The organism is Pseudomonas sp. M5A4_2d, assembly GCF_053345295.1.
The window spans coordinates 1,080,626-1,137,914 of the sequence record NZ_JBKEZW010000001.1; the positions used below are offsets into that span (position 1 = coordinate 1,080,626).

Sequence of the window (57,289 nt, forward strand, 5' to 3'; positions counted from 1 at the left end):
GCACCGGTGCCTGTTGCGGTGCTGGAGCGGGACGATGCTGCGTTGGGTCGCCGGTTGCTGGAGCACTATCAAAAAGGCGAATCAGTGTTAATGCTTTATCGAAAAAGTAGCGATAAGTTACTGATTCAAGAGCATATTCAGTCGGTAGTTAATGTGGATTCTAGTTTGCCGCCGCACGCGCGCCGCTTGAAGCAACTGACCTATCACAGCGCCAAAGGCCTGCAAGCGGATGCGGTATTCCTGCTTGGGGATTGCCAACACGTTACGAGTTCGCCCTACAAGAACCAGGTCTACCGCATGGCGGGACTGGGCAATGAGGGTGAAACCGAGCCGTATGACGCTGCACAAAAAGACGAAGTGCTGCGTCTGGCCTATGTCGGGATTACCCGTGCGGTGAGCCATTGCTATTGGTATGTGGAGAAGCCGGAAGGCCAGGGCGTGAATGTGCCCCGGGCGTCAGAGCGAGTCGACGGCAGAAAAGCGTTTTTTGACGATCAGCGTAATCAGTAGATACACGCAATCCTCCTGTGGGAGCGGGCAAGCCGACTCCCACAGGCTGATCTCTTCTGTTTGATCGATCGGTTCAAGCCCGCAAGGACAGCGGTGGCACGAAACTCTCCAGCTCATCCTCTACCGCCTCGATGATCCGCTCCACATCGGCGGCATTCATCACGGTCGCGCAGGGGATGCCGGCAATGGCAATCAATGTTTCGCCCGTGCCACGGTCGAACAGACGGGCGACCATACTGCCAGGGGCGTCCATGCTCCCCTCAAAGCCCACCGGATGAAAATGCCAGCGCATCAGCTGGCACGCGTTGGGGAACGTCACTTTGTTCATGTTGCCCACCTTGTTCATTGAGCGCTTCCTTTAGCTCGCGGCAGGGGGCCAGGACCGTCACTGGTCATGGCATCGACTCACTTCAAAATAGCATCCGTTCGCAAGTCGACGGTGAGTTTTTTGGCCCCGTTCGGCGGTTCTCTTCCGTTAGGTTGATGTAGGTCACGTCCTACTACAAACTAGGCAAAAGGCCACTAGCCAGAAGTTCCGTTTGGCCATTGAAGGGCCCGCTAAAATTGGGCAATCTCAGTCGTTTATCCGTCACCGAGCCTTACATGCCCAACATCGCCCCAGACGATGCTTGCCAAAACACTCACGCCACCGGCGAGCTGGTCTTGCGCCACCATTTGTGTTGGCGGCATCGAGACCTGGATGGCGTCATGTCCTACTACCACCCCGACATCCAGTACCACGACTTCTTCCAGAACCGCGTCGTCGGTTACGCCGAGTTGCGTGATTACCTGCAAGCCAGCATGCCCCGTGGCGCCGATGAGGCGATTCAGCACACCGACCGTATCCGCGCCGACGGCGACACTGCGTTTATTCAGTACCGCATTACTTTGCGCGGCGGGCAGGGCCTGGTGTCGTTTCGCACCAGCGAAGCCATCACCGTGCGCGATGGCCTGATCTGGCGTGTAAACGAGTATGCGTCCCTGGTCCACGAGCAGCCCACCCAGGCCATGCGCCCGACGGTCAGCCGCTTGGGCCTGTCCCCCCAGCAATTGGGGCATATGGCCAAAGACCTGCAGCAATACTTCGAACTCAAGCAACCCTACCTGGACCCGGAACTGGATTTGCAGCGGGTGGCCAAGGAAGTTGGCTACAGCCGCAATCAGATTTCTTACCTGCTGAACCAGGTGCTGGGGCAGAGCTTCTACCGCTACGTCAACCAGGCCCGGCTCCAGCATTTGCTGGCCGCGCTGGAGACCGCCGTGCCGCCGATCAAAGTCGATGACCTGGCATTCGCTGCCGGCTTCAACTCGCTGTCGGCGTTCTACAGTGCGTTTCGCCAGCACACTGGCCAATCGCCGAAGGCTTACGTCAAACAAATTTCCCTGCGTGCACGCGCGCAAGACAGCCAATAACACCGCGCTCTAGGATCCAGCCTATCGAAACGAGGTTGGGGAATTGGCATGCCGGCATGGCGCACTATCAGTTTATGGATGGACCAGTTGGACGAGCCGCTGCAAGCGCGGCCGTCGCTTGAGCATGACCTGGACGTCAATGTGGCCATTATCGGCGCCGGGTACACCGGCCTGTGGACCGCTTATTACCTGAAACGCCAGGCCCCCGAGTTGAAAATCGCGATTATCGAGGCGCAGACCGCAGGCTTCGGCGCTTCGGGCCGCAACGGTGGCTGGCTGATGGGCAACTTGCTGGGTGAAGACCGCCTGCTGGCCGGGCTTTCACCGCAACAGCGCCGTGCTTCATTTGACCTGCTGCACGGCATCCCCGATGAAGTGGCCCGGGTGCTGGCCCGCGAAGGCATCGATTGCGACTACCGCAAGGGTGGCGCGCTTTACTGCGCCGCGCGTTACCCCGAGCAAGAAGGCAGCCTGCGGCGTTACCTGGACAAGCTCTATGCCCAAGGCCTGACCGAAGCCGATTACCGCTGGCTGAGCCCGCAACAACTGGCCGAACAGATCCGCATCGCCAAGCCCTATGGCGGTATTTATGCGCCCCATGTCGCGACCATCAACCCCGCCAAGCTGGTGCGCGGCCTGGCGAACGTGGTGGAGGGCATGGGCGTCACCATCTACGAAAACAGCCCGGTCACCCATTGGCAATCCGGCAGTCTGCGCACCGCGAATGCCAGTGTGCGCGCAGCGTGGGTGGTGCCGGCGGTTGAGGGCTACGCCACTACCTTGCCGCCGTTGGGGCGCTATCAGTTGCCGGTACAAAGCCTGATTGTCGCCACCGAGCCGCTGCCCGCCAGCACCTGGGATGAAATTGGCTTGAGCCATGGCCAGGCGTTTGGCGAGAGCAGTCGGCAGGTCACCTATGGCCAGCGTTCAGCCGATAACCGTTTGGTATTCGGCGCCCGTGGCGGCTACCAGTTCGCCGGTAAGTTGCGCCACAACTTCGACCTGACCGACAGCGAAGTGGAGTTGCGTCGGTACCTGTTTGGCGAACTCTTCCCACAGCTTAAGAACGTAAAGATTACGCACTCCTGGGGCGGCAACCTCGGCATGTCGCGTAACTTCCGGCCGCACATGTTGTGCGACCACAAGACCGGCATCGCGCTGTCCGGCGGTTATGGCGGGGAGGGCGTAGGCGCCACCAACCTCGGCGGCCGCACCCTGGCCGATCTGATTCTCGGCCTCGACACACCCTTGACCACGCAGCCCTGGGTGATCCGCGAACGTGGCCTGGACGCGCTCAAAGCCTGGGAGCCCGAGCCATGCCGCTGGCTGGGCTACAACGCGATCATTCGCAGTTTTGTCCATGAAGACCAGGTGTTGGCCAACCCCAGTACCGCGCTTTGGCGCCGCAAGTTGGCGACCGGCGTGGCGGGGTTCATGGAAAGTTTCATGCACTAAGACGTTTCACTCACACGAGAAGCCCCATGAGCATCACTCAATTCAAAGACGCGCTGAATGCCCACTTGCCGGACTCATCACCTGTGGCCGTGCCCTTGGGCGAGCCCATCGCCGTGGCCTCGACCTTGAGCGTAGAGCGTAACGACGGCGTCGAAACCGGCATCTGGGCATGCACGCCAGGGCGCTGGCGTCGGCAGATCAAATCCCAGGAGTTTTGCCACTTTATCCAGGGCCGCTGCACCTTCGCCCCCGACAACGGTGAAGTCGTCCACCTACAAGCCGGCGATGCACTGATGTTGCCGGCCAACAGCACCGGGGTCTGGGATATCCAGGAAACCGTGCGCAAGACCTACGTATTGATTCTGTAACGCTTTGATCCTTGATCGCCTGCCATAAAAACAGCCCTAAAACCGCCAGGAAATCGAACCATGAAAGCCATTGCCCTGTTGCCCTTGATGTTGGTGGCCTCTATCAGCCAGGCCGCCGAGACGGTGAAGATCTACAACTGGTCGGACTACATCGCACCGGACACCACCAAGAACTTCCAGAAAGAAACCGGCATCGGTTTCACCTACGACGTGTACGACAGCAACGAAACCCTCGATGGTAAGTTGATGACCGGCAAATCCGGCTACGACGTGGTGTTCCCGTCCAACCATTTCATGGCCCGGCAGATCCAGGGCGGCGCCCTGAAAAAGCTCGACAAGCGCCAACTGCCCAACTGGAAAAATCTCAACCCGGTGTTGCTCAAGGCCCTGGAGAACAACGACCCGGGCAATACCCATGGCTTCCCGTACCTGTGGGGCAGCACCGGCATTGGCTACAACATCGACAAGGTCAAGGCGGTACTGGGCGACAACGCGCCGGTGGACTCCTGGGACTTGATCTTCAAGCCCGAAAACATGGCCAAGTTGCAGAAGTGCGGGGTCGCGATCCTCGACAACGGCCCGGAACTGCTGCCGGCCGCGCTCAACTACCTGGGCTTGCCGCACCACAGCAAGAAGGCCGAGGACTACAAGAAGGCCGAAGACCTGCTGATGAAAGTGCGGCCGTATGTGGCGTACTTCCACTCCTCGAAATACACCGCCGACCTGGCCAACGGCGATATTTGCGTGGCCGTCGGGTTCTCCGGCGACATCCTGCAGGCCGAAAGCCGCGCCAAGGAAGCCAAGAACGGCGTGAACATTGGCTACAGCATTCCCAAGGAAGGCGCGGCCATCTGGTTCGACATGGTCGCCATGCCCGCCGATGCGCCTGACGAAAAAGCCGGTTATGCGTTCATGAACTACCTGCTGCGCCCGGACGTGATGGCCGGCATCACCAACTACGTGCGCTACGCCAACGGCAACGCGGCGGCCGATAGCCTGGTGGACCCGGCGATCAAAGCCGACACCAAGGTGTACCCGAGCCCGGAAATGATGGGCAAGTTGTTCGCGCTGGAGGCGATGCCGCTGAATATCGACCGGATTCGTACGCGGGTGTGGAACACCATTCGTACCGGGCGCTAGGCAGAACGCAGCACCCCTGTGGGAGCAGGCTTGTCTGGGAGGCGGCTTGCTCCCACATTCCGAGTGCAAAGGGTCCAAAGATCAGGGGTTTTCCAGGTCATGCCCCAGCGACTGGATAAACAACGAAAACAGTTCCGGCTGTGACGAAACATCCAGCTTCGCGTACAGATGGCGCCGGTGCACCTTCACGGTGTCCGGCGAGATCTTCAGGCGCTCGGCCATGGCTTTGGACGAAAAACCGCGCAGTACCAGTCGCGCGACTTCCAGTTCGCGTTCCGAGAGTACGCCGCTGCCGAAATGGCTCAGCGCATCCCTGATCTGGCTGTCCATGGCCGGCGCGCGCAGGGTACTTTGCTGCCAATGCTGCTGCATCAACGGCAGCACCCATGCCGCCAGCATGGCCATCAGCCCGGTTTCTTCAACGCTGAACCGCCGTTGCATGCCCAGCGATAACGACAAGGTGCCCATTCCCGGCAATTGCAGAATGAACTGCACCTCGTCCTCCAGCACGTTGTCGTGGAAGTAGTTGAGGAAGTATTCACTCTGGCGAAAATGGTCCGGCGCCACTTCCTCCAGGCGGTACACGCCGCTTGCGTAGCCCTCGCGACAGGCCTGGTAAAACGGGTCGAGCAAATACAAGCCATTGAGGTACACCAGCATCGACGCTGGTTTGCTGCTGGGCTGGGCGTCGTATTCTTCCAAGGCCTGGGGCGGGCCGCCTTTAGGATAGAAAATTGCTAACGCGTTATCGAACGGCAGGCATTGGTGCAGCAACAACACCAGCTGTTTCCAGAATCGCTCGGTGCCGATGTGCGCGACGGTACGCCCCAAACCGGCGTGCATGCCGACCTCTCTGAACAGGCTCATGTAACAGGCTCCCGCCATCAAAAGATCGGCCAAGGGTTCGGCTTTTAACGAGTACCGTCAAGGGGAGTACGCCAATAGGGGAATTGGCCGGCATAAACACAGCGTTTACCTTTGCCACTGTCCAGTGGGAAACATATCCCGCAAAAGCCCGACTTTTCGTTTCTGCCTCCTACCAAAAACAACGACAGAGGATAACGATATGAGTGCTTCCCCCGCGCCAGATGGCGTGCTCAAGCCAACGCTGAGCGTTTTCGATGTGGTGGCCATTACGGTTTCGGCGGTCACGCCGGCCAGTTCCGTGTTTGTGATTGCGCCCTTTGCCATCCAGCAAGCGGGCAGTGGGGTATTCCTGGCGTTTGTGATGGCCGCGGTGCTCGCCCTGATGTTCGCGTTCTGTTACGCAGAGCTGGGCCGGGCGCACAACAGCGCCGGGGGTGAATACGTGTATGCCAAGCGGGTGTTTGGCGGTATGGCGGGTTATGCGACGTTTCTGACGGTGTTGGTGATGTTGCTGTTTATCCCGCCGGTACTGGCGACGGGGGCGGCGACTTACCTGAACAACGCCCTGGGCACGAGATTCGATTCGCAAACCGTGGCCCTGGTGATTGTGGTGTGCAGCTACGCCTTGGGCATCCTCAATATCAAGCTCAACGCCTGGATCACCGGCACCTGCCTGCTGTTGGAAGTGGCGGCGTTGCTGGTCATCGTGTTTATCGGCTTCGGTAACCCGGTGCAGCCCGCCAGCGTGTTGTTTCAACCGCAGATCGTCGAAAACGGCGTGCTGCACCTGGCGCCTTGGGCGTTGGTGATCGGTGCGGTGGGTATCGGCCTGTTCTCGTTCAATGGTTACGGCCCGGCCGTCTTGCTCGCCGAGGACATGAAGTGCGGTGGCAAAGGCGTGCACAAGGCGGTGTTGTGGTCGCTGGGCCTGGTGGTGGTGATCGAGCTGGTGCCTATCACCGCGCTGTTGATCGGCGCGCCGTCGCTGAGTGCGATGATCAGCAGCCCGGACCCGATTGGTTATTTGCTCACCAGCCATGGCAATGAAACCTTATCCCGACTGGTCAGCGCGGGGATCTTCCTGTCGGTGTTCAACGCAATCGTCGCCATCGTTATTCAGATTGGTCGCGTGGTGTTCAGCAGTGGCCGCGATGCCTTGTGGACGCCGCGCATCAACACACTGTTCACACGCATTCACCCGCGCTGGGATTCGCCGTGGCTGGCGACATTGTTCCTGGCCATTCCCTCGGCGCTGCTGAGCTTCAGCTCCAACCTGGCGGACCTCACTTCGTTCAGCGTGTTGCTGATCATGCTGGTGTACTTGGTGGTGGCGATGAGCGCGCTGATGAGCCGGGTGCTGCTGCGTGATCGCGAACATCCCTATCGCATGCCGTTGTGGCCGCTGCCGGCGCTGTTGGCGGTGCTGGGCGCGGGTTATTTGCTGGTTGCCCTGGTTGCACAAGCGTCCGTGCGCGACATCATGATTATCATCGGCTTGCTGGCCTTGTCGGTGATTTTGTATTGCATCAGTGGCCGGTCGAGTCCGGCGTTTCAGAAATTGTAAGGAGTGGGTATGCGTGCACGTCAATTGGGCATCACGTTGGGGCTGGGTACGCCTGGCGAATTGAATGCTATCACCGATGTTCCAGGCGTCCGGGTCGGCCACAGTACGCTCAAGACCCGTATCGACGGCAAGCAGGTGCGCACGGGCGTCACCGTGATCCAGCCGCGCGCCGGGGAGGCGCGGCACCAGCCCTGTTTTGCCGGCTACCACGTGCTCAATGGCAATGGCGACGCCACCGGCCTTGAGTGGATCAGCGAGGCCGGGTTGTTGACCACGCCAATGGCCATCACCAACACCCATAGCATCGGTATTGTGCGTGACACCTTGATCGCCCTGGAGCGCGAGCGCCTGGCGGACCCGGCGGTGTACTGGTGCATGCCGGTCGTCATGGAAACCTACGATGGCCTGCTCAACGACATCTGGGGCCAACACGTCAAACCCGAGCATGTGCGCCAGGCGCTGGACACTGCCGAGAGCGGCCCGGTGCAGGAGGGGGCGGTGGGCGGCGGCACCGGCATGATCTGCCATGAGTTCAAGGGCGGCATCGGCACGGCGTCCCGACGTTTGCCTGAAGCGCAAGGCGGCTGGACCGTCGGTGTATTGGTGCAGGCCAACCATGGCAAACGCCAGGAACTGCGGGTGGATGGCTACCCGGTGGGCCGCCAGTTGATGGGCATTGCTTCACCGTTCGCCGAACGGGGCACCCCGGGCATGGGCTCGATCGTGGTGATTATCGCCACTGACGCGCCGCTGCTGCCCCATCAATGCAAGCGCCTGGCGCAGCGCGCCTCCATCGGCATTGCCCGCACCGGTGGCGGCACCGAGGACTCCAGTGGCGACCTGTTCCTGGCCTTTGCCACCGGCAATCACGCGCTACCACCGGCGGATTACGCGCGCAAGGACCTGCCGCTGAGCACCGTGTTGCGCATGGTCAATAACGACCATATTTCGCCGCTGTTCAGCGCTGCGGCCGAGGCGGTGGAGGAGGCGATCATCAATGCCATGCTGGCCGGCGAGGACATGACCACGGATGACGGCGCCCAGGTGCCTGGGTTGGCGGGCGAGACTTTATTGGAGGCATTAGGCAAGTCGGGTTGGGGTGTGTCCCGGTAATAGGGGACACGTTAATTAAATAGTCTAAGTAATGGCTCTTTAATGTCGCCAATGACACCGTGACAATATATTGGATCCATTATTCAAGTGCGCCGCTCAACTAGAGCGGCGTTTCGTCTATTTAATATTTAAATAACAGTGGCTGGCAATTTGCCGCACAACAGCAATGCCGCCCAATAAATGCTACGCGCGACTTCTTTAAGTTGAATCTGCGTCACATTTTCAGTTCAGAAATATTTGTAGACGAAAGATTTCAAGTTGTGTCAGTTTCGATACGCCTTCAAAAGAGGCGAGTGATAGGACGATCTCGCCCGCGAGGTTCCTATCGACCAAAGACTGATGCACTTGCAAACAAGGAAGTACGTTTATGTCAAAAGTAAAAGACAAAGCTATTGTTTCTGCCGCGCAAGCCAGCACTGCTTACTCGCAAATCGATAGCTTTAGCCATTTATACGACCGTGGCGGCAACCTCACGGTTAATGGCAAACCGTCCTATTCCGTGGACCAGGCAGCCACCCAGCTGCTGCGTGATGGCGCCGCGTATCGGGATTTTGATGGCAACGGCAAGATTGATCTGACTTACACCTTCCTCACCTCGGCTTCCTCGGCCACCATGAACAAGCATGGCATCTCCGGGTTCAGCCAGTTCAACACCCAGCAGAAAGCACAGGCCGCACTGGCCATGCAATCCTGGTCGGATGTTGCCAACGTGACCTTTAGCGAAAAGGCCTCGGGCGGTGACGCACACATGACCTTCGGCAACTACAGCGGTGGCCAGGACGGCGCGGCAGCGTTCGCTTACCTGCCCGGCACCGGCGCAGGCTACGACGGCACTTCGTGGTACCTGACCAACAACAGCTACACGCCGAACAAGACGCCGGACCTGAATAACTATGGCCGGCAGACCCTGACCCACGAAATCGGCCACACCCTGGGCCTGGCTCACCCTGGCGACTACAACGCCGGGAATGGCAACCCGACCTATAACGACGCGACCTATGGACAGGACACGCGTGGCTACAGCGTCATGAGTTACTGGAGCGAGAGCAACACCAACCAGAACTTCAGTAAAGGCGGCGTCGAAGCTTATTCTTCGGGCCCGCTGATCGACGACATTGCCGCGATCCAGAAGCTCTACGGTGCCAACTACAGCACCCGCGCCGGCGACACCACCTACGGTTTCAACTCCAACACCGGGCGTGACTTCTATAGCGCCACCTCCAACGCCGACAAGCTGGTGTTTTCGGTATGGGACGGTGGCGGCAACGACACCCTGGACTTCTCCGGTTTTACCCAGAACCAGAAGATCAACCTCAATGAGGCCTCGTTCTCCGACGTTGGCGGCCTGGTCGGCAACGTGTCCATCGCCAAGGGCGTTACCGTCGAGAACGCGTTCGGTGGTTCGGGCAACGACCTGATCATTGGTAACAACGCAGCCAACCTCATCAAAGGCGGTGCCGGCAACGACATCATCTACGGTGGTGGCGGTGCGGACCAACTGTGGGGCGGCGCCGGCAACGACACCTTCGTGTTCGGTGCCAGTTCCGATTCCAAGCCGGGTGCGGCAGACAAGATCTTTGACTTCACCTCCGGTTCGGACAAGATCGACCTGTCCGGTATCACTAAAGGTGCAGGCTTGACCTTCGTCAACGCGTTCTCCGGGCATGCCGGCGACGCAGTGCTGAGTTATGCCTCGGGCACCAACCTGGGCACCTTGGCCGTGGACTTCTCCGGGCACGGCGTGGCGGATTTCCTCGTCACCACCGTTGGCCAGGCAGCGGCCAGCGACATCGTAGCGTGATGTAAAGCGCGCGGCGCTTCGGCGCCGCGCTCTAGGATGGAGCGAAAGATGCCGCGTTTTTCTCATTTGATCGCCTGTGCTTCACAGGTGTTGTTCGTTTCGGCAGGAGCCCATGTAATGGCGAGCAGTCTTGTTTTACCCACCACCGCGCAATTGGCCGGCCATTGGCAGTTACACCAGCAGGATCGGGTGTGCGCGCTGGACTTGCTCGAACAGGCCAATGCCCTGGCTGGTGATGTCGGCTGTGTCACCGCATGGCTGGGCGAGAAACCCCTGACCTGGACGCCCACCCCGGACGGTATCTGGCTGATGAATGCCGAAGGCACGGGCATTACCCATTTAAACCGCCAGAAAGAAGGCGAATATAAAGGGCGCACACCGTCCGGCACGGAAGTTGTACTGCAACGAATGCCTTAGTTAAAAGTTATAAGCATATAACTCGATTTTTATAGTTGGCCGCCCTTATTAAGGGTTTGGGCAACTATTGCGCGTCATTCGCTCACGGAAGATAAGAAGATATGGCGAAGTCCCATGCGGTTGCGCCCTTATTCAGGGCGTTGGGTGAATACAAGAGTATTTTGATCAGCATCGGCTGCTTCACGGCGTTGATTAACCTGTTGATGCTGGTGCCGTCGATTTACATGCTGCAAGTTTATGACCGTGTGCTGTCCTCCCAGAATGAAACCACCCTGGTGATGTTGACGCTGATGGTCGTGGGCTTCTTTGCCTTTATCGGCACCCTGGAAGTCGTGCGCAGTTTTATCGTGATTCGTATCGGTAGCCAGCTGGAGCGGCGTTTCAACTTGCGCGTGTACAAGGCTGCGTTTGAACGCAACCTGCAGCGGGGCCAGGGGCATGCCGGGCAATCTCTCGGCGATTTGACGGTTATCCGGCAGTTCATCACCGGGCCGGCGCTGTTCGCGTTCTTCGATGCGCCGTGGTTTCCCATCTATCTGTTCGTGATTTTCCTGTTCAACGTGTGGCTCGGCGTGCTGGCAACTACGGGCGCGGTGCTGCTGATCGCGCTGGCGTGCCTGAATGAATACCTGACCAAAAAGCCGTTGGGCGAGGCGGGGGCGTTCTCGCAGCAGTCCACGCAGTTGGCGACCAGCCATTTGCATAACGCCGAAACGATCCAGGCCATGGGCATGCTCGGCGCGTTGCGCAAACGCTGGTTTGCCGTGCATTCGCAATTTCTCGGCTATCAGAACACGGCCAGCGATACCGGCTCGGTGATCACCTCGCTGAGCAAGTCCCTGCGTCTGTGCCTGCAATCGTTGGTGCTGGGCCTGGGCGCATTTTTGGTGATCAAGGGCGAGATGACCGCCGGGATGATGATCGCCGGCTCCATCCTCATGGGCCGCGTGCTCAGCCCCATCGACCAGTTGATTGCGGTGTGGAAGCAGTGGAGTTCGGCCAAGCTGGCCTACCAGCGGCTTGACGAGTTGCTGCGTGAATTCCCGCCGGAAGTTGAGCAGATGGCGTTGCCGGCCCCCAAGGGCCAGGTCAGTTTCGAGCAAGTCAGCGCAGGCCCGCCGGGGCGGCGCATGGCGACCTTGCATCAAGTCAGCTTCAGCCTCGGCGCGGGCGAAGTGCTGGGCGTGCTCGGCGCGTCGGGTTCGGGCAAATCCACCCTGGCCCGCGTGCTGGTGGGCGTGTGGCCAACCCTGGCCGGCACCGTGCGCCTGGACGGCGCGGATATTCATCGCTGGGACCGCGACGACCTTGGCCCGCATATCGGTTACTTGCCCCAGGACATCGAACTGTTCAGCGGCAGCATCGCCGACAACATCGCACGCTTTCGCGATGCCGACCCGGAACTCGTGGTCAAAGCCGCGCAACAAGCCGGTGTACATGAACTGATCCTGCGCCTGCCCCAAGGCTACGACACCGTGCTGGGCGACAACGGCGGCGGCCTCTCCGGTGGCCAGAAACAACGCGTGGCGCTGGCGCGTGCGCTGTACGGCGGCCCGCGCTTGATCGTGCTGGATGAGCCCAACTCCAACCTCGACACCGTCGGCGAAGCGGCCTTGGCCAGCGCCATCGTGCAGATGAAAGCCCAGGGCAGCAGCGTTGTGCTGGTGACTCACCGTTCCTCGGCGTTGGCCCAGGCCGACAAGTTACTGGTGCTCAACGAAGGGCGTCTGCAGGCGTTCGGGCCGAGCCAGGAAGTGCTGCGCGCCTTGTCGGGCCAGCAGGAAGCACCCCGCGAAAAGGCCGGCGTGAGCCTCAGCCGTCAGTACCAAGCCGGAAGGAATCCAGGCGCATGAGCAGCCTTATTGTTGAACCCCGTTTTGAACAGCGTGACGCCGGTTTCTTTGTCCGTATGGGCTGGTTGCTGACCCTGGTCGGCGCCGGTGGTTTTTTCCTCTGGGCCAGCCTGGCGCCGCTGGACCAGGGCATTCCGGTGCAAGGCACGGTGGTGGTGTCGGGCAAGCGCAAGGCGGTGCAAACCTTCAGCCCCGGCGTGGTCAGCCGGATCCTCGTGAAGGAAGGCGAACTGGTCAAACAGGGCCAGCCGCTGTTTCGCCTCGACCAGACCCAGAACCAGGCCGACGTGCAATCCCTGCAAGCCCAGTACCGCATGGCCTGGGCCAGCGTGGCGCGCTGGCAGAGTGAGCGTGACAACCGTTCCAGCATTACCTTTCCTGCCGAGTTGAGCGCCAACCCCGATCCGGCGTTGGCGCTCGTTCTGGAAGGCCAGCGCCAACTGTTCAGCAGCCGTCGCGAAGCCTTTGCCCGCGAACAAGCCGGTATCCGCGCGAACATTGACGGCGCCACCTCACAGTTGAGCGGCATGCGTCGCGCCCGCAGCGACCTGACCGCCCAGGCGCAATCGCTGCGTGACCAACTGAGCAACCTGCAACCGTTGGCCGACAACGGCTACATCCCGCGCAACCGGCTAATGGAATACCAGCGCCAACTGTCCCAGGTTCAGCAAGACCTCGCCCAGAACACCGGCGAAAGCGGGCGTGTGGAGCAGGGCATCCTTGAGTCGCGCCTCAAGTTGCAGCAACACAGCGAGGAATATCAAAAGGAAGTACGCAGCCAACTGGCCGATGCGCAACTGCGCAGCCTGACCCTGGAGCAACAGCTCACCTCAGCCGGCTTCAACCTGCAACACAGCGAAATCAATGCGCCGGCCGATGGCATTGCGGTCAACCTCGGCGTGCACACCGAAGGTGCCGTGGTGCGTGCGGGCGAGACCCTGCTGGAAATTGTGCCGCAAGGCACGCGTCTGGAAGTCGAAGGGCACTTGCCGGTGCACCTGGTGGACAAGGTCGGTACGCACTTGCCGGTCGATATTCTCTTCACCGCCTTCAACCAGAGCCGCACGCCGCGGGTGCCGGGGGAAGTCAGCCTGATCTCCGCCGACCAGATGCTCGATGAAAAAACCGGCGCGCCGTACTACGTGCTGCGCACCACTGTGAGCGAGGTGGCGCTGGCGAAGCTGCATGGCCTGGTGATCAAGCCGGGCATGCCCGCCGAGATGTTCGTGCGCACCGGCGAGCGCTCGTTGCTCAATTACTTGTTCAAGCCGCTGCTCGACCGCGCCGGCTCCGCGTTGACCGAGGAATGAGCATGAAGCCTGTGTTCCTCGCCTTGCTTTTGAGCTGCACCGGTGCCCAAGCCGCCATGGGCCCGTTTGATGTCTACGAGCAGGCCCTGCGCAACGACCCGGTGTTTCTGGGCGCCATCAAGGAGCGCGACGCCGGCCTGGAAAACCGCACCATCGGTCGCGCCGGGCTGCTGCCGAGGCTGTCTTACAACTACAACAAGGGCCGCAACAACTCCAAAGCCACCTTGCCCGACGGGCGCGGCGGTAATTACCACGACAATCGTAACTACGACAGCTATGGCTCGACGTTCAGCCTGCAGCAGCCGCTGTTTGACTACGAAGCCTATGCCAACTACCGCAAGGGCGTGGCCCAGTCGCTGTTTGCCGATGAAAGCTTTCGCGACAAGAGCCAGGCGCTGCTGGTGCGGGTGCTGAGCTATTACACCCAGGCACTGTTTGCCCAGGACCAGATCGATATTGCCCGCGCCAAAAAGAAGGCCTTCGAGCAGCAGTTCCAGCAGAACCAGCACCTGTTCCAACAGGGCGAGGGCACCCGCACCGACATCCTCGAAGCCGAATCCCGTTACGAGCTGGCCACTGCCGAAGAAATCCAGGCGCTGGATGAACAAGATGCGTCGTTACGCGAGCTGGGTGCGTTGATCGGCGTGCAGAGCGTCAACATCAATGACCTGGCGCCACTGAACCAAAGCTTTGCCGCTTTCACGTTGACCCCGGCCAACTACGACACCTGGCATGAACTGGCGATCAGCAATAACCCCACGCTGGCCTCCCAGCGCCAGGCCGTGGAAGTGGCGCGTTATGAAGTGGAGCGCAACCGCGCCGGGCATCTGCCGAAGATCACCGCGTATGCCAGTTCACGCCAGCAGGAATCCGACAGCGGCAACACCTACAACCAGCGCTACGACACCAACACCATCGGCGTCGAAGTGAGCGTGCCGCTGTATGCCGGTGGCGGCATCTCGGCCTCTACCCGTCAGGCCAGTCGCAGCATGGAACAGGCCGAGTACGAGCTGGAAGGCAAAACCCGCGAAACCCTGATTGAGCTGCGTCGCCAGTTCAGCGCTTGCCTGTCGGGGGTGAGTAAATTGCGCGCCTATCAAAAAGCCCTGACGTCGGCCGAGGCGCTGGTGGTGTCTACCAAGCAAAGCATCCTCGGCGGCGAGCGGGTCAACCTCGACGCGTTGAACGCCGAGCAGCAGTTGTACAGCACCCGTCGCGACCTGGCCCAGGCTCGGTATGACTACCTGATGGCCTGGACCAAATTGCACTACTACGCGGGCAACTTGCGCGACACCGACCTTGCGAAAGTCGATGAGGCCTTCGGCCCTGTGAAATGAGCACATATAAAAACAATAAGGATGGTTTAGATGATCACCGATTCACCGCGTTTCAAACCGTTTACCGCAGGCTCCTTGCTCCTGTTGTCCGTTGCGGCACAGGCGGCCTATACCGAGACCGGCCAACCCGGTAACCCTGCCAGTTGGCGTTCCGCCGAATTCCAGAGCGACTGGGGCCTGGGTCGCATGAAGGCGGATGAAGCCTATGCCGCCGGCATCACCGGCAACGGGGTCAAGGTCGGTGCGCTGGACTCAGGCTTCGATCCCAATCATCCCGAGGCTTCCAAAGACCGCTATCACGCCGTCACCGCCACAGGCACCTACGTCGATGGCAGCCCGTTCAGCACCACCGGTGCGCTCAACCCCAATAACGACTCCCACGGCACCCATGTCACCGGCACCATGGGCGCCGCCCGTGATGGCACCGGCATGCACGGCGTGGCCTACAACGCGCAAATCTATGTGGGCAATACCAACGCCAACGACAGCTTCCTGTTTGGCCCGACCCCGGACCCCAAGTATTTCAAGACGGTGTACAGCGCGTTGGTGGATTCCGGTGTGCGGGCCATCAACAACAGTTGGGGCAGCCAGCCCAAGGACGTCAGCTACCAAACCCTCGGCGACCTGCATGCGGCCTACGCCCAGCATTACAACCAGGGCACGTGGCTGGATGCGGCGGCGGACGTGGCGAAGGCCGGCGTTATCAACGTGTTCAGTGCCGGTAACAGCGGTTACGCGAACGCGAGTGTGCGTTCGGCGTTGCCGTATTTCCAGCCGGAACTGGAAGGCCACTGGTTGGCCGTGTCGGGTTTGGACAAGGCGAATAACCAGAAATACAACAAGTGCGGGATCGCCAAATACTGGTGCATTTCCACACCGGGCGCGCTGATCAATAGCACCATTCCCGATGGCGGTTATGGGGTGAAATCCGGCACCTCGATGTCGGCGCCCCATGCCACGGGCGCGCTGGCGCTGGTCATGGAACGCTACCCGTACATGACCAATGAGCAGGCGTTGCAGGTGCTGTTGACCACCGCCACGCAGCTCGACGGTTCTGTCACTCAAGCACCGAATACCATCGTGGGCTGGGGCGTGCCAGACCTCGGCCGAGCAATGCACGGGCCGGGGCAATTGCTTGGCCCGATGAATGTCAGCCTGGCCGCCGGGCAGGGTGATGTCTGGAGCAATGCAATCTCCGATCAGGCCTTGCTCCAGCGCCAGGCCGAGGACCGCGCCGAGCACAGCGCCTGGCAGCAAACCCTGGTCGACAAGGGCTGGCAAAACGGCGTGGGCGCGACCGCCAGCCAGCAGGACAAGACCGATTACGCCGTTGGCAACGCCCGCGACCAGGCCGCTGCAAACCGGGTATATGAAGGCAGCCTGATCAAATCCGGTGCCGGCAGCCTGGTACTCAGCGGCGACAGCACCTACCGTGGCGCGACCAGCGTTAATGGGGGGTTGTTGGCCGTGAATGGCGCGTTGACCTCGGCCGTGACCGTCAACACCAGCGGCACACTCGGCGGTTCCGGGCGTATCGGCGCCTTGTCGGTGAACAGCGGCGGCACGGTGGCACCGGGCAACTCCGTGGGCACTTTGCAGGTGGCCGGCGATGTGAACCTGGGCGCGGGCTCCACGTATGCGGTGGAGCTGACCCCCACCAGCAGCGACCGCATTGTCGCGGGCGGCAAGGCCGTGCTGGGCGGCGGCACCGTAACCCTGGCGCTGGAAAACAGCCCGACGTTACTCAGCCAGAACCAGGTGCACAGCCTGATTGGCCGTCAATACACCATCCTCCAGGCGGCGGGTGGCATCCAGGGCCAGTTTGGCCAGGTGCTGCCCAACTACGTGTTCCTCGGCGGCACACTCGATTACGCCGCCAATGGCGTGCAGTTGGACGTGGGGCGCAACAACGCCACATTCGCCAGCGTCGCCGCCACCCGAAACCAGCGCAACGTTGCGGCCGCCGCCGAGCAACTCGGCGCCGGTAACCCGGTGTATGAGAGCGTGTTGTTGTCGGACTCGGTCGCCACCGCGCGCCAAGGCTTGCAGCAATTGTCCGGTGAAATCTACCCGGCGATTGGCGCGATGCTGATCAACGACAGCCTGCAACTGCGCGACGCCGTCGGCGAGCGCCTGCGCCATGTGCCGGTGAACGGTGAAAGCAACCTGTGGCTCAAGGCGCTCGGCGCCTGGGGCAAGACCGACAGCCGCAGCGAAACGGCTGGCGCCAACACCTCGATCGGCGGCCTGCTGGCCGGTGTCGACGGTGCACTCGACGAGCAGACCCGTGTGGGTGTGGTTGCCGGCTACAGCGACAGCTCGCTGAATATGGGCAGCGGCACGCATTCGTCGGCGTCCATCGACAGTTACCACTTCGGCGCGTATGCCGGGCGTGAATTGGGCGACTGGCGCGTCAGCGTCGGCGGTGCCTACAGCTGGCATCGCGGCGATGTGAAGCGTGAGCTGCAATACGGCGAAGTCAGCGGCAAGCAAAAGACCAAGCTGGACGCGCGCACGGCCCAGCTGTTCACCGAAGCCGCGTACCGCATTCACCTGCAACCGCTGGCGCTGGAGCCGTTCGCCAACCTGGCCTACGTGCACCTGGACAGTGACTCTTTCCACGAAAAAGGCGATGCCGCAGCGCTTGAGCGTGGCAGTGATCGGCGCGATGCCGTGCTCAGCACCCTTGGTGTGCGGGCGCTGAAAACCCTGCCTCTGAATGACCATCAGCAGCTTGAACTCTCCGGCTCCCTGGGCTGGCAACACAGCCTCACGGCGGTTGATTCCGAAGAGCATTTGGCGTTTGTCGCAGGCGGGCCTTCATTTGCCGTGCGCAGTTCGCCGTTGCTGCGCGATGCCGCACTGGTCGGTGTGCAGGCCAGCCTCGCGCTGAGCCCGACCACACGGGTCAACCTGGATTACAACGGCCAGTTGGGTGGCCGTGAGAAAACCCAGGGCGTGGGGCTGAGCCTGAACTGGCAGTTCTAGAGGGCAGCGCAGGTCAGAAGGTGGGAGCGGGCGTGCTCGCGAAGACGGTGGGTCAGTGATGAATGCGACGACTGATACACCGCTTTCGCGAGCAAGCCCGCTCCCACACTGGCACTGCGGCGCTGAAGAAAAGTGATTCACATACTGGCAATAAGAAAACTAAGGAAGGTCACCGTGAAAAAACACAAGTCAGGGTTAATTACCGCCACTCACACAGGCCCGGGCTATCCGCTCAAGGCCTTGAGCTGCGTGCCATACGGCGCGTTGCTGTGCTGCCTGGCAAGCCTGGGAACCGCCCAGGCCGCACCCTATGTGGAAGCGGGCAAACTGGGCGACGCCGCGAGCTGGCGCAGCAACGAGTTCAAGGCCGATTGGGGCCTGGGCGCCGTGCACGCGGACGCTGCCTACGCCGCCGGCTACACCGGCAAGGGCATCAAGCTGGGCATCTTCGACCAGCCGGTGTACGCCCAGCACCCGGAATTCGCCAGCCCCGGCAAGGTGGTGACGATTGTCACCGAGGGCATCCGCCAATACACCGACCCGTATATTCCGGTGAAGGCGGGCGATGCGTTCCGTTATGACGGCACGCCGTCCCAGGATTCCAACGGCAAGCTGGGTAACCACGGCACCCACGTCGGCGGCATTGCCGCCGGTAACCGTGACGGCGGGCCGATGCATGGCGTGGCCTTCAATGCGCAAATCATCAGCGCAGAAAACGGCGACCCAGGGCCGGAAGACGGGATCATCCTCGGCAACGACGGCGCGGTGTACAAGGCAGGCTGGGATGGGCTGGTCGCCAGCGGCGCCCGGATCATCAACAACAGCTGGGGCATCGGCATTGGTGACCAGTACGCCAAAGGCGGTCGCGATCCGGCGTACCCGAACTTCACGGTCAATGAAGCGCAGGCGCAGTTCAATAACATCCGGCCGATCCTCGGCACGCTTGCCGGTGGTGCTTATCAAGGCGCAATCGATGCGGCCCGCAGCGGCGTGCTGACCATCTTTGCCGCCGGTAACGACTACAACCGCAACAACCCGGATGCAATGTCGGGCCTGGCGTACTTTGTGCCGGAGATTGCACCGAACTGGCTGTCGGTAGCCGCCTTGCAGCAAAACCCGGATACCACGAGTCCCAATCCGTATGTGATCAGCACCTTCTCGTCGCGCTGCGGGTATGCGGCGAGCTTCTGTGTGTCGGCGCCGGGCACGAAGATTTTCAGCTCGATCATCAACGGCACCACCCTTGCCAACCTCACCACCGACTGGGCCAACAAAAACGGCACCTCCATGGCTGCCCCCCATGTGGCGGGCGCCGCGGCGGTGCTGATGGAGCGCTTCCCGTACATGAGCGGCGAGCAGGTCTCCACCGTGCTCAAAACCACCGCTACCGACCTCGGCGCGCCGGGCATCGACGCGCTGTACGGCTGGGGCATGATCAACCTGGGCAAGGCGGTTAACGGGCCAGGGATGTTTATTACCGCCGAAGATATCCCGGCTGAGTTCCGTATCGACGGGGCGTATGGCAGCGGGCAGTTTGTCGCGGATTTGCCAGGGATCGGCGCCGTGGTGGATGCCGGCAAACCGACCCAACGCCTGTGCACGGACGTGCATTGCGGGTTGGACGTGTGGAGCAACAATATTTCAGGCCATGGCGGCCTGACCAAGCAGGGCATCGGCACCCTGGTGCTGACCGGCGCTAACACCTACAGCGGCCCGACCCTGGTCAATCAAGGTTTGCTGGCGATCAACGGCTCGGTCACTTCCGACGTGACCGTCGGCCAGAGCGGTGTGCTCGGTGGCTCGGGGCGCATCGGTTCGCTGAGCGCAAAAAGCGGCGGCACCGTGGCACCGGGTAATTCCATCGGCACGCTGAATGTGGCGGGTAATGTCACCTTTGACGCAGGGTCGACCTACGCGGTGGAGTTGTCGCCGACCAGCAGTGACCGAATTGTCGCCGGGGGGACCGCCACGCTCAATGGCGGCACTGTGACCCTGGCCCTGGAAAACAGCCCGACGCTGCTGACCAATGCGCAGGCTGGAAGCTTGATCGGTCGCCAGTACAACATCCTGCAAGCCGCAGGTGGCGTAACCGGCAGTTTCGGTGCAGTAGTGCCGAACTACCTGTTTGTCGGTGGCACCTTGAACTACGCCGCCACTGGCGTGCAACTGGACGTGGCGCGTACCAACAGCTTCGCCAGTGTGGCCGTGACGCCAAACCAGCGTGCTGTGGCGGCTGCGGCCGACCAATTGGGCGCGGGCAATGCGGTGTATGAAAGCTTGTTGCTGGCGCCGACTGCAGCCTCGGCGCAAGGTGCGTTCCAACAGCTCTCCGGCGAAATTTATCCGGCGCTGCAAAGTGCGTTGGTGAATGACAGCCGTTACGTGCGTGAAGCGGTGGGCGAACGCCTGCGCAATGGCGAGATGGGCGCCAGCAGCCAGACCCTCGATAGCCGTGGCAACGTGTGGGTCAAGGCGTTGGGCGCGTGGGGCAAGACGGACAGCCGCAGCGACACGGCGGGCTACACCACGTCACTGGGCGGCATGCTCGCCGGTGTAGACGGCGCGCTGGACGAGGCGACCCGTATCGGCCTGGTCGCCGGCTACAGCGACACCTCGTTGAACATGGGCAACGACACCCACTCCCGGGCTTCGGTCGACAGCTACCACTTCGGTGCGTACGCCGGGCATGAGATCGGTGCCTTGCGCCTGAGCGGTGGTGCGACCTACAGCTGGCATCGCGCCGACGTGAAGCGCGACCTGCAATACGGCGACGTCTCCGGCAAGCAAAAAGTCAAAGTGGATGCGAGCAGCACCCAGGTGTTCGGCGAGGCGGCGTATCGCGTCAACCTGCAACCTTTGGCCCTGGAGCCGTTCGCCAACCTGGCCTACGTGCACCTGGACACCGACGGTTTCACCGAAAAGGGTGATGCCGCTGCGCTGAAAGGTCGCGACGACAGCCGTGATGTGGTGTTGAGCACCTTGGGCATGCGTGCGTTGAAGACCTTCAATGTCAATGACCACCAGCAACTCGAGGTGTCCGGCACGCTGGGCTGGCAGCACAACCTGAGCAGCACCGATTCCGAACAGCACCTGGCGTTTGCCTCTGGCGGTCCGTCGTTTGCGGTGGAAAGCGCACCGATGGTGCGTGATGCGGCATTGGTGGGCGCGCGGGTCAGCCTGGCGTTGAGCAAGGACGCGCGGGTGAACTTTGATTACAACGGCCTGCTGGCCAGCAAGGAAAAAATCCACGGGGTGGGGTTGAGCCTCGACTGGGCGTTCTAAGGGTTTCACACCCTTGCAGGGTGCCGGGCTTGTGTGGGAGCCGGGCTTGCCCGCGATGCAGGCACCTCGGTAGGTCAGTTGCACAGAGGTGATGCTATCGCAGGCAAGCCAGCTCCCACATAAAGCCTGTCCCCTCAGGGGCAACGGGTGTTTTCGCTTTCTCTACAAATCCAACAACAGAGAGGCACTACCATGGGTATCTTTGACTATAAAAACCTCGGCACCGAGGGTTCCAAAGCGCTGTTCGCCGATGCCATGGCGATCACGTTGTACTCCTACCACAACCTGGATAACGGCTTTGCCGTGGGTTACCAGCACAATGGCCTCGGGCTTGGTTTGCCGGCCACGCTGGTCGGTGCGCTGCTCGGGAGCACGGATTCACAGGGCGTGATCCCGGGCATTCCCTGGAACCCCGATTCGGAAAAAGCCGCGCTGGAGGCGGTGCAAAAAGCCGGTTGGACGCCGATCAGCGCAAGTACCCTCGGCTACGGCGGCAAAGTCGATGCGCGCGGCACGTTCTTTGGCGAAAAAGCCGGCTACACCACGGCGCAGGTCGAGGTGCTGGGCAAGTACGATGACGCCGGCAAACTGCTGGAAATCGGCATCGGCTTTCGTGGCACATCGGGGCCACGGGAAACCTTGATCAGCGACTCGATCGGCGACCTGATCAGCGATCTGCTCGCTGCCCTGGGCCCCAAGGATTACGCAAAAAACTACGCCGGCGAAGCCTTCGGCGGTTTGCTCAAAAACGTCGCCGATTACGCCGGTGCCCATGGCCTGACGGGCAAGGACGTGGTGGTCAGCGGCCACAGCCTGGGCGGCCTGGCGGTCAACAGCATGGCGGATTTGAGCACCAACAAATGGTCGGGCTTCTACAAGGACGCCAACTACGTGGCCTATGCATCACCGACCCAAAGCGCCGGCGACAAGGTGCTCAACATCGGCTATGAAAACGACCCGGTATTTCGCGCGCTGGACGGCTCCTCCTTCAATCTGTCGTCCCTGGGCGTGCACGACAAGCCCCACGAGTCGACCACCGATAATATCGTCAGCTTCAACGACCACTACGCCTCGACGCTGTGGAATGTGCTGCCGTTCTCCATCGTCAACCTGCCGACCTGGGTCTCGCACCTGCCGACCGCGTATGGCGACGGCATGACGCGCATCCTCGACTCCGGGTTCTATGACCAGATGACCCGTGATTCCACGGTAATCGTTGCCAACTTGTCCGACCCGGCGCGAGCCACTACCTGGGTGCAGGACCTCAACCGCAATGCCGAGCCGCACAAGGGCAATACCTTCATTATCGGCAGCGACGGCAACGACCTGATCCAGGGTGGCAAGGGCGCGGACTTTATCGAAGGCGGCAAAGGCAATGACACGATTCGCGACAACAGTGGGCATAACACCTTTCTGTTCAGCGGCCAGTTCGGCAACGATCGCGTGATTGGCTACCAGGCCACCGACAAACTGGTGTTCCAGGACGTGCAGGGGAGCACCGACCTGCGTGACCATGCCAAAGTGGTCGGCGCGGACACGGTGCTCACGTTTGGCGCCGACTCGGTGACCCTGGTCGGTGTCGGGCATGGCGGCCTGTGGGCGGACGGCGTCAGCATCGGCTGATCAACGCCAATTATGCCCCCGCCAGCCGCCACCCCAATACGGCCGGTGGGGGTTGCCATAGTCGTAACCGTAGACATGATGCGGATAGTAATAGGGCCGTGGGCCGTAACCCCAGTGGCCGTAATAGACCGGTGGAGGCGGGGCTTGCACCACGATCACCCTTGGCGGCTGACGAATGATGATGGTGTCGGCAAACGCCGGCGCACTGGCCAGGGCCGCCAGCGTCAGCGGAATCAGTAAAAGAGCGCGTACCGTCCGGGACATGAGTGCCATGGCCGTCTTTCTCCGTTCTACCACCCTCGAAAATGAAGGCGGCTTACCGGTTAAACGCCGGCAGGGCGAAAATCCTTCGGTAAATAAATCTTCACGGATCAACGGCGCAGCGCAGCGACGGATTGGGCCGGTCTCAGGCGTTTAATCACTGCCTGCGAGATGTTTCGCGCGTTATGTGAGGAGCTGAGCATGTCCCGATTTCGACTGATACTGTGCGCTCTGGTACTGCTGGGGCTGGGCGGGTGCGCGGTGTACCCGGCCTATCCGGGCCCATGCTGCTACCGGCCGTACTACCACTCGTACTATTACCATCCCTATTACCACCCGTATTACTACCACCCGTACTACCGGTATTGATCGGTTGGCAGCCCAAACAAAAAGCCCCGCATTGGCGGGGCTTTTTGGTTTTCAGGCGCTTACTTTTCGTTACGCACCGTCGCTACATCATCCGCCTTGACGCGTATGTGCTTGCCGGCGATATCGGTGAATTCATAGAAGCCGTCGGCTGTCTTGGTTTTGGGGGTGTCCTTGGTCAAATACTGCGTGCCGTTTTGCAATGTCACGACGGTTTGCGTGGAGCAACCAGTCAATAGCAGAAAAGTGAGTGCAACCAGTGGAAGACCCAAATTCTTCATGTTCATAACCCTTACCTTTAACCCTGAAAAGTCCCGCGCCATGGGCTGCGGGCCGCAAATGTTACGCCATCAACTGTCCTATCTGATCACTTTTATACAAAAAGTTGCGTGCGCCATTTATCTATTACCGATTGCAACAGCACGCCACTGGCGGCACTCTGTATGCATAACCAGTATTTGATCAGCGCGCGACATGGCCAATCCCCTCGACGACCCCTTGTATTACCTGCATAACTTCCGCCAAGTGCTGCATTGGTTGGGGCAACGCTATGCCGATTTACTCGACCCGGATGAACAGCATTTCATTCAGCAATTTGACAGGTTGCCGCAAACGTCCCAAGCCTTGTTGGTGCGCATGGTGATGCGCAAGGGCGTGCACTTTCGGGCGAGCAAACTCAATTATCTGGAGATTGGTTGCACCCGCACGGCCGCGCTGGCACTGGTGGAGCAGGGTTGGGTTGAGGATCAGGGGCAGCTGTGCGTCGAAGAGCTGTTTGCGTTGCTGCAAAAAGGCGAAATCCTCGAGGCCTTCAAGCCGTGGATTGATCAGCCCAAGGGCAGGAAGGCCGATTGGCTGGCGGTGCTGGCGGAGCAGTTCACCGAACAGCGTCGGTTTGCCCAGTGGTGCCCGACGGTCAGCGATGCGCTCTACAGCCTGACCATCATGGATTTGTGCGACCGCCTGCGCCTGATGTTCTTCGGCAATCTGTATCAGGACTGGTCGGAGTTCGTGCTGGCTGACCTGGGCATCTACACCTACGAAAAAGTCGAGTTCTGCGCCGAGTCCCGTGGCTTGCGCAGCCGTGACGATGTCGTCGGTTTTCTGTTCCTGCACCAATGCCAGCAGGCGTTTGAAGCGGGGGAGACGCTGGACGAGGTGCTGCTACGGATCGCTTCGCTTGTCACCGACAACCCCTGGCTGGAAAAACGTCGGGCCAAGCTGTTGTTCCAGGTCGGCCAGTATTGCGAGCGCAGCGCCGAATTGGCGCTGGCGGCGCAGATCTACCGTGATTGCGCCTACCCAGGCGCGCGCTCACGGCTGATTCGCGTGCTGGAGCGTCAGGCGCACTACGCGCAAGCCATGGCTTTGGCGTGCGCTGCGCAACAGGCCCCGGAAAGTGCCGCCGAACAACAACACCTGCTGCGAGTGCTGCCACGCCTGCGCCGCAAACTCGGCGAACCGGCGTTGCCCAAGACCACGCCACGCGAGGTCACACGCCTGGACCTGGCACTGGTCCCGCAGCCGCTGATGTCAGTGGAGTATTGTGTCCAGGCCCATCTCAGCGAGCCCGATGGGCCGGTGCATTATGTCGAAAATGGCCTGATCAATTCCTTGTTCGGGCTGTTGTGCTGGGAGGCGATTTTTGCGCCGTTGCCAGGTTCGTTCTTCCACCCGTTCCAGCGTGGGCCGGTGGACCTGCACAGTGAAGACTTTCACCAGCGCCGCAGCGTGGTGTTCGCCGCCTGTTTCGACCAACTGGAGGACGGGCGTTATAAGGCCACCATCCGCCAGCGCTACGCGGACAAGTGGGGTATCCAGTCACCGTTCGTGTTCTGGAACCTGCTCAGCGAAGAACTGCTCGAGCAAGCACTCGCGTGTTTGCCGGCCGAACACCTGCGTTACTGGTTTGAACGTCTGCTGCTGGACATCCGCGCCAACCGCACGGGCATGCCGGATCTGATCCAGTTCTGGCCCGCGCAAAAGACCTACCGCATGATCGAGGTCAAAGGCCCGGGCGATCGCCTGCAGGACAACCAACTGCGCTGGCTGGAATTCTGTGGTGAGTACCAGATGCCGGTTACTGTCTGCTATGTCCGCTGGGCTGAACCGGCTTGAGCTACAGCGTTGCGGTGCGGGCGCTGTGTGAGTTCACGGCCAAGGTCGGCGACCTCGACCTGCGCTTCACGCCGTCGCCCAGCGCCCAGGAAGGTATCGTCGGCCATCGCACGGTCGCCTCGCGACGCAGCGCGCACTATCAAAATGAAGTGGCCCTGGAAGGCGACTACCAGCAGCTCAAGGTGCGGGGCAGGGCGGACGGTTACGACCCGGACAGCAACCGCCTCGAAGAGGTGAAAACCTATCGCGGCGACCTCGACGCCCAGCCCGCCAACCATCGGCAACTGCATTGGGCCCAGGTCAAAGTGTACGGCTGGTTGATGTGCCAGAAGCTCGGCCTGCATGAAATCGACCTGGCGCTGGTGTACTTCGACATCGTCGGTGAGGGTGAAACCCTGCTCAACCAGCGTTTTCAGGCGGCCGAGCTTGAGCGGTTCTTCAACCAGCAATGTGCGCTGTTCCTGGGCTGGGCGCGCGAGGAAATGCAGCACCGCGACGCGCGCAACAGCGCTGCACAACGCCTGGCCTTCCCCCATGCCGAGTTTCGTCCCGGCCAGCGCTCGCTGGCCGAGTCCGTCTACAAGGCGGTCAGCACCGGCCGTTGCCTGATGGCCCAGGCGCCCACCGGTATCGGCAAGACCGTCGGCACGCTCTTCCCGATGCTCAAGGCCCTGGCGCCGCAGCAATTGGACAAGGTGTTCTTCCTCACCGCCAAGACCCCGGGCCGCAAGCTGGCACTGGATGCCGCCCAGGTGCTGTTCGACAGTCACCCCGATCTTCCGCTGCGCGTACTTGAACTGGTGGCGCGGGACAAGGCGTGCGAACACCTGGACAAAGCCTGTCACGGTGACTCCTGCCCCTTGGCCAAGGGCTTTTACGATCGCCTGCCGGCCGCGCGCACGGCAGCCTCGAAGGTGCGTCTGTTGGACCAGCGCAACCTGCGCGACGTCGCCCTGGCCCATGATGTGTGCCCGTATTACCTCAGCCAGGAAATGGCGCGCTGGACTGACCTGGTGGTCGCCGACTACAACTACTATTTCGACTTTGGCGCGATGCTCTTCGGCCTGGCCCAGTTGAACCAATGGCGCGCCGCTGTGCTGGTGGACGAAGCCCACAACCTGGTGGAGCGCGCTCGCTCGATGTACAGCGCGAGCCTCGACCAGTACAGCCTCAAAACCTTGCGCGACGCTGCGCCCGAGCCGCTGAAGAAACCCTTGCAGCGCCTGAACCGCGAATGGAACGCCTTGCACAAGGACCAACTTGCGCCGTACCAGGCCTATGCCACCAAGCCGGACAAACTGCTGCAGGCCCTGAGCCTGTGCACCAGCGCCATGGGCGACCACTTCAACGACCACCCCGAAACCCTCACTGGCGACCTGCAAGCGTTCTATTTCGAGGCGCTGCACTTTGCCAAAGTGGCCGAGCTGTTCAACGAGCAGTTCATTTTCGATATCAGCAAGCGTCAGTTCGGCGGCAAGCGCAGTGCTTCAACGTTGTGCCTGCGTAACGTGGTGCCTGCCGAATTCATCCGCCCCAGGCTGACGGCGGCCCGCAGCAGCGTGCTGTTTTCCGCGACGCTGAGCCCGCGTCACTATTACGCCGACTTGCTTGGCCTGCCGGCGGATACCGCCTGGATTGATGTGGAGTCGCCGTTCAAGGCCGAGCAATTGCAGGTGCGCATCGTCGATGAGATCTCTACGCGTTTTGTGCATCGACAAGCGTCACTGGAGCCCATCGTCGCGTTGATTGCACGGCAGTTTGCGACGCAACCGGGCAACTACCTGGCGTTTTTCAGCAGCTTCGATTACTTGCAACAAGTGGCGCAGCTGATGGCCGAACGGCACCCCCAGGTCGCGCTGTGGTTGCAATCACGCGGTATGGCCGAGGCCGAGCGGCAAGCATTTCTTGAGCAATTCACCCATCACAGCCAGGGCATCGGCTTTGCCGTGCTGGGCGGCGCGTTTGGCGAGGGTATTGATTTGCCTGGGGCGCGCTTGATCGGGGCGTTTGTTGCCACCCTGGGCTTGCCGCAACTGAACCCGATCAACGAGCAAATGAAAGCACGCATGGGCGCGATCTTCGGGGCCGGCTACGACTACACCTATCTGTACCCCGGCATCCAGAAAGTGGTGCAGGCCGCGGGCCGAGTGATCCGCAGTCAACAAGACCGGGGGGTGGTGATGTTGATTGATGACCGCTTTGGCGAGGCGCGGGTGCGGCAGTTGTTGCCGCGCTGGTGGACAGTCGATTAAGTGCGTTTGGCTTATTCCCGCCATCAATGATACTGGCATGCACGACGCCGATTCTGCACCCTGATCAAAACACGCAGAAAGGTCACGCCCATGCGCCTGCAAACACTGTCCGTCAACGGTATTCACCTGTGCGTGCACATCGATGGCCCCGAAAATGGCCGGCCAATTTGGCTGCTGCACGGGTTTCCTGAATGTTGGCACTCCTGGCGCGAACAGATTCCTGCGTTGACCGCCGCCGGGTACCGGGTGTTTGCCCCTGAACTGCGTGGCTACGGCGAATCGAGTTCGCCCGCAGACATTGCCGACTACCAATTGCTGACCCTGTGCGCCGACATCCAGCAGGCCATGGATCATTTCGGTCACCGAGAGGTGGCGATGGCAGGGCACGACTGGGGCGCGGTGGTCGCCTGGCACTTGGCGCTGCTGGAGCCTGAGCGCATCACTCGGCTGGTCACAATGTCCGTGCCTTTTGCCGGGCGCGCCCGCCGCCCGGTGATTGAAATCATGCGCGAGCTGTACGCCGACCGTTTCAACTACATCCTGTATTTCCAGGAGCCTGGCGTAGCCGAACAGGAACTGAACGCCGACATCGAACGCACGCTGCGGCTGTTCATGCAGGATGAGGACGTGTTCCTGCAGCAGAAATCGGCGAATGCCAGCCTGTTCGCAGGTGTCCCAACCCCTCGCACATTGCCGCACTGGTGTTCCCGGGAGGATTTGGATATCTACCTGCAGGCGTTCACCGAACACGGCTTTCGCGGCCCGCTGAACTGGTACCGCAACTTCGAACGCAACTGGCAGCGCACCGAGTTCCTGGCGGGCCGGCAGGTGCTGCAACCGACCTTGTTCCTGATTGGCGACCGCGACCCGGTCGGGGTGTTCGAAGCCCACACCCTCAAGCGCATGCCCGACTCAGTGCCCGACCTTGAGCAACATGTGTTGGCCAACTGCGGTCACTGGATCCAGAACGAGCAGGCGCAGCGGGTCAACGCGCTGATGCTCGCGTTTCTAGGCAGAACGTAAAGGTCGCGCCATGCCCGGGGCGGTCCACCAAGCGGATGCTGCGCCCGTGCAGTTGCAGGATGCGGTGCACGATGCGCAGGCCCAGGCCGCCATCGCGGCGCGCACCGCCGATGGTGAAGGCCCGCAGGAACAAGCCTTCACGCAACTCAGGGTCGATTCCCGGGCCGCTGTCGCTGACGGTGACGCCCATGCCATCCGCTTCGGGTGACAAGATCACCTCGACCTCACCATTCACCGGCGTGTGCCGCAGGGCGTTGTCGAGCAGATTGGTCAGCACCCGTTCGATCAAGCCCAGGTCGGCCAACACCGTCGGCACCTGCGGCGGCAAGGTGGCGGTGAGCGTGATGGACCGGGCCTCGGCGGTCAGTTCGAATTTCTGGAAGATGTCTTGCACCAGATCCGGCAAGGAAAAGCCTTCGATCACCGGCTGCACGAAACCATGTTCCAGGCGCACCAGTTCCAGCAGCGACTGGGCCAGGCCGCCGACCTTGCGGCTTTGGTCCAGGGCGATGCCGAGGTAGCGGCGGCGCTCTTCGGGGCTGAGGCTGGCGTCCTTGAGGGACAGGGTTTCCAGGTAGCCATGCAGCGAGGCCAAGGGCGTGCGCAGGTCGTGGGAAATATTCGCGACCATTTCCCGACGTTCCTGGTCTTGATGGGTGATAGCACGCCATTGCTCGCCCAGGCGGTTTTCCATTTGCACGAAAGCGTGGTCGAGCACCGCGATTTCATCGCCGCTATTGAGCTCGCGAGGAGGCGCTTGCGCAGGTTTCGGTGCGCCGTTGATATCGAATTGGCCAACCTTGTCGGTCAGTTGGCGCAAGGGCCGGGTGATCCAGGCAAATGCGATCAGGCCGGCCATCAAGCACAGCAGCGCCACCAGGCCGATGGACCAGAGGGCAATCTTCAGCGCCATGCCGGTTGCGTCCTTGGCGTCATACACATCGTGGGCTTCGCCCAGCAGCACCACGTACAGGAAACCGGTTTGTTGGCCGTTGGCCTTGAGCGGTGCGGCGCTGAACACCTTGCGCCCGTCAACGCTGCGCGGGTCGTCGCCGAGGATCGGCAGCATGGCGCCGCTGAGAAAGCGTCGAACCGGCGCGAGGTCGACGTGATCACGCAGCAAATGCCCGCTAGGTGCGGCATTGCCCACGACGCGGCCGTCGATATCGAGCAAGTACACCTCGACACTCGGGTTGACCAGCATCAATTGGCTGAACAGCATGCGCACGGCATCGGGTTTGAGGCCGTCGGCGTCCATCAGCTGTGTATCACGGGCGATGTGCGCCGCGAGGTCGCGGGACAAGCCTTGCACCACTTCCAGTTCGTGCATGCGGTTGGAACGTACCTGCAACCAGGCCGAGGTACCGCTGCAAATCACCAGCAGCACCGCGAACACGACTGACAGGCGTTGAGTCAGGGTCAGCTTCATGGGTTGCTCTCGGCAAATTTGTAGCCCCGGCCCCATACCGTAAGGATAAGTGACGGGTTGGCCGGGTCGGTCTCGACTTTGGCGCGCAGGCGGTTGATATGCGTGTTCACCGTGTGCTCGTAGCCTTCGTGGCTGTAGCCCCAGACGGCGTTGAGCAGGTCCATGCGGGAGAAGACCTTGCCTGGCTGGCGGGCGAAGAAATACAGCAGGTCGAATTCGCGCGGCGTGAGGTCCAGGCGTTGGCCCTGCAAGGTGGCATCGCGGGTCAGCGGGTTGATGAAAAGCGGGCCGAGCTCAAGGCTGCCGGCGTCCATCTTCAAGTTACGCGCCATGGCGTCGACCCGGCGCAACAGCGCCTTGACCCGGGCCACCAGCTCCGGCATGGAAAACGGCTTTGCCAGATAGTCGTCCGCGCCCAGCTCCAGGCCAAGGATGCGGTGCAACTCGCTGGAGCGCGCGCTGGTGATGATGATCGGTGTGTAGCGCGTCATGGCGCGGGCACGGCGGCAGATTTCCAGGCCGTCCACGCCGGGCAGCATCAGGTCGAGGATCAGCGCATCCCAGCCGCCTTGCTCCAGCAGGCGCAGGCCTTCGTTACCGTCGGCGCTGTGCACCACCTCAAATTGCTCATCGCGCAGGTGCAGGCAGATCAAGTCGGCAATATGGGCATCGTCCTCGACGACGAGGACTCGTTTGGGCTGATCCATGTAAAGAAACCTTCGCTTGTAGTTCGCGCATTGTGCGGGTTTTGCAACAGTGTAGTTATCACGAATTGTTTAACTCTGCGTGAGGATTTCGCGACCGGCCAGGGTTCAAGATGGCCTCATTGCTTAACGAGGAGAACGCCATGTACTCACGTCGACAAATACTGCTGGCCGGTGGTGGCCTGGGTGTCGCCGTCCTGGCCGGCGGCTTGCTGAAACAGCTGAATATGGTCGCTGAGGTGGAGGCCGCCGAGACGTTCGAAGTCAACCATACCGAGGCCGAATGGCGCAGCCTGCTGAGTGCCGAGCAATTCGCCGTGCTGCGCGAGGAGGGCACCGAGCGCCCCTACACCAGCCCCCTTAATGATGAACACCGCACGGGCACCTTTGCCTGCGCCGGTTGTGCGTTGCCGTTGTTCGCCTCGAGTACCAAGTTCGACAGCCACACCGGCTGGCCAAGCTTCTGGCAGCCACTGGACAACGCTGTCGCCAGCCACACCGATACGTCCTACGGCGTGGTGCGCAAGGAAATTCACTGCCGCCGGTGTGGCGGTCACCAAGGGCATGTGTTCGATGACGGCCCGGCACCTACTGGTCTGCGCTATTGCATGAACGGCGTGGCCATGACGTTCACGGCGGCTTAAGCCGATGTCTCTGCATATTTATAAGGGAAGATCCCATGTGGCTTCTGGTTCTCGCGTACCTGGGCGGCGTGCTGACAATTGTCAGCCCGTGCATCCTGCCTGTTCTGCCTTTTGTCTTCGCTCGCACCGGGCAGCCGTTTATGCGCAGTGGCTTGCCGCTGTTGGCGGGGATGGCGGTGACGTTCGCCCTGGTGGCCTCACTGGCGGCGGTGGGCGGCGGTTGGGTGGTGCAAGTCAATCAGTACGGGCGCTGGCTCGCGTTGCTGTGCGTTGCCCTGTTCGGACTCACGCTGCTGCTGCCGCAACTGTCGGAACGCTTGACGCGTCCTTTAGTGGCCGCCGGCAGTCGCCTGTCGCAAGCCGCTGGAACGGACGCAAAGCCGCGTGCGGGCGCTTCGTTTCTGATCGGCGTGGCCACCGGTTTGCTGTGGGCACCGTGCGCGGGGCCAATCCTGGGGCTGGTGCTCACCGGCGCGGCGCTGCAGGGCGCCAGCATCGGCACGACCTTGCTGTTGCTGGCCTACGCCGCCGGTGCCGCTACGTCCCTGGCGTTGGCGTTGCTGGTCGGCGGTAAAGTCTTTGGCGTTATGAAGCGCTCGCTCGGTGCCGGTGAATGGCTGCGCCGTGGCCTCGGCGCACTGATGCTGGTCGGTGTGGCCGCCATCGCCCTGGGCCTGGACACCGGAGTGCTGTCGCGCTTGTCGACGGCATCCACGGGCGGCCTGGAACAAAGCCTGGTGGACAAACTGAGTGCCAAACCCGAACAGAAGGGCGGCGCGATGATGGCCGGGGGCGCGATGATGATGGCTGCCAATCACAGCGACGCGCTGCCGATCGAAGGCACGCTGCCGCCGCTGGATGGTGCGGTGCAATGGTTGAACAGCCCGCCACTCAGCGCCGAAGCGCTCAAGGGCAAAGTCGTGCTGGTGGATTTCTGGACTTACTCCTGCATCAATTGCCTGCGCACCTTGCCGTATGTGAAAGCCTGGGCCGAGAAGTACCACGACCAGGGCCTGGTGGTGATTGGCGTACACGCCCCGGAATTTGCCTTTGAACGCGACGTGAACAACGTCACCAAGGCCATGAAGGACTTGGGCATCACGTACCCGGTCGCGATCGACAATAACTACAAGATCTGGCGCGCGTTCAATAACCAGTACTGGCCGGCGCATTACTTTTCTGATGCCAAGGGCCAGATTCGCTATCACCATTTTGGCGAGGGTGATTACGCCGAGTCGGAGCGGGTGATCCAGCAATTGCTGCGTGAAGCCGGGGCGAAAGATGTCGCAGGTGGTTTGATCGAGGCGGATGCCAAGGGCGTTGAGCAAGCGCCGGACATGAATGAAGTGCAGTCGCCGGAAACCTACCTGGGCTTCCAGCGTGCCGAAAACTTCGTGACCACTGGCACCCAGGCCACCGACAAAGTGGTGAATTACCCGGCCGCCGGCACGCTGGCCCTGAACAACTGGACCCTGGAAGGCCACTGGAACGTTGGCGGCCAGCAAGCCACCCTCGACCAGGCTGGCGGGCGCATCGTGTATCGCTTCCATGCCCGCGACCTGCACCTGGTACTGGGCCCGGCGGCTGACGGCAAACCGGTGCGATTCAAGGTGACGATCGATGGCCAGGCCCCGGGCGATGCCCACGGCACGGATGTGGCGCCCGATGGCAGCGGCACGGTGACCGAGCAACGCCTGTACCAACTGGTTCGTCAGCGCGGCGCCGTGCAGGACCGCACGTTCACCATCGAGTTTCTCGCCCCCCATGTGGCCGCCTATGCCTTCACTTTCGGTTAACCCATTCATTAACTGTTAACCCGGTCAATGTGGGCGCTGGCAAGCCAGCGCCCACATTCAACCGAGTACTGGAGTGAGTTTTATGAAACTGTTCAAATTGTTGCCGGCGCTGGTTTTTTCCGCCTTCGTGGGACAAAGCTCGGCGTTTTCCTTCGGTGCCTCAGACGACGCGGTGATGATCGCACCACCTGCCCTCGACCTTCCCGCCGAGCCCGGCAACCTGCAAACGGCCGTGTTCGCCGGGGGCTGCTTCTGGGGCGTGCAAGGGGTGTTCCAGCACGTGCAGGGTGTGAAAAACGCCGTGTCCGGCTACGACGGCGGCGCGGCTAACACCGCCCAGTACGAGTCGGTCAGCGGAGGCGATACCGGCCACGCCGAGTCGGTGTCGGTGACCTACGACCCAAGCAAGGTCAGCTACGGCAAGCTGCTGCAAATCTACTTTTCAGTGGCCCACAACCCCACAGAACTGAACCGCCAAGGCCCCGACAGCGGCACTCAATACCGCTCGGAAGTCTTTGCGCAGAATGCCGAGCAGCAAAAAGTCGCCCAGGCCTATATCGCCCAGCTGGACGCGGCCAAAGCCTTCAACAAGCCGATCGTGACCAAGGTAGAGATGGGCAAGGCGTTTTACCCGGCGGAGTCCTATCACCAGGACTTCCTCACCGAGAACCCGTCTTACCCGTACATCGTGATCAATGATTTGCCGAAAGTGGCGCAGCTGAAAAAGCTGTTCCCGGACCAATACAGAGCAGAACCGGTGCTGGTCAAAAACCAGTAGTCACCGCAAACCAAAATGTCTGCGCTTGCTCGCGAAAGCGATGGGTTACTAATACTGTGCCTGACACGCCGCCTTCGCGAGCAAGTCCGCTCCCACACTAGCCCCCACTACGGCTCAGGATTTGGCTTTTGCCAGGTATGGCGCCAACCGCCGCCCCATCTCTTCACCCAGCGCCTGCAAGCCACTCAATGGCCGCACCATCACTTCAAACTCAACAATCTGCCCTTGCTCGTTAAAGCGGATCAAATCAATGCCCTTGAGCTGCTTGTCACCCACCCGCGCACTGAACTCCAGCACCACACTCAGGCCGTCACCGGTGGCCAGTTCGCGATGATAGGCAAAGTCTTCAAACACCTTGAACACTGTGTTGAGGATCATCGACACCACGGGCGCGCCAGGGTAGGGCGTGTGGGCCATGGGCGAGCGAAAGACGGCGTCGGGCGCCAGCAATTCGGGAAGGGGCTTGAGGTCGTGAGCAGCCAGCATGGCATGCCAGCGTTGCAGGCTGTGGGCGGCGGCGGGGTGCAGTTTCAGTTCGGACATGCTGTGTACCTGTTCTTATGGTGGAAAGGCATTTCACCTCGCCAACATAAGAGCGGTAACAAAGCAGGGTCAATCACCCGAATTGACAGTTAAGTGACTGCAATGAACTCACACCACTTCCAGGTAGGAGCTATGAATTGCCCGGGCCAGCTCGCGTACGGTGTCGATAAAGTCGGTGAGCCGACTGTGCAGGCCGTCCTCCAGAATCTCATCGATTCCCGTGTACCGCAGGCGCGCTTCAAACTCGGCCGCCAGGCGCTGCGCCGTGCGCCCATAACTGCCGGGCAAGTCCGCCAGGATGTGGCTCAACTCCTCGATACAGGCGTGCAACGAGCGCGGCACATCGCTGCGCAACAGCAATAACTCGGACACCGAGCGCGCGTTCAACGCGTTCGGGTACAGTTCGGTATACGCCTCGAATGACGACAAGGCCCGCAGCAGGGCGCTCCATTGGTAATACCCGCGTGCCGACAGGTCGCTGACTTCTTCCGACTCCTCACCAAACATCTCGTAGCGCGCATCGAGCAGGCGCAGGGTGTTATCCGCACGCTCGACAAACGTGCCCAGGCGAATAAATCGATAAGCGTCGTTGCGCATGATGGTGCCCGAGGTCGCCCCCCGGAACAGGTGCGAACGCTGCTTGACCCAGTCACAGAAGTGGCTGATGCCATGCCGGGCCAGGCCACCGGCGGCGATGCTGCGCATTTCCAGCCAGGTGGCGTTGAGGTTTTCCCACATGTCGGCGGTGATCCGCCCGCGCACTGCGTGGGCATTGCCCCGCGCGGCACGCAGGCAGTTATAGATGCTGGCGGGGTTTTCTTCGTCGAGGGCGAAGAAGTGCAGCATGCGCATCGCATCCAGTTGTTTGTGACGCTCAAGGTAGCTGTCCAGGGTGCCGCTGCTGAGCAACGACATGGCCAGCTCATCCAGCCCATCGCTACGCCCGGCCTGGGGCATCAATGACAGCGAATAACTGACTTCGAGCATGCGTGCCAGGTTTTCTGCGCGCTCCAGGTAACGGGACATCCAGTACAGATCTGCGGCGGTTCTACTCAACATACTCAGCCCTCCACCACCCAGGTGTCCTTGGTTCCGCCGCCTTGCGACGAGTTGACGATCAACGAGCCTTCCTTCAACGCCACGCGCGTGAGGCCGCCGGGCACCAGGCGGGTCTCCTTGCCCGAGAGCACAAATGGGCGCAGGTCGATATGCCGTGGCGCGATGCCGTTTTCGACAAAGGTGGGGCAGGTGGACAGGCTCAGGGTCGGTTGGGCGATGTACGCGTGGGGGCGAGCCTTGATGCGCTGGCGGAAGTCCTCGATCTCGGCGGCAGTGGAGGCCGGGCCGACCAACATGCCGTAGCCACCGGAGCCCTGGGTTTCCTTGACCACCAGTTCGGGCAAATGGGCCAGCACATGGGACAGCTCATCGGGTTTGCGGCACTGGAAGGTCGGCACGTTTTGCAGGATGGGTTCTTCATCCAGATAGAAACGGATCATTTCCGGCACATAGGGGTAGATGGACTTGTCATCGGCCACGCCGGTGCCAATCGCATTGGCCAGCACCACATTGCCCGCGCAGTACGCCGCCACCAGGCCAGGCACGCCAAGCATGGAGTCGGGGTTGAATGCCTGCGGATCCAGGAACGCGTCATCGATGCGGCGGTAGATCACGTCCACCGCCTTGGGGCCGTCGGTGGTGCGCATGAACACCTTGAGGTCGTGCACGAACAGGTCGGCGCCTTCCACCAGTTCCACCCCCATTTCCCGGGCGAGGAACGCGTGTTCGAAGAACGCGCTGTTGAAGCGCCCGGGGGTCAGGACCACCACGTTGGGGCTGTCCAGGCGGCTGGCGCTTTTCAGGGTTTTGAGCAGCAGGTTGGGGTAGTGGTCCACCGGCGCGATGCGTTGTTTGGCGAACACTTCGGGGAACAGGCGCATCATCATCTTGCGGTCTTCGAGCATGTAGCTCACGCCGCTGGGGGTGCGCAGATTGTCTTCGAGCACGTAATAGGTGCCGTCGCCATCGCGTACCAGGTCCACACCGGAGATATGCGAGTAGATGTCGCGGTGCAGGTCCAGGCCAACCATTGCCTTCTGATAACCCTCGTTGCCCAGCACCTGATCCGCCGGAATGATCCCGGCCTTGATGATGCGCTGGTCGTGGTAGATGTCGGCAAGGAACATGTTCAGCGCATTGACCCGCTGGATACAGCCGCGCTCGATCACGCTCCATTCGCTGGCAGGAATGCTGCGGGGGATGATGTCGAAGGGGATCAGGCGCTCGGTGTCTTGCTCGTCGCCGTAAAGGGTGAAGGTGATACCGGCCCGGTGGAACAGCAAATCCGCTTCGCGGCGCCTTTGGGCCAGCAGTTCCGGCGGCGTGTTGGCCAGCCAGCGGGAGAATTCCTGATAGTGCGCACGGCAAGCGCCTTGTGCGTCATTCATTTCATCAAAGAAAGATCGAGCCATTCCAGTACCTTGTCAGTGCCGAGGATTGCGCGGGTGGCACTGCCGCTTTGAAAAACGCATAGTTTTATGAGCCTGTGGCTGAGGGTGCCAACAAGCCTGGTCCTTACTTTCTTATGGGGTCGGCTCTGGGTCGGGGGGTAACGAATGCTCCTGTATCCGGGCAGATGAATGGTTTAAGCAATGCCTGTGCCGAAACCCGTTTTTGGCAGAGTAAATACCCGGTGGCGAGCGAGCCCCCGTGCGCCGGGCTGAGCAATGGGCCGAAAAATGCCCGAGGCCTGCGCACTCCAGCAGCCGCCAGCCCAACGCGATCGCCACAACAGTGCGGCACGTGTTCCACAATGGTGCATGAACAAACTTGAACTTCACTCAGCCCCGATTCTTCTAACAAGACTTGTCACCTTGTGGAGCATCGTCGTGCCCAGAATCATCTCTCCAAACACTCCAGAAGCGTCGCTGGACGAACACAGTGAACACAACGCCAAGATTTTCGGTTCACCCAAAGACCGTCTTGACTTTTATCGCCGCGAAATTCAGTACGAAACCACCATTCTGGCCAACCGCACCGACGCCTACCTCACCGCGCAGTCGTTCCTGGTCATCGCCTTTGTCTCCGGCATGGGCAACCTCAACCCGGAATGGGGTAAGTTTTTTACGCTGATCGTGCCGGTGTTCCTGGCGTCCCTTGGTGTTCTCAGCTCCCTGAATGCCTGGCCGGGTATCCGTGCCGCGTACGAAATCATCGACCACTGGCACTACAAGCAAAGTGAACTGCTGCGCAGCGAGCCGGTAATGGGCATGGCTTATGACGATTCGCCGTTGTTTTGTGAAACCGAGTCATCCCACAAGGGCTATCGCAAGTCGCTGCTGTTCTCCATGCGCGCGCCGTGGTTGTTTATGGTGTTCTGGGTATTACTCGGTGCCTATGCGTTTTACATCCAGATTGATAACCCGGTGTCATAACGTGAAACGCTCAACGCCCCGGAGAATGAAGCGCCAGGGGCGTCGAGGGATCGCTTGGAGCAGCCACTACGTGCTGTAAATCAAGCTGCCAGCCGTTGTACGTTTGCATTGATGGTGCTGTTGGGCGTGAAGACGTATTCATAACCCCTGTTCAGAAATTTTTGCAGGCCGTTGTTATTCAGGTTAATGACCGCTGCGCTACCAATTTGTTTAAAGTCGCCGGCAGCGCTCAAAACGTCCGTCGCCAACTCCGTTTGATTGGCGTTGAAAATATATAATTGATTGTCGGCAGCCTTATGGATGTAGGCGGTATGTACCATTTTCCCCGCTTCGTTATTGCTGGTGAAATTTATAAAGCCTGATTCTTTGATTTTGGAGGGGTCAAAGACTTGTTGAGTCGTTACGGGGGTAACCCCCATGATTTCTTTGTAGCGCGGCGTATAGTTACTCGGCTGGCCCTTCAAATTTTCCAACAAGGCCGTCCGAGTTTTGAGCGGCAGGGTATTATGGGCTTGCGCCACCATGATCGAATTTTCAAAACATATATGGGTGGAGCGACCTTGCGCTTTATAGGATGCAGTTAATGCCTCGACGTTTGCAGTCAGGTTTTCTACGGAGACATCGTTGGGTTGAAAACCCGGCAATGGTTTTTGGAACATCTTTCTGGTTTTTACATTGAGTTCATGCCAATGGCCTGTGGCATCATCAAATTTTGCAATGACGTTTTCACCGCTACGGGCTCCTTTGAGCGTGCCTTGGGCAATATTCGGCTTCTTCAATAGGGCAGTTATATCCACGTTGCGCAGCACACCGCTAAGTTTACTGTAGGCTTTGGGCACGCCTTTACGAACAACGTTGAATGCACCCCGTGCCAGGTCGTCAATACCCCCGAGTGGGTTTAGGGTATTCACTGCGGAACTTGCTATTATCCTTGAGACACGGCCAAATTTAGCTAGCGTCGACAGGCCATGTACTACTTTGGCTCCTTTCGCTGCCACACCAACGCCCACGAGAAAACCAAATGCATCAAAAGCCAAGTCCTCGAATCCTTCCCCAATATTGCCATCAATAAAATTTTTAACCGCCGACCGGCCGGGAATCAAATTGAGCAAAATGTTGTGAACCCTATCGATATAAGCCTGGGAGGAGTCGATATTGGTTGCGCCGTTGGCTTCGGCTCGCAGCCCCTCAATATTCGCGTGCCGGGACAAGGTTTTGGCGATGGTGCGAATTCGCCCTGATTCGTAACTGTCAGGCGTAGGTCGAGGGCCCTTTCGTTCGTCGGAGTAACCCTGGACGACTCGCGAGTCCTCTATTTCCTGTAGTTTTATACGCGGGCGGCCCGAATCAGAAGGGACATTGCCGGGCTCAAAGTTCCCATATTCATTACGCTCAGTGACTGTGTTTTTTGTAAAATTAAATTCGTAAGTACGTGTTCTACCCTCCAACACGGTCTTGATGAGCACGCTGTTATCCTGCGATACAGGGGTTTGCGTCGGTGCGAAATGTCGGTGACCGCCTGTTTTATAAGTGAGCTTCATTTCTTGAACAATGGTGTACTTGCCATATTCCAGGTTTTTACGATCCTCTTCTGGCTGCAGCGACACCATGTGTTTGAATTGTGTTTCGATACTGGTTGTCAGGTGGTCTGCATAATCGTTGAAAAGAGTATTGAAGCGAGTGCTGAACGTCTCCTCAGGGGCGGAAAGTTCCTGTAGTTTAAAGATGACATCGTCCATGTCGATATCGTCTGATTTTGAAACCCATCGCGTGGGCGTCGGCGCCCGATCATACTGCACGCCGGGTGCGTCAGGTGTTTCGAATATATAACGCCCATCCCTATATAGATCCAGGATTGAGTAGTGCGCGTGCAAACCGCTGACGGGTGGATCCAGAACAATACAACGCTTCTCCAACAGGTCCGGGCTCAAATGGGGTAAGGCTATTTTTAACTCATTCAGGGCAAGAGCTTTGGCGCTGGGTACTGGCGTGCCCAACGTCTCAGACGCATGCCTGAGCTCTTTGACCCTCTCATCAAACTCCCTGCGCACCGTGTGCTTTTGTGTATCGCTTGAGGGATAGCCTTTCCCGTTAGCGACCGCCCACCCGGCAAGGGCTCTCTCCTGAACACTGTATTCAATTTGTTGTTCCTGGGCGGAGATCGGGGTGATGTCGGCTTCCAGCATGACTTGCGCATAAGTCATGTTGGCCGTCGCCCCAGGTGCTGTCGCTTCAATGCGTCCGACAGCTGTTACAAAACTGACCCAGGAGTGAGTTCCAAACGTAACGCCCTTCGGCAGGTCTTTGACCAAAAGCTCCGGCGCCTGGCTTGAAAACAACACATAGGCGAGCACCTGGGCTTTTTCGAAGGTCGTCGCCTGGTCGGTGTCGAGCAGATGGTTTGCCAGCACCAGGGCAAAGTCCACGGGCCTGGAACCAAAGTCCTGGACATCCGGAAACACCAGCCCGGCAATCGTCTGCCGGCCGTCTTTATCCGGGGTTCGCGCGTTTATGCTCATGGCCGCAAGCAGCCAATCATTCGCGGTGCCCTTAATTGAGCGTGCGTCGAACTTAGCCTGGATCGCTTTGCCCAGTGCCAGGCCTTTGGGTGAGTTGATCAATGAATTGATCAACTCACGCGGGTTTTGCCATTCTGACGAACTGACCGAAACGTGATTCAGCAGATACTCGACCACACTCTTGAACGGGCTGCCATCAATGTCGCCAAACTTGCCGTCACGCAGGTCCGCATGCAATTGATCCACACTGGCTTTATCCAGTGGCGTTGGCCATGACAGCGCGCCGCCCAAATTTCCGTGCTCGGGGCTCTGAAACGCCGGGCGACGTAAGGCGTTGACGAGATTTTCCACCTGCGCCTGATCACGGGGAACCTCCCAGCCATGGTTCTCGATAAACTCCTTGAGATTCATGGTTTGAGCCGCACCCTGGGTTGTCGAGTAGGTGCTATCAGGATGAGTCTGAACCTGGGTGTTTGTCAGATAGGTAACAATGGATTGAGTGCTGACCTCGGAAGGGTTGAGCAGGTTTTCCAGGGAAAGGGCCACGTTGTGGAAAGTATGGATATTGCCCAATACGGCCTTTTGACCCGCCAGTTCGTCCTCGTTTCGTCGTTCACGCACGTGCGAAAACGTGGGGTCGTTGACGACGGCGAAACCTTTTCCTGCGGCCAGTTCCGCTGCCCGTGCATGATCCAGTAGAACGGGGTTGGCATTCTGTTCTTTATAGAACGTCCCCACCAGCCACAAAGGTGCGCTGTTGCTCGACGCGGACTGAGGCGGCTTGAAGGTTGAGAACTTCAGGTCTGAGGCAATCACACGTCCCGCTGCCAGGAGCGGACCGCTGACGGCAGCCCATTGTGCGTCGTCCTGCCCCGCGGACTTTACTTCTCGGGGAGCCTTGAGATCGTGTTTGAGGCTGAAGGTGATTTTCCCCGACCCCGGATTGATGTTTACAGTGGCCGGGTCGATGCCCCGGTCACTCATCCATCGAACGACGTCAGGCGCCTGAAAAGCGCGCCCCAACTGCGCCCACCATTGGCCGAACGTGGAACTGGAAGCAATAGGCGAGACGCTCAGGTTTCGATCATCAATACTCCCACGCGTTGTCGCCAACACAGCCCCATAGGCCCTGGACAAGGCTAAATCACCCGAGGCAGGCGTGTTGTCATGTGCGAGCGCAGACACTTCATGTTGTGGCGTGCTGGCTTGGGAGGGCGTGAGTTGCTGATAAGTATCGATCGGCGGTTGGGTTTTTGTCGTCAGAGCGGGAGCAGTAATCATCAAGAAATTTCTCGGCGGAGGGTTTCGAAATGCGGTCAGAGATCCTTTCCTACCCATGTTCTAGCCTTGAGTGTCCCTTGTATTACTCCCCGTTCCTCCCGTGATCCCACAAGTAGTAAGCGCTTATTGCTGCGTTGGGCGCCGGCGTTCAGATCAATCACGCGGGCGCTCAAGCAATTGGAACTTCATCGCCCGGCGCAGGACCTTACCTTTACGCAGGATGTGTTTTCTGAAACTGCGAAGAGGTGACTCATGAACACAAGCAACGATCCGCAAGTCAGTAACCGTAACGATCCGGCAATAGATGTTGGTGAACCCGCACCCGGTACGGCGGCTGAGGCGCCGAAAGATCCGAAGCCTGCCGTCGACCCCAAGGCCAAGGAAAACGACTACAGTCCAGACTTCAAGCCCGAGCGTGAGCCCAAGCCTGAAACGGATGCTGATATCGACACCCAAGGCGGTTAGAGGAGACAGTCATGTCACAAGAACTCGACGACGACGAAGAACTCAATGACCCGGGCAACGAAGACCCGGGCTCATTGATGGATGATGCAGAAGTGCCGCTCAACGACCTGGACGATGCGGTTGATGTGGGCAATACCGAAAATCAGGACTGAGCGGTTACCAGTTGAGTCTTAGCCATGGCTCGTCGTTCGTACCACAACAGCATCGGTTGGGTGCTCAGGCCATGAACGACGATGCTCAAGGCAATGACCGACACCGTAAGGTTCACTGCTACTGCGCTGCTGGTGCCGACCAGGCCATGATTGAGCGCGTAGAACAGGTAGTAAATGCTGCCGATCCCGCGAATTCCGAACCAGCCCATCAAACCGCGTTGTCGGTAATCGATCAAACGGCCCCATGGCATCGCCAACACGCTCACGGGGCGAATCACGCAGAACAATAGCGCCGCCACCGGCAGTGCTCGCCAGTCCCAGTGGCTGATCAGCAAGATGCCCAACACCGTCACCAGAAACACCTCCATCGAACGCTCCACCAGGCTGCCGAACGAGAGCATGTCGCCCATCATCACGCCGGCGGCGATCTGCGTATCCGCCAGTTCGCTGACATCGCCCTGCAGGGCGCGCTCAGGAGCCACCTCCAGGTGGCCCACCACCGGCAGTGCCAGATGCTCCGAGGGCGTCACCGAGTTGCCCGTGGACCTGAACTCCGCCTGGCGCAAGCCCAGCCCGGCGGCGAAGACCGACAAAAAGCCATAGCCACCCACCGCCTCGGCGACCACGTAGGCCAGGGCAATCAACGCGAGGGTCAGGTAGTCGTTGGGGGACAGTGTGCTGTCCTCATTGGTGATGCGCATCCACAGCGTCACGCGGCCGATGCCACGGCCCATCCAGTAGCCGATCAACAGCCCGGCCGGCACCGCCCACAGCAGGTTTTTCAGCACCCAGCCACCGAACCAGTCACCCTCAAAACCGCCGTGCTGCATGAACAGCAGCGCAAAGATCACGAAGGGAAAGGCAGTGCCATCGTTCAAGCCTGCTTCGCCGGACAGGCCAAAACGCAGCGCATCATAGTCCTGCGCATTGTTGACCTGGACCAACCCCGCCAGTACCGGGTCGGTCGGCGCAAGTATCGCACCCACCAGCAACGAGACGCCCCAGGACAACGCGAACACGTAATGCAGGGCCAGGCACACTCCCAGGATGGTCAGCAGCATCACCGGCCCCGCCATGCCAAACGCGATACGCCAGGTGCGATGCCGGAGCGGCAGGCGCAGTTTCAAACCGCTGACGAACAGGGAAAACAACACCGCCACTTCGGTCAGGTGCTCCATCCAGCGGGCTGAGTTTTTGATATCCAGGTGCAACAGGTCCACACCCAGCGGCCCGATGGCCACGCCCAGCAACAGGCACACGGCTGAGGTGGTCACAGGCATCCAGCGCAGATAGGAAGAAGTGAGGGCGAGCGTGAGCAGCACAGCGCCCAATACGGCCAACCATAGGATAAAAGTCATGAAGCGTGCACCGCGGCCGTGGTCTATGCAGGTTGGAGGATGGCCGCCGGGCTCAGGTTCAATGTGATTCCATCAACTGCGAGCCGATGGTTTTCAGGCGGATCATGTCCATCAACTGGCGCAGCCCCGGCTGCGACTGGCGGCGGCTCGGGTAGTACATGCACAGCGGTTCACCCAGGCAGGCCCAGTCCGGCATGACCTCTACCAAACGGCCGTCCGCCAGTTCCTGTTGCACGCGGTTGGACAGGCAGTAAGCAATCCCCACGCCTTGCAGCGCGGCGTTGACGATGGTCTCGGTGTCGGCCGCGCTGAAATGCCCGGGCACGTCGATACGTTGCTGCCTCGGACCATTGCCCAGTTCCCATTTGTAGGTGGTCTTGTCGCCCAGGTACATGCGGATGCAGGAATGCTGCAACAGGTCTTGGGGGGCTTGCGGTATGCCCCGGCGTGCGAGGTAAGCGGGGGAGGCGACCATGATCCAGCGCAACGCCGCGGTCAGCGGCACCGCCACCATGTCCTGGGGCACCGTGGCGCCATAGCGGATACCCGCGTCGTAGCCTTCGGCAATGATATCGATCATTGCGTCCTCGACGATCAAGTCCAGGCGCAGTTGCGGGTAGGTGTTGGCGAATTCGCCAAGTATCGGCGCCAGCAGCAGCGCCGCCGCATCGCGTGGCACGTTGAGGCGCAGGCGGCCGATGGGCGACTCGCGGTGCAACTCCAGCGTGTCGAGGCCGTCCTGGATCATGGCAAAACCCAGGCCGAGTTTTTCGGCGAGCAGGGTGCCGGCGTCGGTGGGTTCCACGGCGCGGCTGGTGCGGTACAGCAGCTTTACCCCGAGGCGCGTTTCCAGGTTGCGCATGGTGTGGCTCAACGCCGACGTGGTAACCCCCAGCTCGTGGGCAGCATGGCGAAAACTGCGGCGCCGGATGATCGCCATGAACACATTGAGATCGGCCAATTCGGAACGATTGAAAGCCGCCATTACAAGCCTCTTTTATAGGAGTTCGGTTGCATGCAGCGTTGAGCCCTATTCAACCTTGGATGATCTAGAGTAATTGCTTTTATACGTCGTTTTACGGGCAGGGGTTATTTTTTATGCGCATCGAGACCCTCCGGATTGCCGGCATCGACAAAGCCGTCTCGCGGATCGCCCTCGGCACCTGGTCCATGGGCGGGCACCTGTGGGGCGGCGGGGATAACGAGCAGTCGATCAGAACGATTCGCCACGCGTTGAACTGCGGCATCAACCTGATCGACAGCGCGCCGGTGCACGGCCTGGGCCTTTGCGAAACGCTGATCGGCAAGGCGCTGCGCGGCCAGCGCCACAGTGCGGTGATCGCCACCAAAGCCGGCTTGCAATGGGACGACGGCTCCCCCCGACGCCATGCGACGGCCCAGCGTATTCGCAAAGAGGTTGAAGACTCGTTGGTGCGCCTGGAAACGGACTACATCGACTTGTACCAGGTGCATTGGCCCGACCCGTTGGTGGCTCAGCAGGAAACTGCCGATACGCTCGAGTGCCTGCGCCGCGAGGGCAAGATCCTTGCTGTAGGCGTCAGCAACTATTCCTGCGCACAAATCAACGATTTCAGCCGGCACACAACCTTGGCCACGGTACAGCCGCCATACAACCTGTTCGAGCGCGCTATCGACAGCGATATTCTGCCGTATGCCAAGCAACATTCCCTGGTGGTGTTGGCCTATGGCCCGTTGTGCCGTGGGTTGCTGACCGGCAGCCTGCATTCGGCCGCCCGCTTTGCCGACGATGACGGACGCAAGCTCGACCCGAAATTCGCGGCGCCGCGTTTTGAGCAATACCTGGCGGCCGTGGCGGCGCTGGATATCTATGCCCGTGAATGTCATGGCAAGTCGGTGCTCGCACTGGCCTTGCGCTGGGTACTGGACCAAGGCCCGACCATCGCGCTGTGGGGCGCCCGTAGTCCCCAGCAATTGAACGGTTTTGAAGAGGCGTTTGGCTGGCACCTGAGCGCCGATGACCTGACACATATCGACCGTATCCTCGCCAACACGCTAAAAAATCCGATCGAGCCGGACTGTATGGCGCCCGTAAAACGTTAGCTTTACGACAGGGATGTCGGCAAAAAAACAACTTCCCTGTGCGTAGAGGTTTTTGCATGAAGCGCGGTACCGTATTCAAGATCCTCGGTGGTGTGTTCTTAGGGTTGGCGTTGGTCGGGGCCTGGCAATGGCGGGGCAACCCCGATGCCTTGTGGCACATCGTCAGCCGGCAATGCGTGCCCAACCAGCAACAGCAGCACAACCCCAGCCCGTGCCTGGCGGTCGATCTGGACCGTGGCTACACCCTGTTAAAAGACCGCAACGGCCCGCTGCAGGATCTGCTGATTCCGGTGGATAAAATCACCGGCATCGAAGACGCCGCCCTGGGCCGTCAGTTGCTGCCGCATTACTTTACCCAAGCCTGGCGGCACCGCAGTGTGTTGTCCGATGGCCTGATAAAACCGATTCCCGATGCTTTCGTTTCGGTGGCGATCAACTCCCGTTACGGCCGCACACAGAACCAGCTGCATCTGCATATCGCCTGCCTGCGCCCGGATATCTTTGCCGTGCTCAACCAGCAAGGCACTGCCCTCAACGAACAGTGGCAGGTACTGCCGGCCCGATTGATGGGGCACACCTACAGTGCCCGCACGCTGACGGCGGTGGACGCTGATGCGCTCGACCCCTTGGTTGTGTTGCGTGCATACGTCGATGCCCAAGGCGCGAGCATGAGCCAGTACAGCCTGCTGATGGCACCTCGTGCAGACGGCAGTTTTGTGTTGCTGAGCACACACGTGGCGCTGAGTGAACTGAACCTGGGTTCGGCCGAGGAATTGCAGGACCGCCACTGTGACCTGATGACCGCGCGGTAAGCCCACTGTCGCGACGAGGTCGATAAAACACTGACTGCGACCTGTTCGCTCGATAAACGACACCCCGCAAGCGTATCCATTGAACGACTGTTCAGTTTGCACTATGTTGACCGCATCCACCCGTTTGTAAGCAGACGGGTTCGCGCTTTTTCTTCTTGTACGAGAGGCTCTGGCATGCGGTTTTCCCCCTTTGTTGAGCGGATTGCAGGGCAGGGCGTAGCCGCCTGGGACATCCACCACGCCGCGTTCCACGCCGCCAGCCAGGGCGAGGACATCATCATCCTCAGCGTCGGCGATCCGGATTTTGCCACGCCTTCTTTTATTACCGACGCGGCCGTCAGCGCACTGCGCGACGGTGACACCCACTACACCGAAATCCCTGGCCGCCCGCCATTGCGCGACGCCGTTGCAGCCCGCTACAGCACGACTCTGTCGCGGCCGATGACAGCCGAAAACGTCATCATCGTGCCGGGTGCGCAGAACGCGTTGTTCATCAGCTCGCTGTGCCTGCTGCAAGCCGGTGATGAAGTGCTGGTGCTCGACCCGATGTACGTCACCTACGAAGCCACGCTCAAGGCCAGCGGCGCAACGCTTACGCGCGTGCCGTGTTCGCCGGAGTCGGGCTTTCGCCTGGATGCACAATTGCTCGGCGCGGCGATCACGCCGCGTACCCGGGCGATGTTCTTCTCCAACCCGAACAACCCCACCGGCGTGGTCCTCAACCCCCAAGAGCTGCAAGCCATCGCCGACTTGGCCATCGCCCATGATCTCTGGGTCGTCGTGGATGAGGTGTATGAAAGCCTGGTGTTCGACGGTGAATACCACAGCCTCGCCGCACTGCCGGGCATGGCCGAGCGCTGCATTGTGATTGGCAGCTTGTCCAAATCCCATGCCATGACCGGCTGGCGCATCGGCTGGATCATTGCTGCGCCGCAGATGATCGCTCACGCAGAAACCCTGGTATTGAGCATGCTCTATGGCTTGCCCGGGTTCGTGATGGAGGCCGCCACGGCGGCGGTACTGGCCCATGATGAGGTGACGCAGGGCATGCGCGAGATCTACCGGCGCCGCCGTGACCTGGTGGTGGCCGGCCTCGGCGCGTGCCCGGGGATCAAGGTGCAGGCGCCGCAAGCCGGCATGTTCGTGTTGATGGATGTGCGCGGCACCGGCCTGGGGTCGTTGGATTTTGCCTGGCGGTTATTCCGCGAGGCGGGCGTGTCGGTGCTCGATGCCGCCGCGTTTGGTGAGCCGGCGCAAGGCTTTGTACGGTTGTCGTTTACCTTGGGTGAGGCCCGCCTGGCCGAGGCTTGCCAGCGTATTGCCGGGTTTGTTGCCAGGCTCGCCGGTGAGCCGCGTGTCGCGGCTGCGCCAAAGATTGAAGTGCTGCAACCGGTCGAAGCCAGGAAGATGATTGAAGTCATCGACCTGCATAAGCGTTTCGGCAATATCGAAGTGCTCAAGGGCATCTCCCTCACGGCTCGCGAAGGTGAGGTGATCTCGCTGATCGGCGCCAGCGGTTCGGGCAAGAGCACCTTGTTGCGCTGCATCAACATGCTCGAAGTGCCGGATCAAGGCAGCATTCATGTCGACGGCGAAAGCATCAAGCTCAATTACGGCATTCCCGGCGCGCCACTGGTGGCGGATGCGAAGCAACTGGTGCGCATCCGCTCGACCCTCGGCATGGTGTTCCAGAACTTCAACCTGTGGCCTCACCGCACGGTGCTTGAAAACCTCATCGAAGCCCCAACCCAGGTGCTGCGCGAAAGCCGCGCCGAGGCGATCGAGCGCGCAGAGGCCTTGCTCGATCGCGTCGGCCTCGCCGCCAAGCGCAATGAATACCCGGCGTTTCTCTCCGGCGGGCAGCAGCAACGGGTGGCGATTGCTCGCGCGTTGGCCATGCGTCCCAAAGTCATGCTGTTCGACGAACCCACTTCGGCCCTCGACCCGGAACTGGTGGGCGAAGTGCTGCGCGTTATCCGCTCCCTGGCCGAAGAAGGCCGCACCATGATCCTGGTCACCCATGAAATGGCCTTCGCCCGGGATGTGTCCTCCAAAGTCGCTTTTCTGCACCAAGGCATGATCGAGGAAACCGGCACGCCGGACTCGGTGTTTATCGACCCACGCAGTGAGCGTTGCCGGCAGTTCGTCAACGCGCATCAAACGCGCTAACTCCACAAAAAGACGGGGCAAATCATGAAATCAAGACCCATGGCAAGCTGGTTGAGCGGTGCAGTGTTGATGTTGGCCGCAGGTTTTACGCTGGCGGCGGAGAAACCCATCGTGTTTGCGGTGGCGGCGGAACCCTATCCACCGTTCACCGTAAAAGGCGGTAACGGCGAGTGGTCGGGCTTTGAAGTGGACCTGATTCACAAACTCTGCGAAGGCATGAAAGCCGAATGCCAGATCAAGGAAGTGGCGTGGGATGGCATCATCCCGTCGCTGCTGGCCAAGAAGATCGACGTGATCTTCTCGTCGATGTCGGTGACTGATGAGCGTGAAAAGCAGATCGCCTTCAGCCGTGCCTACTACGACTCGCTGCTGGGTGTGGCAGGGCCCAAGGGCGCGACGGTGGACATTACCCCTCAAGGCCTCAAGGGCAAGTTGATCGGTGTGCAAATCTCCACCGTCAGCGCCAACTACCTGAAGAAGTATTACGAAAACATCGCCGACCTTAAGTACTACGACACCCAGGAATCGGCCAACGCCGACCTTATCGCAGGCCGTATCGACTACATGATGGCAGACGACACCGCCATCGCGATGATGGTCAAAACCCCCGAGGCCAGTGGCCTGGCGCATATCGCCAGCGTGCCCTACGACCCGATCATCGGGCGTGGCGTCGGTGCCGGTTTACGCAAGGAAGACACCGCGCTCAAGGCCCGTCTCGACAAGGCCATCGGAGAGCTGCTGGTGAGCAAGGATTTTGATGACCTGTCCGAGCATTACTTCGGCGTGTCGGTCAGCCCGTGCAAGCGTGCCGACACCCCGGCGTATGTGAGCAAGGTCTGCGACAGCCCCTACCAGCAAATCGCCCAGAAGACCGAATAAGATGTTCGACCTCCTCAGCTTCGGCGAACAGGGATGGGGCGACGCACTGCTAAAAGGGTTATGGATGACCCTGCAAATCTCCGCCGGCTCGTTTGCCGTGGGCTTGCTGATCGGCCTGGTCGTGGCCTGCGCCAAGCTCAGCGCGCCACGCCCGGTCGCCTTGTTGATGCGCGGCTACACCACCGTGTTTCGCGCGGTGCCGGAGTTACTGTTGATCCTGCTGCTGTACTACGCTGGTTCCATGGGCCTGAACGCGTTGATGCTGTGGCTGGGGTTCGAGCAGGTGAACATCAGCGGCCCGCTGGTGGCGATCCTGGTATTGGGGCTGGTGCAGGGCGCCTATGCGTCGGAGATTTTCCGTGCGGCAATCCTGGCGATCCCCCATGGCCAGATTGAAGCGGCGCGGGCCTTTGGCTTGAGCGGCATGGGCCTGTTCCGCCGGGTGACCTTGCCGATCATGGCGCCGTTCGCCCTGGCCGGCATGTCCAACCTGTGGATCAACCTGATCAAGGACAGTGCCTTGATCAGCGTGGTCGGCACCAACGAATTGCTCTACACCGCCAAGCAGGCGGCGGGTTCGACCCGTCAATACTTACTGTTCTACCTCACGGCCGCCGCCTTGTATTACCTGGTGACGCTGGCTTCCAACTACCTGTCCGGGCGCCTGGAACGACGTATTCGTCGCTGGATGCCGGTTGTCGAGTGAGTGGGCTATGCCTGAATGGATAAGTTACTACGCGGGGCTGATCGCCAAGGGGCTGCAGACCACCTTGTCATTGCTGGCGATCTCGGCAGTGCTCGGCTTCGCCCTGGCGGTGCTGGTGGCGTTGGCGCGTTTGTCGCGGCGCAAATGGCTGGCCCGGGGTGCGCTGGCCTACACCAGTGTGCTGCGGGGCACACCGCTGTTGATCCAGATCTATATTTTCTACTACGGGCTGGGGAGTTTGTTCGCCCAATTTCCGCTGATACGCACCAGCTTCCTGTGGCCATTCCTGCGCGACGGGTATTGGTACATCGTCTTTGCCCTGGTGCTGTCGGTAGGCGCTTATGTGGGTGAAGTGATTCGCGGCGGCCTGTTGGCAGTGCCCAAGGGCGAGATGGAGGCCGCTTCGGCGTTCGGCATGACGCCGCGCCAGGCGTTGTTGCGGGTGCGCCTGCCCCGGGCGATGCGTCTGCTGCTGCCGACCCTGGCGGGGGAGACGGTGATGTTGCTCAAGTCCACCGCACTCGCGTCGACGATAGCCGTGGTCGACCTGCTGGGCGCGGCCAACGTGGTGCGGGCGCAGACGTTGCAGATCTATCAACCGCTGTTGCTGGTGGCCGGTGTCTACCTGTGCCTGACGTTCCTGATCGAAGGCGTTTACGCCATCGCCGAACGGCGCGGCACGCCGCTGCGCAGGTCGGTCGGATGAAACAGGATCGCGCGTTGCAAGGGATTGCCCTGTGTTCACTGGCCTATGCGTTCCTGGCGCTGCAGGATGCGGTGATCAAATGGTTGGTGGCTGATTACTCGGTGTTCACCATCCTGTTCTGGCGCAGCCTGGTGGTGGTGGGCGCCTGCGTGGTCGCCGGGCGCATGGGCTTGTTGCGCCGCGCATGGACGTCGGTGAGCCGCAGGCTGCTGATCATTCGCGGGTTGCTGTCGCTGCTGGCGTGGTTGCTCTATTACACGGCCGCCAAGGACCTGACCCTGGCGGAAATGACCACCTTGTATTTTTCCGCGCCAATCATGGTCACGTTGCTCGCCGCGCTGATCCTCAAGGAACGCGCCAGCCGTGGCCAATGGGTTGCGCTGATCATCGGCTTTGTCGGCGTGGTGATCGCCTGTCGCCCGAGCAATATGGTCGACCCGTTGCCGATCGCGCTGACCCTGGCCGCTGCGCTGTGTTGGGCATTTACCTATATCCAGTTGCGCCAGGTCGACCCGACCACCTCGGTGCTGGAGCAGATGCTGATCACCAATGTGGTGTTCGTGGTGTGCATGGCGCTGACCTTGCCCTGGACGCATACCCCATCGCCGACCCCGGCCTGGCTGGGCATGTTGGCGGCAGGCCTGGTCGGTGGCATCGGCCAATTCCTATTGTTTGCGAGTTTCCGTCGCGCCACGGCGACCTTGCTCGCGCCGTTTGAATACACCGGTTTGATCTGGGCGTTTCTGTTATCCAGCCTGATCTGGGGCACGTCGATGGACCTGTCGCTGATCATCGGCGCGGTGCTGATCGCAGTCAGCGGGACGTTGGCGATGCTCAGCGCCCGCCACACCGAATCACACGATGTGGTCGGCGCCGAATGCGCCGTGACGCAACCCCTGTACCCAGCATCGGCAGATGTGCAGGCCGTTGGCGGGGCTGAAAGTGCCGGGGTTGAGGCACCCCTCGAGCCAGAGCCCGTCAAGCATCGCCGATAAGCCGATAGCGGCCAGGTGGCTGTCGTGGATCACCAGGCTTTCGCTGCGGGCCAGGTCGTCGAGCAGTTGCTGGATCAGCGCCAGGTAAGCGCGGTAGCTGTTTTCATGGGACTGATTTACGTGGGGCGAGTGGCGGATCAGGCTCCAGAACACCACCCACACGCCGAGCAGGTCGGGGTCCATGACGCGTGGTGAAAAGGATGCACTGAGAAACGCATCCAGGCGCGCGGCGGCGCCTTCGGCCAACTCGACTTGCGCCCATAACGCGCTGGTCAATTCACTGGCGAGCTTGTGGTAGGTCTCGGCGATCAGTGCATCGATGCTGCCGAAATGATGATTGAGCAAGCCCACTGAAACACCGGCTTGCGCTGCAATCTTGCGCACGGAAATTCCAGCGTGCCCGTCGCGGGACAGGCTGGTAAGGGTGGCGGCAATCAGCAAGTCCCGGCGTTCATCGGGGTCGGCACGGCGCAGTTTGGGAGGGTCGATGGTCACGGGAATGCCTTTGATGAAAGACCAGAGCGCACAGGTTAGTTGAACGCGTGTTCAATCTCTAGCGATTAAATGATGAGAGGAGGGCAAGGCATGGCAAACGACCTTTCGTGGCAGGTGGCGGGTGATGCGGGCAACGCGCTGCACATCGGTGCTTGGCGCTATGAAGGCGACGGCAGCGGGCCATCAGTGCACCTGCAAGCGGGCGTGCACGCCGATGAAATCGCCGGGATGCTGGTGCTGCACCAACTGTTGCCGCGCTTGCAGGCTTGCCAGGCACAGGGCCGGCTCAAAGGCAGTGTCACCGTAGTGCCGCAGGCCAACCCGTTTGGTATCGGCCAATTTCGTCAGGGCCGCCTGCTGGGGCGGTTTCACGAGGCCACCGGGCAGAATTTCAATCGTGCCTTCGATCATTCCCTTGCCATGGAGCGCCCGGCGAGCAACCTGGCGCAGTGGCAAAAGAGCCTGGTGCAACTGGCCGCCGATGCCGACCTGGTGCTGGACTTGCACACCGACGATGAGGCACTGCCTTACCTCTACATTCATCGCAGCTTCTGGCCGGAGCAAGGCCTGGCGCTGGCGGCGGCCATGCAGGTGGATGTGGTGATCGTCTGGGATGACGGCGGCGACGGCTCCTTTGAAGAAACCATCATCAATCACGGCGCGCCACGGCTGGCGGCGACTATCGAATTGCGCGGGCAAGCGGATGTCAGCGATGCCCTGGCGCAACAGGATGTCGATGGCCTGTGGGCGTGGCTGTGCATCAACGGCGTGATCGACGAAGTGGCCGCGATCAGCGAATGGCAAGGCGAGGCAGTGGACATGGGCTGCATGGAAACCATCCTCGCGCCCCGCGCCGGAGTGCTGGTGTTTGAAAAGGGCCTGGGCGACCAGGTCGAGGAGGGCGAGCGTTTCGCCAGGATCATCGGGCGGCCGGGTGATGCGGCGTCAGAAGTGTTTTTACACGCCGCGCAAACCGGGCGCATGGTCACAGCCCATCGCGAACGCCTGGTGGCGCAGGGTTCGGTGGTGGCGAAATTTACCGGGGCGCGGTTATCCGACAGTTACAGCGGCGGGGTGCTCGACCCTTAGGAACAACCGCGGCTTAAACCTCGCGGTTACAACGGCGGCGTGCGTTCCAACAAAAGGCGCTCCAGGGTTGCTGCGGGCAATGGCCGACTGAACAGATACCCCTGAATCTGATCACAGCCGGCTTGCTTCAAAAACGCCAGCTGTTCCTGGGTCTCCACGCCTTCGGCGACCACTTGTAAGCTCAGGCTATGGGCCAGTTCAATGATGGTACGGGTGATCGCCGCGTCTTGCGGGTTGGTGGTGACTTCGCGGATAAACGCGATATCGATCTTCAACGTATCAATCGGGAACCGCCGCAGATACGCCAGGCTTGAATAGCCGGTGCCGAAGTCATCGATGGAGATTTTCACGCCCATTGTGCGCAATCGTTGCAGGCTGGCGATGGTGTGCTGGGTGTTTTCCATCAATGAGCTTTCGGTCAGCTCAACCTCCAGCCAATGGGGCGCAACCCCGGTTGCCCTCAGGATGCGTTCGATATCGGCAATCAGGTCGCCCTCGATCAATTGGTGACCGGATACATTGACCGAAACCTCTACGGCACCAATCAGGCCGCGTTGCCACACGGCGATTTGCTGGCAAACGCTGTCGATCACCCAGCGCCCGACCTGCACAATCAAGCCCAGGCTCTCGAGTACGGGTACAAACACCGCCGGCGACACCGTGCCATAGCCGGGACGCTCCCAGCGCAGCAAGGCCTCAAGGGCGCATATCTTCCCGCCAGCCAGCTCGATCTTGGGTTGGTAGTGCAGGGTGAACTCACGGTTTTCCACCGCCTGACGCAGGGCTTTTTCAAAGTCCTGGCGCGCCAGGTCGTGCACGCTCAACCCCGTTGGCTCGCCCGTTTGCCGTTGCAGTTGGTGCTCCAGCATCAGGTTGTGAACCTTCAACTGATCACCGCGCTCCTTGAGCCGCAACAGGTTGCGCACCCGCAGCCACAGCTCGACGCGTTCCACCGGTTTGCTGATGAACTCCTCGGCGCCGGATTCCAGCCCACTGACGCGCGCGCTCGGCTCACTGAGGGCCGACAACATGATGATCGGAATGCTTGCCGTGGTTTCGTTGCCCTTCAAGTGGCTGGCCACCTCGTAGCCGTCCATGCCCGGCATCATGATGTCCAGCAGGATCAGGTCGGGCGGTTGTTGCGCCACGAGCTGCAAGGCCTCTTCACCGCTGCTCGCACTCAGGGTCTGGTAGCCCTCGTGCTGCAGCAGGGTTTCCAACAATTTGCGAATCTGGGGTTCGTCGTCAACGATCAACAGCGTTGCAGGTTGGCTGGCCATGGAGAGGACTCACAGGTGGGGGCTGATGTGCTGTTGCAGCAAAGTGTCGATGACCTGGTAAAGCTCTTTGTAGCGCAGCGGCTTGATGATGTAGGCGTCGCAACCGGCCAGGCGGGTCTTTTCGCGGTCTTCCTTCATGGCCATGGCGGTCAGGGCGATCACCGGAATGTGTGCGGTATTGGGGTCTTGCTTGAGCAACGAGGTGGCGGCCAGGCCGTCCATGCCCGGCAACTGGATATCCATCAATATCAGCGCCGGCTGTTTTTCCCGCGCCAGGGTCAGGCCGGTTTCTGCATCCGCCGCCCACAACACGCCGTGCCCGGCATTGACGAGCAACAACCGCGCCAGGCGCATGTTCGCCTCGTTGTCTTCGACGATCAGGATGTCAGCCATGCAGCCTCCGGCGCGCGGCGCAGCGGCAGCCACACCACAAAGCGCGTACCCAAGCCTTCGCGGCTGGCCACGGCGACGCTGCCTCCGTGCAGGTCGGTCAGTTGCTTGACCATTGCCAGCCCCAAACCCGTGCCTTCAAATTTGCGCGCCAGGCTGCTGTCGATCTGGCTGAATGCCTTGAACAGCTTGCTCATGTCGTCCTCGGCGATCCCGATGCCCGTGTCGCTGACACTCAGCTCCAGGAACTGTGTGTGAGTGCTGGGTTGCAGGGCGAAGCCGTGGGCGGGCCAATCGCCGGGGATGTGGCCGACATGCGCGAGGCTGACCTCGCGGACCGCCAGGGTCACGGAGCCGCCGTGTGCGCTGAACTTCACCGCATTGGCCAGCAGGTTGTAGATAATCTGCTTGGTCTTGCGCAGGTCCAGTTCCAGGGTGCCAAAATCTTCCTCGCATTCCAGCTTCAATTGGATACGTTGCAAGGCGGCTTTTTCGCGCACGATCAACAAGCTGTTGGCGAGCAACCCCGCCAGTTCCACAGGCTCCAGCTCCAGGTCCATCATCCCGGCCTCGACCTTGGACAGGTCGAGAATGTCGTTGATCAACGACAGCAGGTGCTGGCCGCTGGTGAAGATGTCGCCGATGTACTCGCGCTGCACCTCGCTCATGTCGCCGACCAAACCATCCTTCAACGCCTCTGAAAAGCCAATCACCGCGTTCAACGGCGTGCGCAGCTCGTGGGACATGGTGGCGAGGAACTCGGACTTCATGTGGCTGGCGTGTTCCAGTTCCAGGTTCTTTTCTTCCAGCGCGCGTTCAAAGCCTTTGCGCTCGGCTTCTTCCTGTTTGCGCGCGGTATTGTCAGTGCCAATCAACAGGTAGCCGATGATCGTGTCGTGGCGATTGCGCAGGGCCGTTACCGAGACCATCGCCGACAGGCGACTGCCGTCCTTGCGGATATAGGTCAGTTCGTAGATGTCTTCGATGCCGCGTGAGGCCTTGAACACCAGGGCTTCGAAGCCCGGTGTGATCGGCGTGTCCAGCTCCAGGCTAAGGGCGGCGGCACGGGTAATCAGTTCGGCGGGGTCGGATATGTCGGCGGGGGTGATGCGGTTGAGCACGTCGTCGGCGGCATAGCCGAGCATGCGCTCGGCGCCAACATTGAAGATCTGGATCACGCCTTTTTCGTCAGTGGCGATGCTCGAAAAGTACGCGCTGTTGAAGATTGCATCTTGCAGGGCGCCGGTCTTGAGCAGCGTCTTCTGGCGTTTGAACTCGACGATTTTTTCGGCCCGTGATTGTAATTCGGGCGCTGCGCCAGGGCTGGTTTTGTCCAATGCAGTGTTGTCCGTGCATATCAGACCCGGCCGTGTTCAGAACACGGCCGCAGAGCATGCTCACAGAAAATCGCATGACCGCGATGAGGAGGAGATGAGGTCCTTGGACAATAGCAGATGCTGCGACCAGCACGGTACGAATACACTCAAACGAGTGTATGAGTCGTTTGCTGTGCCAATGCGCT

49 protein-coding genes and 1 pseudogene (2 of these 50 cut by a window edge) are annotated in these 57,289 nt (G+C 60.6%); 33 read left to right on the forward strand and 17 right to left on the reverse strand.

What is annotated here, in order from left to right; genetic code table 11:
* Window positions 1–510, forward strand: the final stretch of a protein-coding gene (locus ACLBW8_RS04965; protein WP_447804749.1) for a UvrD-helicase domain-containing protein. Its footprint begins 1,941 nt before the window's first position; only the last 510 of its 2,451 coding nucleotides appear in the window; the start codon falls outside the window, past its left edge; the stop codon is at window positions 508–510.
* Window positions 511–583: 73 nt separating this feature from the next.
* On the opposite strand, the gene ACLBW8_RS04970 is transcribed toward ACLBW8_RS04965, so the two are convergent.
* The gene (locus tag ACLBW8_RS04970; RefSeq protein WP_064452312.1) at window positions 584–856 is read right to left on the reverse strand and encodes a DUF1652 domain-containing protein; all 273 of its coding nucleotides are present in this window, start codon (window positions 854–856) and stop codon (window positions 584–586) included.
* A gap of 257 nt (window positions 857–1,113) precedes the next feature.
* Here ACLBW8_RS04970 and ACLBW8_RS04975 point away from each other — a divergent pair, with 257 nt between their 5' ends.
* Genes ACLBW8_RS04975 through ACLBW8_RS04990 form a run of 4 tightly spaced genes read left to right on the forward strand, consistent with a single transcriptional unit; the run spans window position 1,114 to window position 4,886 of the window.
* On the forward strand, window positions 1,114–1,923 hold the full coding sequence (locus tag ACLBW8_RS04975) for a helix-turn-helix domain-containing protein (protein WP_447804750.1): 810 nt from the start codon (window positions 1,114–1,116) through the stop codon (window positions 1,921–1,923).
* A gap of 48 nt (window positions 1,924–1,971) precedes the next feature.
* Window positions 1,972–3,378, forward strand: coding sequence for an NAD(P)/FAD-dependent oxidoreductase (locus ACLBW8_RS04980; protein ID WP_447804751.1), 1,407 nt, complete (start codon window positions 1,972–1,974; stop codon window positions 3,376–3,378).
* Between the two features lie 26 nt (window positions 3,379–3,404).
* Complete coding sequence (locus tag ACLBW8_RS04985) at window positions 3,405–3,746, forward strand: cupin domain-containing protein (protein ID WP_447804752.1); 342 nt, start codon at window positions 3,405–3,407, stop codon at window positions 3,744–3,746.
* A 60-nt stretch (window positions 3,747–3,806) separates the two neighbouring features.
* Window positions 3,807–4,886 (forward strand): polyamine ABC transporter substrate-binding protein, encoded by a 1,080-nt coding sequence (locus ACLBW8_RS04990; RefSeq protein ID WP_447804753.1) that lies wholly within the window; start codon window positions 3,807–3,809, stop codon window positions 4,884–4,886.
* An 81-nt stretch (window positions 4,887–4,967) separates the two neighbouring features.
* Here the strand turns inward: ACLBW8_RS04990 and ACLBW8_RS04995 are convergent, their stop codons facing one another.
* Entirely contained in the window at window positions 4,968–5,753 is a 786-nt protein-coding gene (locus ACLBW8_RS04995) for a helix-turn-helix transcriptional regulator (RefSeq protein ID WP_064452317.1), read from the reverse strand.
* Window positions 5,754–5,952: 199 nt separating this feature from the next.
* Here ACLBW8_RS04995 and ACLBW8_RS05000 point away from each other — a divergent pair, with 199 nt between their 5' ends.
* From ACLBW8_RS05000 to ACLBW8_RS05045, 10 genes are all read left to right on the forward strand, one after another.
* Complete coding sequence (locus ACLBW8_RS05000; protein ID WP_447804754.1) at window positions 5,953–7,317, forward strand: APC family permease; 1,365 nt, start codon at window positions 5,953–5,955, stop codon at window positions 7,315–7,317.
* A gap of 9 nt (window positions 7,318–7,326) precedes the next feature.
* Complete coding sequence (locus ACLBW8_RS05005; protein ID WP_447804755.1) at window positions 7,327–8,430, forward strand: DmpA family aminopeptidase; 1,104 nt, start codon at window positions 7,327–7,329, stop codon at window positions 8,428–8,430.
* Between the two features lie 367 nt (window positions 8,431–8,797).
* The gene (locus ACLBW8_RS05010; protein ID WP_447804756.1) at window positions 8,798–10,231 is read left to right on the forward strand and encodes a serralysin family metalloprotease; all 1,434 of its coding nucleotides are present in this window, start codon (window positions 8,798–8,800) and stop codon (window positions 10,229–10,231) included.
* A 48-nt stretch (window positions 10,232–10,279) separates the two neighbouring features.
* Window positions 10,280–10,648 (forward strand): protease inhibitor Inh/omp19 family protein, encoded by a 369-nt coding sequence (locus ACLBW8_RS05015; protein ID WP_447804757.1) that lies wholly within the window; start codon window positions 10,280–10,282, stop codon window positions 10,646–10,648.
* 101 nt (window positions 10,649–10,749) lie between these two features.
* Window positions 10,750–12,501 carry a type I secretion system permease/ATPase gene (locus tag ACLBW8_RS05020; protein WP_447804758.1) on the forward strand — a complete coding sequence of 584 codons (1,752 nt, stop codon included), beginning with the start codon at window positions 10,750–10,752 and terminating at the stop codon, window positions 12,499–12,501.
* Window positions 12,498–13,811 carry an HlyD family type I secretion periplasmic adaptor subunit gene (locus ACLBW8_RS05025; protein ID WP_053256168.1) on the forward strand — a complete coding sequence of 438 codons (1,314 nt, stop codon included), beginning with the start codon at window positions 12,498–12,500 and terminating at the stop codon, window positions 13,809–13,811. The genes ACLBW8_RS05020 and ACLBW8_RS05025 overlap by 4 nt, the downstream gene beginning before the upstream one ends.
* A gap of 2 nt (window positions 13,812–13,813) precedes the next feature.
* Window positions 13,814–15,148 (forward strand): TolC family outer membrane protein, encoded by a 1,335-nt coding sequence (locus ACLBW8_RS05030; protein ID WP_262667904.1) that lies wholly within the window; start codon window positions 13,814–13,816, stop codon window positions 15,146–15,148.
* A gap of 30 nt (window positions 15,149–15,178) precedes the next feature.
* Window positions 15,179–18,136, forward strand: coding sequence for an autotransporter serine peptidase EprS (gene eprS, locus ACLBW8_RS05035; protein ID WP_447804759.1), 2,958 nt, complete (start codon window positions 15,179–15,181; stop codon window positions 18,134–18,136).
* Between the two features lie 174 nt (window positions 18,137–18,310).
* Entirely contained in the window at window positions 18,311–21,418 is a 3,108-nt protein-coding gene (locus ACLBW8_RS05040) for an autotransporter outer membrane beta-barrel domain-containing protein (RefSeq protein WP_447804760.1), read from the forward strand.
* Between the two features lie 192 nt (window positions 21,419–21,610).
* Complete coding sequence (locus ACLBW8_RS05045) at window positions 21,611–23,041, forward strand: polyurethane esterase (protein WP_407016967.1); 1,431 nt, start codon at window positions 21,611–21,613, stop codon at window positions 23,039–23,041.
* Here ACLBW8_RS05045 and ACLBW8_RS05050 read toward each other — a convergent pair whose 3' ends face one another.
* Complete coding sequence (locus ACLBW8_RS05050) at window positions 23,042–23,314, reverse strand: hypothetical protein (protein WP_447804761.1); 273 nt, start codon at window positions 23,312–23,314, stop codon at window positions 23,042–23,044.
* Window positions 23,315–23,503: 189 nt separating this feature from the next.
* Here ACLBW8_RS05050 and ACLBW8_RS05055 point away from each other — a divergent pair, with 189 nt between their 5' ends.
* Window positions 23,504–23,671: a hypothetical protein gene (locus ACLBW8_RS05055; RefSeq protein WP_447804762.1), complete on the forward strand. Its 168-nt coding sequence runs from the start codon at window positions 23,504–23,506 to the stop codon at window positions 23,669–23,671.
* A 59-nt stretch (window positions 23,672–23,730) separates the two neighbouring features.
* Here the strand turns inward: ACLBW8_RS05055 and ACLBW8_RS05060 are convergent, their stop codons facing one another.
* Window positions 23,731–23,955, reverse strand: coding sequence for a YgdI/YgdR family lipoprotein (locus tag ACLBW8_RS05060; protein ID WP_064452329.1), 225 nt, complete (start codon window positions 23,953–23,955; stop codon window positions 23,731–23,733).
* Between the two features lie 187 nt (window positions 23,956–24,142).
* On the opposite strand from ACLBW8_RS05060, the gene ACLBW8_RS05065 reads away from it, so the two are divergent.
* From ACLBW8_RS05065 to ACLBW8_RS05075, 3 genes are all read left to right on the forward strand, one after another.
* Window positions 24,143–25,786: a VRR-NUC domain-containing protein gene (locus ACLBW8_RS05065; protein WP_447804763.1), complete on the forward strand. Its 1,644-nt coding sequence runs from the start codon at window positions 24,143–24,145 to the stop codon at window positions 25,784–25,786.
* Window positions 25,783–28,038: an ATP-dependent DNA helicase gene (locus ACLBW8_RS05070; protein WP_447804764.1), complete on the forward strand. Its 2,256-nt coding sequence runs from the start codon at window positions 25,783–25,785 to the stop codon at window positions 28,036–28,038. The genes ACLBW8_RS05065 and ACLBW8_RS05070 overlap by 4 nt, the downstream gene beginning before the upstream one ends.
* Window positions 28,039–28,128: 90 nt before the next feature.
* Window positions 28,129–29,061, forward strand: coding sequence for an alpha/beta fold hydrolase (locus ACLBW8_RS05075; protein ID WP_447804765.1), 933 nt, complete (start codon window positions 28,129–28,131; stop codon window positions 29,059–29,061).
* Here ACLBW8_RS05075 and ACLBW8_RS05080 read toward each other — a convergent pair.
* Window positions 29,024–30,490: a sensor histidine kinase gene (locus ACLBW8_RS05080; RefSeq protein ID WP_064452333.1), complete on the reverse strand. Its 1,467-nt coding sequence runs from the start codon at window positions 30,488–30,490 to the stop codon at window positions 29,024–29,026. The genes ACLBW8_RS05075 and ACLBW8_RS05080 overlap by 38 nt on opposite strands.
* A complete protein-coding gene (locus tag ACLBW8_RS05085) occupies window positions 30,487–31,197 on the reverse strand; it encodes a response regulator transcription factor (protein WP_064452334.1) in 711 nt (236 codons plus the stop codon). The genes ACLBW8_RS05080 and ACLBW8_RS05085 overlap by 4 nt, the downstream gene beginning before the upstream one ends.
* A 140-nt stretch (window positions 31,198–31,337) precedes the next feature.
* On the opposite strand from ACLBW8_RS05085, the gene msrB reads away from it, so the two are divergent.
* From msrB to msrA, 3 genes are all read left to right on the forward strand, one after another.
* Window positions 31,338–31,838, forward strand: coding sequence for a peptide-methionine (R)-S-oxide reductase MsrB (gene msrB, locus ACLBW8_RS05090; RefSeq protein ID WP_064452335.1), 501 nt, complete (start codon window positions 31,338–31,340; stop codon window positions 31,836–31,838).
* 35 nt (window positions 31,839–31,873) lie between these two features.
* Window positions 31,874–33,634 carry a cytochrome c biogenesis protein DipZ gene (locus ACLBW8_RS05095; RefSeq protein WP_447804766.1) on the forward strand — a complete coding sequence of 587 codons (1,761 nt, stop codon included), beginning with the start codon at window positions 31,874–31,876 and terminating at the stop codon, window positions 33,632–33,634.
* A gap of 82 nt (window positions 33,635–33,716) precedes the next feature.
* On the forward strand, window positions 33,717–34,412 hold the full coding sequence (msrA, locus tag ACLBW8_RS05100; protein WP_447804767.1) for a peptide-methionine (S)-S-oxide reductase MsrA: 696 nt from the start codon (window positions 33,717–33,719) through the stop codon (window positions 34,410–34,412).
* 114 nt (window positions 34,413–34,526) lie between these two features.
* On the opposite strand, the gene ACLBW8_RS05105 is transcribed toward msrA, so the two are convergent.
* The 3 genes from ACLBW8_RS05105 to ACLBW8_RS05115 all read right to left on the reverse strand — a co-directional run bounded on the left by ACLBW8_RS05105 (window position 34,527) and on the right by ACLBW8_RS05115 (window position 37,426).
* The gene (locus ACLBW8_RS05105) at window positions 34,527–34,955 is read right to left on the reverse strand and encodes a nuclear transport factor 2 family protein (RefSeq protein WP_064452338.1); all 429 of its coding nucleotides are present in this window, start codon (window positions 34,953–34,955) and stop codon (window positions 34,527–34,529) included.
* A gap of 108 nt (window positions 34,956–35,063) precedes the next feature.
* A complete protein-coding gene (locus tag ACLBW8_RS05110; RefSeq protein WP_053256152.1) occupies window positions 35,064–36,014 on the reverse strand; it encodes an alpha-E domain-containing protein in 951 nt (316 codons plus the stop codon).
* A 2-nt stretch (window positions 36,015–36,016) separates the two neighbouring features.
* A complete protein-coding gene (locus ACLBW8_RS05115; RefSeq protein ID WP_447804768.1) occupies window positions 36,017–37,426 on the reverse strand; it encodes a circularly permuted type 2 ATP-grasp protein in 1,410 nt (469 codons plus the stop codon).
* A gap of 417 nt (window positions 37,427–37,843) precedes the next feature.
* On the opposite strand from ACLBW8_RS05115, the gene ACLBW8_RS05120 reads away from it, so the two are divergent.
* The gene (locus ACLBW8_RS05120) at window positions 37,844–38,389 is read left to right on the forward strand and encodes a hypothetical protein (RefSeq protein ID WP_064452340.1); all 546 of its coding nucleotides are present in this window, start codon (window positions 37,844–37,846) and stop codon (window positions 38,387–38,389) included.
* 80 nt (window positions 38,390–38,469) lie between these two features.
* Here the strand turns inward: ACLBW8_RS05120 and ACLBW8_RS05125 are convergent, their stop codons facing one another.
* Window positions 38,470–42,189: a hypothetical protein gene (locus ACLBW8_RS05125; RefSeq protein ID WP_447804769.1), complete on the reverse strand. Its 3,720-nt coding sequence runs from the start codon at window positions 42,187–42,189 to the stop codon at window positions 38,470–38,472.
* A gap of 252 nt (window positions 42,190–42,441) precedes the next feature.
* Here ACLBW8_RS05125 and ACLBW8_RS05130 point away from each other — a divergent pair, with 252 nt between their 5' ends.
* Together ACLBW8_RS05130 and ACLBW8_RS05135 are read left to right on the forward strand one after the other, a co-directional pair.
* Entirely contained in the window at window positions 42,442–42,654 is a 213-nt protein-coding gene (locus ACLBW8_RS05130) for a hypothetical protein (RefSeq protein ID WP_447804770.1), read from the forward strand.
* An 11-nt stretch (window positions 42,655–42,665) separates the two neighbouring features.
* Window positions 42,666–42,806 (forward strand): hypothetical protein, encoded by a 141-nt coding sequence (locus tag ACLBW8_RS05135; protein ID WP_447804771.1) that lies wholly within the window; start codon window positions 42,666–42,668, stop codon window positions 42,804–42,806.
* Here the strand turns inward: ACLBW8_RS05135 and ACLBW8_RS05140 are convergent.
* Both ACLBW8_RS05140 and ACLBW8_RS05145 read right to left on the reverse strand, forming a co-directional pair.
* Window positions 42,797–44,164, reverse strand: coding sequence for a cation:proton antiporter (locus ACLBW8_RS05140; RefSeq protein WP_447804772.1), 1,368 nt, complete (start codon window positions 44,162–44,164; stop codon window positions 42,797–42,799). The genes ACLBW8_RS05135 and ACLBW8_RS05140 overlap by 10 nt on opposite strands.
* A gap of 58 nt (window positions 44,165–44,222) precedes the next feature.
* Window positions 44,223–45,149 carry a LysR family transcriptional regulator gene (locus ACLBW8_RS05145; RefSeq protein WP_447804773.1) on the reverse strand — a complete coding sequence of 309 codons (927 nt, stop codon included), beginning with the start codon at window positions 45,147–45,149 and terminating at the stop codon, window positions 44,223–44,225.
* Window positions 45,150–45,262: 113 nt separating this feature from the next.
* On the opposite strand from ACLBW8_RS05145, the gene ACLBW8_RS05150 reads away from it, so the two are divergent.
* The 7 genes from ACLBW8_RS05150 (at window position 45,263) to ACLBW8_RS05180 (ending at window position 52,513) form a co-directional block, all read left to right on the forward strand.
* Complete coding sequence (locus ACLBW8_RS05150; protein WP_447804774.1) at window positions 45,263–46,246, forward strand: aldo/keto reductase; 984 nt, start codon at window positions 45,263–45,265, stop codon at window positions 46,244–46,246.
* A gap of 56 nt (window positions 46,247–46,302) precedes the next feature.
* On the forward strand, window positions 46,303–47,058 hold the full coding sequence (locus ACLBW8_RS05155) for a CDP-diacylglycerol diphosphatase (RefSeq protein ID WP_447804775.1): 756 nt from the start codon (window positions 46,303–46,305) through the stop codon (window positions 47,056–47,058).
* Between the two features lie 174 nt (window positions 47,059–47,232).
* A complete protein-coding gene (locus ACLBW8_RS05160; protein WP_447804776.1) occupies window positions 47,233–49,227 on the forward strand; it encodes an aminotransferase class I/II-fold pyridoxal phosphate-dependent enzyme in 1,995 nt (664 codons plus the stop codon).
* Window positions 49,228–49,251: 24 nt separating this feature from the next.
* The gene (locus tag ACLBW8_RS05165; protein WP_064452347.1) at window positions 49,252–50,106 is read left to right on the forward strand and encodes a transporter substrate-binding domain-containing protein; all 855 of its coding nucleotides are present in this window, start codon (window positions 49,252–49,254) and stop codon (window positions 50,104–50,106) included.
* A gap of 1 nt (window position 50,107) precedes the next feature.
* Window positions 50,108–50,812 carry an ABC transporter permease gene (locus ACLBW8_RS05170; RefSeq protein ID WP_221294684.1) on the forward strand — a complete coding sequence of 235 codons (705 nt, stop codon included), beginning with the start codon at window positions 50,108–50,110 and terminating at the stop codon, window positions 50,810–50,812.
* A gap of 7 nt (window positions 50,813–50,819) precedes the next feature.
* Window positions 50,820–51,518, forward strand: coding sequence for an ABC transporter permease (locus ACLBW8_RS05175; RefSeq protein ID WP_447804777.1), 699 nt, complete (start codon window positions 50,820–50,822; stop codon window positions 51,516–51,518).
* Window positions 51,515–52,513 (forward strand): DMT family transporter, encoded by a 999-nt coding sequence (locus ACLBW8_RS05180; RefSeq protein WP_447804778.1) that lies wholly within the window; start codon window positions 51,515–51,517, stop codon window positions 52,511–52,513. Before ACLBW8_RS05175 ends, ACLBW8_RS05180 begins: the two co-directional genes overlap by 4 nt.
* Here ACLBW8_RS05180 and ACLBW8_RS05185 read toward each other — a convergent pair.
* Window positions 52,469–53,008, reverse strand: a pseudogene (locus ACLBW8_RS05185) (TetR/AcrR family transcriptional regulator); the annotation flags it as partial. The gene ACLBW8_RS05180 and the pseudogene ACLBW8_RS05185 overlap by 45 nt on opposite strands.
* Before the next feature lie 90 nt (window positions 53,009–53,098).
* On the opposite strand from ACLBW8_RS05185, the gene ACLBW8_RS05190 reads away from it, so the two are divergent.
* A complete protein-coding gene (locus ACLBW8_RS05190; protein WP_447804779.1) occupies window positions 53,099–54,097 on the forward strand; it encodes a succinylglutamate desuccinylase in 999 nt (332 codons plus the stop codon).
* Window positions 54,098–54,123: 26 nt separating this feature from the next.
* Here the strand turns inward: ACLBW8_RS05190 and ACLBW8_RS05195 are convergent, their stop codons facing one another.
* The 4 genes from ACLBW8_RS05195 to ACLBW8_RS05210 all read right to left on the reverse strand — a co-directional run.
* Window positions 54,124–55,377: an EAL domain-containing response regulator gene (locus ACLBW8_RS05195; protein ID WP_447804780.1), complete on the reverse strand. Its 1,254-nt coding sequence runs from the start codon at window positions 55,375–55,377 to the stop codon at window positions 54,124–54,126.
* A gap of 9 nt (window positions 55,378–55,386) precedes the next feature.
* A complete protein-coding gene (locus ACLBW8_RS05200; RefSeq protein WP_064452353.1) occupies window positions 55,387–55,770 on the reverse strand; it encodes a response regulator in 384 nt (127 codons plus the stop codon).
* Entirely contained in the window at window positions 55,755–57,104 is a 1,350-nt protein-coding gene (locus ACLBW8_RS05205; protein WP_447804781.1) for a sensor histidine kinase, read from the reverse strand. Before ACLBW8_RS05205 ends, ACLBW8_RS05200 begins: the two co-directional genes overlap by 16 nt.
* A 184-nt stretch (window positions 57,105–57,288) precedes the next feature.
* Window position 57,289 carries a 1-nt sliver of an N-acetyltransferase family protein gene (locus ACLBW8_RS05210; protein WP_447804782.1) on the reverse strand. The gene runs 263 nt beyond the window's last position, so a 1-nt sliver of its 264-nt coding sequence is all that appears in the window; its start codon lies beyond the right edge, outside the window; the stop codon is cut by the window's right edge — 1 of its three bases falls inside, at window position 57,289.

Excerpts from the sequence above, each read along its gene's own strand:
- ACLBW8_RS05065 (WP_447804763.1), top strand. The coding sequence starts at position 24,143 with ATGGCCAATCCCCTCGACGACCCCTTGTATTACCTGCATAACTTCCGC.
- ACLBW8_RS05190 (WP_447804779.1), top strand. The coding sequence starts at position 53,099 with ATGGCAAACGACCTTTCGTGGCAGGTGGCGGGTGATGCGGGCAACGCG.
- ACLBW8_RS04980 (WP_447804751.1), top strand. The coding sequence starts at position 1,972 with ATGCCGGCATGGCGCACTATCAGTTTATGGATGGACCAGTTGGACGAG.
- ACLBW8_RS05115 (WP_447804768.1), bottom strand. The coding sequence starts at position 37,426 with ATGGCTCGATCTTTCTTTGATGAAATGAATGACGCACAAGGCGCTTGC.
- msrB (WP_064452335.1), top strand. The coding sequence starts at position 31,338 with ATGTACTCACGTCGACAAATACTGCTGGCCGGTGGTGGCCTGGGTGTC.
- ACLBW8_RS05020 (WP_447804758.1), top strand. The coding sequence starts at position 10,750 with ATGGCGAAGTCCCATGCGGTTGCGCCCTTATTCAGGGCGTTGGGTGAA.
- ACLBW8_RS05045 (WP_407016967.1), top strand. The coding sequence starts at position 21,611 with ATGGGTATCTTTGACTATAAAAACCTCGGCACCGAGGGTTCCAAAGCG.
- ACLBW8_RS05060 (WP_064452329.1), bottom strand. The coding sequence starts at position 23,955 with ATGAACATGAAGAATTTGGGTCTTCCACTGGTTGCACTCACTTTTCTG.
- ACLBW8_RS05125 (WP_447804769.1), bottom strand. The coding sequence starts at position 42,189 with ATGATTACTGCTCCCGCTCTGACGACAAAAACCCAACCGCCGATCGAT.
- ACLBW8_RS05025 (WP_053256168.1), top strand. The coding sequence starts at position 12,498 with ATGAGCAGCCTTATTGTTGAACCCCGTTTTGAACAGCGTGACGCCGGT.
- ACLBW8_RS05150 (WP_447804774.1), top strand. The coding sequence starts at position 45,263 with ATGCGCATCGAGACCCTCCGGATTGCCGGCATCGACAAAGCCGTCTCG.
- ACLBW8_RS05015 (WP_447804757.1), top strand. The coding sequence starts at position 10,280 with ATGCCGCGTTTTTCTCATTTGATCGCCTGTGCTTCACAGGTGTTGTTC.
- ACLBW8_RS05175 (WP_447804777.1), top strand. The coding sequence starts at position 50,820 with ATGCCTGAATGGATAAGTTACTACGCGGGGCTGATCGCCAAGGGGCTG.
- ACLBW8_RS05200 (WP_064452353.1), bottom strand. The coding sequence starts at position 55,770 with ATGGCTGACATCCTGATCGTCGAAGACAACGAGGCGAACATGCGCCTG.
- ACLBW8_RS05135 (WP_447804771.1), top strand. The coding sequence starts at position 42,666 with ATGTCACAAGAACTCGACGACGACGAAGAACTCAATGACCCGGGCAAC.
- ACLBW8_RS05005 (WP_447804755.1), top strand. The coding sequence starts at position 7,327 with ATGCGTGCACGTCAATTGGGCATCACGTTGGGGCTGGGTACGCCTGGC.
- ACLBW8_RS05010 (WP_447804756.1), top strand. The coding sequence starts at position 8,798 with ATGTCAAAAGTAAAAGACAAAGCTATTGTTTCTGCCGCGCAAGCCAGC.
- ACLBW8_RS05080 (WP_064452333.1), bottom strand. The coding sequence starts at position 30,490 with ATGAAGCTGACCCTGACTCAACGCCTGTCAGTCGTGTTCGCGGTGCTG.
- ACLBW8_RS05030 (WP_262667904.1), top strand. The coding sequence starts at position 13,814 with ATGAAGCCTGTGTTCCTCGCCTTGCTTTTGAGCTGCACCGGTGCCCAA.
- ACLBW8_RS04995 (WP_064452317.1), bottom strand. The coding sequence starts at position 5,753 with ATGAGCCTGTTCAGAGAGGTCGGCATGCACGCCGGTTTGGGGCGTACC.
- ACLBW8_RS05130 (WP_447804770.1), top strand. The coding sequence starts at position 42,442 with ATGAACACAAGCAACGATCCGCAAGTCAGTAACCGTAACGATCCGGCA.
- ACLBW8_RS05180 (WP_447804778.1), top strand. The coding sequence starts at position 51,515 with ATGAAACAGGATCGCGCGTTGCAAGGGATTGCCCTGTGTTCACTGGCC.
- eprS (WP_447804759.1), top strand. The coding sequence starts at position 15,179 with ATGATCACCGATTCACCGCGTTTCAAACCGTTTACCGCAGGCTCCTTG.
- ACLBW8_RS05110 (WP_053256152.1), bottom strand. The coding sequence starts at position 36,014 with ATGTTGAGTAGAACCGCCGCAGATCTGTACTGGATGTCCCGTTACCTG.
- ACLBW8_RS05075 (WP_447804765.1), top strand. The coding sequence starts at position 28,129 with ATGCGCCTGCAAACACTGTCCGTCAACGGTATTCACCTGTGCGTGCAC.
- ACLBW8_RS05170 (WP_221294684.1), top strand. The coding sequence starts at position 50,108 with ATGTTCGACCTCCTCAGCTTCGGCGAACAGGGATGGGGCGACGCACTG.
- ACLBW8_RS05155 (WP_447804775.1), top strand. The coding sequence starts at position 46,303 with ATGAAGCGCGGTACCGTATTCAAGATCCTCGGTGGTGTGTTCTTAGGG.
- ACLBW8_RS05160 (WP_447804776.1), top strand. The coding sequence starts at position 47,233 with ATGCGGTTTTCCCCCTTTGTTGAGCGGATTGCAGGGCAGGGCGTAGCC.
- ACLBW8_RS05000 (WP_447804754.1), top strand. The coding sequence starts at position 5,953 with ATGAGTGCTTCCCCCGCGCCAGATGGCGTGCTCAAGCCAACGCTGAGC.
- ACLBW8_RS04970 (WP_064452312.1), bottom strand. The coding sequence starts at position 856 with ATGAACAAGGTGGGCAACATGAACAAAGTGACGTTCCCCAACGCGTGC.
- ACLBW8_RS05050 (WP_447804761.1), bottom strand. The coding sequence starts at position 23,314 with ATGGCACTCATGTCCCGGACGGTACGCGCTCTTTTACTGATTCCGCTG.
- ACLBW8_RS04990 (WP_447804753.1), top strand. The coding sequence starts at position 3,807 with ATGAAAGCCATTGCCCTGTTGCCCTTGATGTTGGTGGCCTCTATCAGC.
- ACLBW8_RS04985 (WP_447804752.1), top strand. The coding sequence starts at position 3,405 with ATGAGCATCACTCAATTCAAAGACGCGCTGAATGCCCACTTGCCGGAC.
- ACLBW8_RS05095 (WP_447804766.1), top strand. The coding sequence starts at position 31,874 with ATGTGGCTTCTGGTTCTCGCGTACCTGGGCGGCGTGCTGACAATTGTC.
- ACLBW8_RS05140 (WP_447804772.1), bottom strand. The coding sequence starts at position 44,164 with ATGACTTTTATCCTATGGTTGGCCGTATTGGGCGCTGTGCTGCTCACG.
- ACLBW8_RS05085 (WP_064452334.1), bottom strand. The coding sequence starts at position 31,197 with ATGGATCAGCCCAAACGAGTCCTCGTCGTCGAGGACGATGCCCATATT.
- ACLBW8_RS05055 (WP_447804762.1), top strand. The coding sequence starts at position 23,504 with ATGTCCCGATTTCGACTGATACTGTGCGCTCTGGTACTGCTGGGGCTG.
- ACLBW8_RS05105 (WP_064452338.1), bottom strand. The coding sequence starts at position 34,955 with ATGTCCGAACTGAAACTGCACCCCGCCGCCGCCCACAGCCTGCAACGC.
- ACLBW8_RS05145 (WP_447804773.1), bottom strand. The coding sequence starts at position 45,149 with ATGGCGGCTTTCAATCGTTCCGAATTGGCCGATCTCAATGTGTTCATG.
- ACLBW8_RS04975 (WP_447804750.1), top strand. The coding sequence starts at position 1,114 with ATGCCCAACATCGCCCCAGACGATGCTTGCCAAAACACTCACGCCACC.
- ACLBW8_RS05165 (WP_064452347.1), top strand. The coding sequence starts at position 49,252 with ATGAAATCAAGACCCATGGCAAGCTGGTTGAGCGGTGCAGTGTTGATG.
- msrA (WP_447804767.1), top strand. The coding sequence starts at position 33,717 with ATGAAACTGTTCAAATTGTTGCCGGCGCTGGTTTTTTCCGCCTTCGTG.
- ACLBW8_RS05195 (WP_447804780.1), bottom strand. The coding sequence starts at position 55,377 with ATGGCCAGCCAACCTGCAACGCTGTTGATCGTTGACGACGAACCCCAG.